Origin of the sequence: Streptomyces sp. JH34 (assembly GCF_029428875.1) — a bacterium.
GTDB lineage: Bacteria > Actinomycetota > Actinomycetes > Streptomycetales > Streptomycetaceae > Streptomyces.
Genome location: NZ_JAJSOO010000001.1, coordinates 5,862,501 through 5,919,041, shown reverse-complemented (window position 1 = coordinate 5,919,041; position 56,541 = coordinate 5,862,501). Strand labels below are relative to the sequence as shown.

The window sequence follows — 56,541 nt, the reverse complement described above, 5'->3', positions numbered from 1 at the left end:
GCGGTCCGTCCCTCGCGGACGTCGTCGGCCCAGGTGTGGAGGGCGGGACCCTCGCGCACCGGGCCGTCCATCAGGACGGTGTCGTCGGTGAACATGGTGACGTCCTCGGCCATGGAGTTCATCCAGAGCAGCGGGGACTGGTCCTGTCGCCAGATCCGGCCGCCGCCGGGCGGGTACGGGTCGACGAGGTGGATGTCCAGGGGCTGGCCGCCGTACAGCTCGGCGGCGTTGGCGGCTATGCGTTCGACGACTCCGGTGCCGCGTGGTCCGCCGCCGATGACGACGAGCGCCGGTGCGCCGGTCATCGTGTGCCCGCCGTGCCGCGCGCGTAGTGGCGTTCGACGTAGTACTGGCCGATGGAAAGCAAGGAGGTGACGGCCACGTACCAGAGGGTGGCGACCAGCAGCAGTGGGATGACCTCGTAGGTGCGGTGGTAGACGAGCTGCACGGAGTACAGCAGGTCCTGCACGGCGATGATGCTGACGATCGAGGTGCCCTTCAGGGTCCCGATCAGCATGTTCCCCGCGGGCGGGACGATGGAGCGCATGGCCTGGGGCAGCACGATCCGCCGGAGCCGGCGCCAGGGCCCGAGGCCGAGCGACAGAGCGGCCTCCAGCTGGCCGCGTTCGACGGAGAGGATGCCGCCGCGGACCACTTCGGCGGCGTACGCGGCCTCGTGGAGCGTGAGTCCTATGACGGCGACGGTGACCGGGCCGAGGAGGTCGACGGTGCTGACGCCGAGGATCTGCGGGTAGAGCGCGCCGATGTTGAACCAGAAGAGCAGTTGGACCAGGATCGGGGTGGACCGGAACAGCCAGATGTAGCCCCAGCTCACCGCCTGGAGTACGCGGTTGCCGGAGAGCCTGAGGACCGCGAGCAGGGTGCCGAGGGCGAAGCCGAGCACCATGACGAGGCCGGTGAGCCACAGGGTGAGGCCGAGGCCCCGCAGCACGGAGTCGGTCGTGAGGTACGCGCCGACGACGTCCCACTGGAAGGCGTCGTTGCGTACGACGGAGACCAGGGCCCCCGCGAGGAGGAGCAGGACGACGGCAGCGGCCGCCCACTGGCCGGTCCGGCGTGCGGGGACGACGCGGAGAGTTGTCGCCCCGGCATCTGCGCCCGGCGGGACGGGAAGTGACGGGGCATGGGTTTCTGTCTGCGCGGACATGCGAAGGCTCCGTGGATGCAGAGATCGAACACGGGGCGTGCCTTCAACGCGAGAGACGACATGGACCGGGCCCCTCAGCGCCGGTCCGCCTCCGAGAAAAGCGGCACCCACGGGCTGTTGTCAACCCTGTCCACAGTGTGAGCTGTACGTCTCACCTCGGTTGACGCGCAACCGGATGCCTGTTCCACTTGGGCCATGTATCCGCAGCTGTGGCTGGTCACCCGCTCCCACATCGACTTCGGTCGTGTGTGGTCCTGTTCCTGTTGAGCTGACCCCCCTGCGTCGTCCTTCTCCCCGCTCACGCCCCGGGCGTTCGAGCGGACTCCCCCGCGTTCCTTCACGCACACGACATCGCTCCGCCCTCCCCTCGTACCGCTGATCTCCCGCCCCGACGTTCCGCGCCGCCCAGGCACCGGAGCGCGGTCGACGAACCGGAGAAGAATCCGCCATGCCCCGAACCCGGCAGACCGCTGCCTTCGCGCTGATCACCGTGGCCGCCCTCTCGCTCACCGCCTGCGGATCGGGTGACCCCGCCGCCGCACCGGCCGGCGCCGGAACCGCCGTCAGGGGAAAGACCCCGACGACCGACGTGGTCTCGTCGGTGAAGCGGGACGACGCCGCGGCGAAGCTGCTGCCCGAGAAGGTGCGCACCGCGGGCACCCTGTCCCTCGCGTCCAGCGTCGGCGCCCCGCCCGGGGCGTTCTACCAGGAGGACGGAAAGACCCTCGCGGGCGCCGACATCGACTTCGCGGACGCCGTGGCCAGGAAGCTCGGGCTGAAGCTGAAGCGTGAGGTCGCCTCCTTCGAGGCGATCCTGCCGGCCCTCGGCAGCGGCAAGTACGACCTGGGCACCGGCAACTTCGGAGTGACGGAGGAACGCCGCAGGACGATCGACTTCGTCACGTACATCAACGACGGGCAGGGGTTCGCCGTCCGCGAGGACAGCGATCTGCAGAAGGTCACCGACCTCACCCAGCTCTGCGGGCTGACCGTCGGCACCGGCGCCGGCACCACGTTCGAGGCGACCCTGGAGGAGAACAGGCACCGGTGCGCGGACGCCGGCGAGAAGCCGTACGAGGTCAAGACGTACGCCGATCAGGCCGCGGTCTGGATCTCGCTCCGGCAGGGCCGCAGCGACGTGCTGATGTCCACGATCAACGGACTGCGGTACGCCGTGGCCCAGCAGGAGGGGCTGCGCTTCCTCAACGAGTACAAGAGGCTCGACGTCGGCTTCGCGTTCAAGAAGGGGACCCCCCTGGCGCCGGCCTTCCGGGCGGCGGTCGACGCCCTCAAGGCGGACGGCACCTACGACCGCATCCTGAAGAAGTGGGGCACCTCCGAGTCGGCCATCCGGAGCTCGCAGATCTCGCCGCCCGAGATCAGGTGAGGGCGCCGGACGCGGCGGTCCGACGGCGCGTCAGCAGTCGCAGCCGCAGTCGCAGCCCTCGCAGCAGCTGCAGCAGTTGCTGCAGCAGCTGCACCCCTCGCCACAGCCCTCACAGCAGTCGCAGCAGTCGTTCTTGTGGCAGAGCCCCTCGCGCTCCTGGCCGGTCCACGGGTCGTTGAAGGTGCCGGCACAGCACATCTGGCAGGTGCAGGCGAGCCCGGCCCAGACCAGGCAGCCGGTGATGAGACCACGGCGGTTGCGGGGCGGTTCGGGCGGGAGGGGCGGTCCCGGAGGGCCGGACGGTGCGTACGGATTGCCGGGCGGCGGGCCGAAGGCGCCCGAGGGCTGCCCGTCCGGCTGGTGCGAGCACGCCGTGGAGCCGAAGGCCCGGTCCACGGAACGCCGCAGCTCGTGCACCAGGAGCACGTGCGCGAGTGCGGCGTCGGTGAACTCCGCGTCCCGCATCGCGAGGCGCACACCGTGCAGTGCGTCGTCGCACAGGCGGCGGGCCTCGGCGAGCGGCGTGCCGGTCGCCGTGAGCGGGTTCCAGGAACCCGACGCGGCGTCGGCCTCGCGGTCCTCAACGGCGTCCAGCAGATGGGCGAGCCGCCCGAAGAGCCGCCCCGCCTCCGCGAGCGGCGCCGCGTTCTGCGGCTTGCCCGCGAGTACGGCGGTGTGCGCGAAGGCCGCGGCCGTGGCCGTCTCGGTGGGTTCGGTGACCGTCAGCAGCGGGGTGCCGGGGCCGGCGAGGGACTCGATGCCGGTCTGCCGGTCGACGGCGTCGACCAGGACCGCCGTGTCGAAGCCGAGCTCGGCCCCGGTGCGCGCCCCGGCCCTGTCCCAGCCCGCAGCGACCCGGCGTGCGGCCGCTGCCACCGGGCGCCGCTTCAACAGCCCGTCCCGGTCGGCCACATGGTCGCGCACCTTCGCGGACGCCAGCACGAGTGACACGGCGGCGGCCAGCCTGGCCCCCTCCCCGCGGGCGACCGGCGCCGTCCGCATCGAGCGCAGCGGGCAGGGTCCCGCGGTGCGCCGCTGCTCCGCCGTGCGTTCGGCCTGAGCCTCCGTCAGGACCGATACGATGAGGCCGTCGTAGTTCGTGACGACGCGTGCGAACTGGCCGTGGTCGGCCCGCAGGGCCAGGCACAGCCCGCAGAGATGAGCCATCCACTCGGTCTTGAGCCCTTCGGAGAGCCGATGGGTGCATGGCCTCACGATTCCGAACACAGCGATCCCCCGGTAGCCGTTCATCTGACGAGCAGAACTCGCGCACCTGCGCGGCGTGCATCGTATCGGGCGGGCCGTTCACCCGTACGCCCCCCATATCACCCGTACGGCCCGGCTGGATCATATTTTCGTTCCGCAAGGCGCCTGATGCGGTAGGTACCCTGACGAATCGCCACATGTTCTGCACCAGTAGCGTCACGAATCGTCAGTGCGGCGACTATCCCCTTGGCGCTCGATCCGCATCATGGACGACCATAGGGATAGGAAAGAGATGCGGAACACCAACGAACCGCGGTGAGAGGAGGCGTCCATGGGATCGGTGCGCAAGGCGAGTGCCTGGCTGGGCCTCGTGGAGGACAACGACGAGCGGTACTACGACGACGAGTACTCCGAGGATGCTGAGACCGGCACGAATCAGCCATGGGTGACCGACCCCCGGGTCCGGGTCGCCTCCGAGAAGGCCGAGGACACGGGCCGCCGGATCGCCACGGTCACCCCGGACAGTTTCCGGGACGCACGCGCCATCGGGGAGCTCTTCCGGGACGGCGTGCCGGTGATCGTCAACCTCACCGCGATGGACCCGGGTGACGCCAAGCGCGTCGTGGACTTCGCCGCGGGGCTGATCTTCGGACTGCACGGTTCCATCGAACGCGTGGCGACCCGGGTCTTCCTGCTGTCCCCCGCCCACACCCAGGTGGTCAACGGCGAAGCCGGCGGCCGGTCGGCCGACGGCTTCTTCAACCAGAGCTGAGCGAGGTGCTCGCCGGGATTCCTACCGGAAGGCGTCCAGGCCGGTGAGCGCCTTGCCCAGTACCAACTGGTGCATCTCCACGGTTCCCTCGTAGGTGAGCACCGACTCCAGATTCGTCGCGTGACGCATCACCGGGTACTCCAGCGAGACTCCGTTGGCACCGAGGATCGTCCGCGAGGTGCGGCAGATCTCGATCGCCTCCCGCACGTTGTTGAGCTTTCCGAAGCTGACCTGCTCCGGGCGGATCCTCCCGGCGTCCATGCGGCGGCCCAGGTGGTGGGCGAGCAGGATGCCCTTGTGGAGCTCCACGGCCATGTCCGCGAGCTTGGCCTGGGTGAGCTGGAATCCGCCGATCGGCCTGCCGAACTGCTCACGGGACTTCGCGTAGTCCAGTGCGGCCTCGAAGCTGGCGCGCGCCGCGCCCATGGCTCCCCAGACGATGCCGTAGCGGGCGTGGCTGAGACAGCTGAGCGGCCCGCGCAGCCCGGTGGCCCCGGGCAGGACCGCGTCGGCGGGCAGCCGTACGCCGTCCAGGACCAGCTCGCTCGTGACGGAGGCGCGCAGCGACCACTTGTGCCTGATCTCGGGTGCGGAGAAACCGGGACTGTCCGTCGGGACGACGAAGCCGCGGATGCCCGAGCCACCGCCCTCCTCGTCGGTCTGCGCCCATACGACGGCGACCCCGGCCACCGACCCGTTGGTGATCCACATCTTGCGGCCGGTGAGGATCCAGTCCCCGCCGTCCCTCCTGGCACGGGTCCGCATGCCCGCGGGGTCGGAGCCGTGATCCGGTTCGGTGAGGCCGAAGCAGCCGATGGTCTCGCCGGCCGCCATTCCGGGCAGCCACCGCTCCTTCTGCTCCTCGGAACCGAACCGGTGGATCGCGTACATGGCCAGGGAGCCCTGGACCGAGACCAGGGAGCGGATGCCGGAGTCGGCGGCCTCCAGCTCCAGACAGGCCAGACCGTACTGGACGGCGGTCGCCCCCGCGCAGCCGTATCCCTTCAGGGACATGCCCAGCGCGCCGAGCGAGCCCAGTTCGCGGGCCAGTTCGTGGATGCCGGGGAGTTCGCCGTTCTCGTACCACTCGGCGATGTGCGGCAGGACCCGGTCGGCGGCCCAGCTACGCACGGTGTCCCGGACCGCCAGGTCCTCGGGGTCGAGGAGATCGTCGATGCCGAGGGGGTCGCCCGGATCGAACGCCTGGGCCTTGGAGGGCTTCGCGGACTCGGTGGTGGACATGAGTGCCTCCGGCGGCTCGCTCGGTACAGAAACACGCCACGGTACTGAAACTAGCAGTGGTAGTTTCGGCGCCGTGCCGACGTTACGGCTCAGCGTGCCGCCCGTCCAGGGCCCGTGACCTCGGCGGGTTCGCGCCGGACGGGAAGGGGGACCCGTCGCGGCTCCGGCCCCGGGCCGTCCGGCGCCGGGAGCGCACGCGCCCCGCGGCGGGCGGCCTGCTCCGGCACCACGGAGACCGGGCCCTGACCGGCGCCCTTCGCCTCGGCGCAGTCCATGACGCGCGGCAGGCGCAGCGCCGCCAGCGCCCCGAGCAGCAGCAGGCAGGCACTGACCAGCAGTGTGACGTGGAGTCCGTCGACGAAGGCGCGCCGGGCCGTGTCCCGCAGCAGATCACCCAGGGGACCGCCCAGCCGGCCGGCCACCTGGTAGGCCTCCCCCAGCGAGTGCGAGGCGGCCGAACCCGCCGCGGCGGGGACGCCCTCCTCGTGGACGCGGGAGAGCCCGGGAGCGTAGGCCGCGTTCATGACACTGCCGAGCAGCGCGATGCCCATGCCCGCGCCCAGCTGGTACGAGGTCTCGCCGATCGCGGCCGCGCCGCCCGCACGCTCCGCGGGGACCTCGCTCAGCATCGATTCGTACGCCCCGAACAGCGTGGACTGCAGCCCGAAGCCGAGCAGCACGAAGCCGGCGGTGAGCAGCACCGGCCGGTCGTGCTGACCCATCAGCGTCAGCAGGAGCACCGAGGCCGCCGTCAGGACGAAGCCCCAGCCGACCATCCGGCGGGGACCGACACGGCTCAGGGTGTACGACCCCGTGGCGCCGGCCGCCATCGCGGCGAAGGTCAGCGGGAGCAGCCGCAGACCGGTCTCCAGCGGGCTCAGGTCCAGGACCAGCTGGAGGTACTGGACGGCGATCAGCTCCAGGCCGACCAGGGCCAGCATCGCGAGCACGATGCAGCCCACCGCGGTGGTGAAGGCGGGCCTGGAGAACATCGCGATGTCGATCAACGGGTGCGTACGCCGCTTCTGCCTGCGCACGAAGAGGACGACGAGCACGGCACCGGCGAGCAGGGGAACGAGGGTGGCGGGGTCGGCCAGTCCCTCCCGCCCGCCGATCCGCTTGATCCCGAGCACGACCCCGAGCACACCGGCGGCGGCCATCAGCGCGCCGAGCACGTCCCAGGGGCCGTCGCTCTCACCCCGGGACTCCGGCAGCAGCCAGCGGCCGACCGGGAGTATCAGCGCCATGAGCGGGATGTTGATGAGGAAGACCGAGCCCCACCAGTAGTGCTCGACGAGGAAGCCGCCGATGACCGGCCCGGTGGCGGCGCCGACCGCGGCCACCGCGGTCCATATGCCGATGGCCATGGCCCGCTCGCGGCGGTCGGGGAAGACCTGGCGCAGTATCGACAGGGTGGCCGGCATGATCATCGCGCCGCCCACGCCGAGCAGGGCGCGCGCCGCGATCAGCACACCGGGTGAGTCCGCCGTCGCGGCGACGGCGGAGGCGATCCCGAAGAGGGCGTATCCGAGGAGCAGGACGCGCCGTCTGCCGATCCGGTCACCCAGCGTTCCGAAGAGGATCAGCAGCGAGGCACAGACCAGCGGGTAGGCGTCCACGATCCACAGCAGACCGACGGCGCTGGGGCGCAGGTCCTCGGTGACCGCGGGAACGGCGACGTGCAGCACGGTCGCGTCGAGCGCGACGAGCAGAAGACTGAGACAGAGGACGACCAGGACGACCCAGCGGTTGGCGCCGCCGGCCGCAGCGCGCAGTCGGCTCACAGCCGTGGACGTCCCGGTCATGTACGTGCCTCCCACCATGTGTCCCTCGCGCTCGGCAGACCTGCTGGGGATGCGCCTCACGGCACCCCCGGGCCCGGCATCGACGGGCGAGTGAGCCGTCAGCGTACGCGAGTTCCAGGTGGTCACGCGTGGTGCAGCTCATACGTTCACCGGCCACCGGGTGTGGCGTACACCACTTCACTCCCTGTCCGCGGGGCGACGCCCGGACCGCCACGCCGGTGCCACGGCGGCACGGCGGGCACGCGGCCGACGGCTCCCCCGAATGGCCCCGCGCCCGCGTCGCCGGGTCACGCCGAATCATTTCATCGGCCCTCAAACATTTCTGCGAATTGCGGCCGGGACGAATAGCCGACGAGGTGAAGACATTCCCCCGGAACACAGGGAATGGATACCTGCCTGAGACAAAGTCCACATCACATCGTCATCACAAAGACGCGGGATCGGCCGGATCACACACTCACTCGCTGTAACGTCCATTGCGTGCGTACCGACATCTTTGCCCGTCTGGACCGGGAGCCGGAACCGCCGAAGATAGAGACCCCGCGGATGAGCCGTCACCGCATCGCTCTCTTCGGCGGGACTTTGGCGTTCTATCTCGCCATCGTCCTCGCCGTGCTCGTCTCGTCCTGGCTGGTGGCCCTCGACTGGAAGGTCATGCTGTTCCGGCCGTATCAGCAGTGGCCGGAACTCCACGCCTTCCTCGACTACTACGTCGTGCTCGGCCAGCGGGGCCCGACAGCCGTGATGGTCGCCTCCTGGCTCGGCTGGCGCTCCTGGCGCCAGCACACGCTGCGTCCGCTGCTCACGCTGGGCACGTCGCTGCTGCTGCTCAACCTGTCGGTGGGGGCGGTCAAGCTCGGCCTGGGGCGGCTCGGACCGCACTACGCCACCCAGATCGGCTCGGCGGAGCTCTTCGCCGGCGGCGATATATTTCCTTCGGGCCACACCGCCAACGCCGTGGTGACCTGGGGAATCCTCGCCTATCTGGCCACCACCCCGCGTGCCAGGCGCTATCTGTCGGCACTCTCCGCCTTCGTGTCCCTGGGCGTCGGTCTCACCACCGTCTACATCGGCACCCACTGGCTCAGCGACGTCCTGCTGGGCTGGGTCGCCGGGCTGCTGATCCTGCTGGCACTGCCCTGGTTCGAGCCGCTGATCACCCGGACCGAGACCTGGATCCTCGCGATGCGTGAGCAGTGGCGGACCCGCCTGAGGCTCCGGAAGTCCGTTCCGGCGGCTCCCCTGACACCGGAACCGGTCCTGGTGCCCCGGACAGCCGTCGGCGGGGCGGGCCCCGCGGAGGCGGTCCAGGAGGCCGCGAGCAGGCCTGCGCCCGGGGCGGCGGGCCATCCTGGCACCGCGGCCCGCGCGCGGGCACACCAGGCACACTCCGTGCGCCCGGAACGGACGCCGCCGGCCCCGGCCGGCACCCGCCGTCCACCCCACGCGGACCGTGGCCCGCGGAGCAACGCGGGTCCGGCCCGCCCGGTGGCGGGCGGTCCGGTCGCTCCCTGACCTGCCGGGACACCGGGAGCACCCGCCCCGCACATGGTGAAGGCCCCGCGACCGGAGTCGGGGCCTTCACCATGTGCGGGGGCCGGGGTCAGCCGACCCAGCAGCGGGTCACGGTCGAGGCGTCCACCTCGAAGTTGATGCGCCCGCCGCGGAACTCCATGGTGATGACCGTGCCCGGCGGGAGAGCACGGACCGTGCTCCAGCCACGCTCTCTGGCCTGCCGTTCGGCGGCCTCGGCATCGAGGCCGACGTACGACTCGGTGGTGTCTTCCGGCTGGGCGGGAGGGGTCGGTACAGGTGCCATACGTATCACCGTAGGCCGCCTCGCGCTCCGGCGGAAGCGGTGGTGGTCACGGACCCCACGCATCCCGATGTACCCCGGCGGTCACGCTTGTGTCACAGGACGTCCACAGGCGTTCACTCCGGACCACCTCACCCGGACGGGCCGCCGGGCCGTCACCGAAACCGATTGCCCGCATCCTTCGAAAAGCCACGGAGGGTCACCGGCAGGGAATTGCGGGAACCCGGCGCCGAGCGCGTTCTGTTTTCACCGAGCGTCCGGAGAAGTCGAATTACACGGGCAGGTCACCCGGAATTCACTCCCCCTTATGCGGGCCTTACTTCACGTGCCCGGCGCCCGCCGATCCCCGGACGGAAGAGCACCCGGACCGCCGGGTCATGCGGAATGAAACCGTCCGGGCCACGGCGCCCGGACCGTGGTTCCGGGCGCCGTGCGGGTCAGGCCCGCCCTCTGCGGATCACTTCGGCCGCCTTGTAACGCAGTGCGTACGCCCCGTCCAGCACCGCGCCCCGGGAGCGGTGGGCCGCGCCGCGCAGGACGCCCTGCGACCGCCGTCCACCACCCCGGGCCGCCAGGTCCGTGAAGAGCTTCTCGTGCCGCTCCGCGATGGGTGCCGGGTCGAACCGTGCGGCGGATGCCCGCGCCGCGCGGCCCATCCGGTGCCGCAGCGCGTCGTCGTCGATCAGGCCGAGCAGCGCCTTGGCGAACGCGCCGGTGTCCCCCGGCGGCACCAGGCGGCCGTCCGTGCCGTCGTCGATGATCTCGGCGGGTCCGTGGGGGCAGTCGGTCGCCACGACCGGCACTCCGCAGCGCATCGCCTCCACGATGGTCATACCGAATGACTCGCGCTCGGAGGTGACGGCCGCGATGGAGCTCTTGGGCCACTCCGCCTCCATCGGGTCGACCGACCCCATGAGGAACACCCGGTCGCGGAGTCCGAGCTCGTCGACGAGCGCGCGCAGGGGCTGCTGCTCGTTGCCCGACGCGTCACCGGCGCCGTAGATCCGCAGCCGCCACTCCGGACGCACCGCCGCGACCTCGGCGAAGGCCCGGACCAACACGTCGTAGCGCTTGACCCGGTGCAGCCGGCCCGCGGCCACGATCCACCTGGCGTCGCAGTCGGCCGGCGGGCCGGCGGGCTCGGGCACGCTGTTGGGGATGGCCTCGATCCGTACGCCGGGCAGCCGCAGCCTGGTGCGGTAGTCCCGGGCGTCGGCCTCGGTGACGGTCGTGACCGCGTCGAGCAGCCCGTACCGGTGGCTTATCTCCCGGCGCAGCCGGTAGCCGTGGCTCTCCAGGGTCAGGTGCTCCTGGCCGACGCGCACCGGGCCGCGCCGCGCCTGCCGGCTGATGTGGACGTTCAGACCGGGGCGCGTACCGACGACGACATCGGACTCCAGCGCGGACAGATGAGCCGCGATACGGCTGTCGGTGAGCCTGCTGTACTGCCTGTGCCGTGTGTCGCCCCGCGGGAACACCGATGCGGGCCGGGCGTGTTCGGCGTCCTCCCCGTCGTACCCCGGACTCGTCTTGCGCAGATCGACGAGGTGGCGCATCCGGACCCCCGCGGGTGCGCCGAGCTTCGGCTCGTCACGGTGCCGGAAGACGGAGACGATTTCGACGTCGTGCTGCTCCGCCAGGGTCCCGGCGAGAGTGAAGGTGGTACGGATCGTTCCCCCGATGCCGTACGCGTTGTGGAGCAGAAATGAAATGTGCATTGCGTAGTCGTTTCCCCTGTTCGACTGGTCTGCAACGGACCTTACGCGGCGTCAGGACACGACACAGCATTCGCACAGGAGTCGCACGAGCCCGTGACGTTTCGAACTGGCGCCGTCGTAAAAGGGGTCATTGTGCGGAATGATGAACTCCGTATCGTCGCGGCTGCCTTCCGGTCCACCGGGTTGCCGGCTCCGGCGCCCGATCTCCCGATTCGCGCGTGACCCCGGCCCCCGGTCTTCCGTTGTCTTGATGAGCCGGGAACCGCCCGGCTCACGCACCGAGTCCGAGGAGCCACCCGTGCCGCGCATGCTCGACGTCAGCGAGGACGTACGCGCCGAGATCGGCGATGCCGAAGCCGACCGGCTGCTCGTCGGCGACAGTGCCCCAGGCAGTTACGACTGCACCTCGTGCCGCACCCCCGGCGATTCCGACCAGGAACGCACCAGCACGGTGCTGTTCGTGGGCGAGGAGACCGCCGTGCTCGCCTTCGCCCACGCGACCTGCATCCCCTCGCAGGTCGTCCAGGTCGCGGAGGACCAGCTCCAGGGCGCGGTGCGGTCCATCACCGGCAGCGAGCCACAGAATCCGGAGGGCCTCATGCCCGAACAGGCCGTCCTCGGCATCACCAGCGGTCTCGTCCTGATCGAGGACGACCTCCGCCCGGCCCTGGTCGTCGAACCGACCGGGCCGATCGCCCGGCCCGGCACGGACGGCAGCGGGGGCGACCAGTTCCTCCAGCTCCTGCTGGAGCAGGGCTTCCTGCCCACGCCTCATCTGAACCGTCTGCCCGGTGTTCTCCCCGGCTGGTCGGTCCTTCTCGCCATGGGCCAACTGCACGCGGTCCTGCAGCCGGGCGCCGGTGGCGGAAGCCCCGTCGCCTGGTGGCAGGCGCACCAGCCGCTCCAGGTCACCGAGGGCTGGAGGACCGCCGCCAACAAGTCGCAGAGCGTGCTGGTCTTCGCCGCGCCGGCCGGTTCCATCGGCCAGCAGCCGCGCGAGGACCTGCTCCGTGACGCGCTCGACAAGGCCGCGGTCAACGGACTGCTGGTCGCCGCGACGATGCCGCTCGCCGGGACCTGAGCGTGTCCGTGCCGCCCTCCTCCGCCCGCCGAACAGCGATTTCTCCGTCCGGCCCGCATCCGACGGGCGGTGAGGTCGTTGGCACCTACGTGCACTCATACGACCCTTCTCGCCAGCAGCAGACCCCGATTCCTGCCATGCGTCCGTCGCAGGACCCCTCGGGCGGCAGGTCCCACACCCCGATCTACGACGCTCTGTACTCCGAGTACAGGCGATCGTTCCGGGCGCTTCCCGGGGACCGCACCGGTGAGGAGAATCTCGGCTTCAGAACGTTCGGCATCGGGATGTTCGGCAGCCGTGCACCACTGAGCAGTCGTACGGCGGCGAACGCCCAGGGAAGCCACGGCTCTGGCGGCGGTGCCAATCCCGGGTCCTGGCAGCGCGTGGGACGGCACGCGGGGCGCGCCCGGCCCGCGGCGCTGCCGCCCGGTGCCACGGACGCCTGAGCGGCACGGCGAAGCCCCGGACCATCCACGAGGAGCGGATGGTCCGGGGCTTCGCCGTGCCGCCGGACTACTTCTTGCGGCCGCGCTTCTCGCGCACGCGCACCGAGATGTGCAGCGGGGTGCCCTCGAAGCCGAACTCCTCACGCAGACGGCGTTCGACGAAGCGGCGGTAGCCGTGCTCCAGGAAGCCGGACGCGAAGAGGACGAACCGCGGCGGCTTGGTGCCCGCCTGGGTGCCGAACAGGATGCGGGGCTGCTTGCCGCCGCGTACCGGGTGCGGGTGGGAGGCGACGATCTCTCCGAGGAAGGCGTTCAGCCGGCCGGTGGGGACACGGGTCTCCCAGCCCTCGATCGCGGTCTCGATCGCCGGTACCAGCTTCTCCATGTGCCGGCCGGTGACGGCCGAGACGTTGACGCGCGGCGCCCAGGCGACCTGCGCGAGCTCCGTGTCGATCTCGCGCTCGAGGTAGTAGCGGCGCTCCTCGTCGAGGGTGTCCCACTTGTTGAAGGCGATCACGATGGCACGGCCCGCTTCCACGGCCATGGTGACGATCCGCTGGTCCTGGACGCTGATGGACTCGCTGGAGTCGATCAGGATGACGGCGACCTCGGCCTTCTCGACGGCGGCCGCGGTGCGCAGCGAGGCGTAGTAGTCCGCGCCCTCCTGGAGGTGGACCTTGCGGCGGATGCCGGCCGTGTCGATGAACTTCCAGGTGATGCCGCCGAGGTTGATCAGCTCGTCGACGGGGTCGCGGGTGGTGCCTGCCAGGGCGTTGACGACGACACGGTCCTCACCGGCGACCTTGTTCAGCAGGGAGGACTTGCCGACGTTCGGGCGGCCGATGAGCGCGATGCGGCGCGGGCCGCCCAGCGCGGTGCCGAAGGTCTGGGCCGGGGCCTCGGGCAGGGCCTCCAGGACGGCGTCCAGCATGTCGCCGGTGCCGCGGCCGTGCAGGGAGGACACCGGGTGCGGCTCGCCGAGGCCGAGCGACCAGAGCGCGGTGGCGTCGGCCTCGCCGCTCTGTCCGTCGACCTTGTTGGCGCACAGGACGACGGGCTTGCCGGCCCGGCGCAGCAGCTTGACGACGGCCTCGTCGGTGTCGGTGGCGCCGACGGTGGCGTCGACCACGAAGACGACGGCGTCGGCCGTCTCGATGGCGTACTCGGCCTGGGCGGCGACGGACGCGTCGAGGCCGAGCACGTCCTGCTCCCAGCCGCCGGTGTCGACGACCTTGAAGCGGCGGCCGGCCCACTCGGCCTCGTAGCTGACGCGGTCGCGGGTGACGCCGGGCTTGTCCTGGACGACGGCCTCGCGGCGGCCGATGATCCGGTTCACCAGGGTCGACTTGCCGACGTTCGGGCGGCCGACGACGGCGAGCACGGGAAGCGGTCCGTGACCGGCCTCACCGATCGCGCCCTCGACCTCCTCGGGGTCGAACCCCTCCTGCGCGGCGAGCTCCATGAACTCCGCGTACTCGGCATCGCCAAGTGCTCCGTGCTCGTGGTCCGAGCCGCCGGAGTGAATCTGGTCGTTCATGAAGTCCGTTCCTCTTTGCATCATCATCGATGGGCCACGATCGCGCGGCCCACTACTCAAGTGTCACAGGCGTCCGGTGAGACGCCTGGCGTTCCTCAGGTGAGCGGTCAGCTCACTCTGGATGCGCAGCGTCGCCTCGTCCAGCGCCTTCCTGGTCCGCCGCCCGCTGCCGTCACCGGCCTGGAAGGCGTCGCCGAAGACGACGTCGACCCGGCTGCGCAGCGGAGGCAGTGCCGATATCAACCGTCCGCGGCGTTCCGTGCTTCCCAGGACCGCGACGGGGACGATCGGCGCCCCTCCGCGCACCGCGAAGTACGCCAGCCCCGCGCGCAGGGAGGCGAAGTCGCCCTCGCCCCTGGTGCCCTCGGGGAAGATCCCGAGGACCCCGCCGTCGTCCAGCACGCCGAGTGCCTGCGTGATGGCGTTGCGGTCGACGGTCGTACGGTCCACCTTCAGCTGCCCGATTCCGCGCAGGAACGGGTCGAGGGGGCCGACGAACGCCTCTTTCTTGATCAGGAAGTGGACGGGCCGGGGCGCGGTGCCCATCAGCATCGGTCCGTCGAGGTTGTGCGCGTGGTTCACCGCGAGTATGACGGGTCCCGCGGTGGGGACGCGCCACGCGCCGAGCACACGGGGCTTGAACAGCCCGTACATGAGCCCGATGCCGATCCCGCGCCCGACGGCCGCTCCGCGCAGCGTCGGCGCGGCAGTGGCTTCGGTCACTTCGCGGCCTGCTTCTCCCCGACGAGGGTGACGACGCACTCGATGACCTGCGTGAGGGTCAGGTCGGTGGTGTCCACCTCGACGGCGTCCCCGGCCTTGGCCAGCGGCGAGGTCTTGCGGCCGGAGTCGGCGGCGTCGCGCTTGATCAGCGCCTCCCGGGTCGCGGCGAGGTCGGATCCCTTGACCTCGCCGCTGCGGCGGGCGGCGCGCGCCTCCGGGGAGGCGGTCAGGAAGATCTTGATGTCGGCGTCGGGCAGCACGGTCGTGCCGATGTCGCGGCCCTCCACGACGATGCCGTGCTCGGCCTCCGTGGCGATGGTCCGCTGCAGCTCGGTGATCAGGGCGCGCACCTCGGGAACGGCGCTGACGGCGCTGACCTTGGAGGTGACCTCCTGGGTGCGGATCGGACCGGAGGCGTCCTCGCCGTCGACGGTGATCGTCGGGGCGGACGGGTCCGTGCCGGAGACGATGACCGGCTTGGCGGCGGCCGTGGCGATCTCCGCCGCGTCCGACACGTCGATGCCGTTGTTCAGCATCCACCACGTGATGGCCCGGTACTGCGCGCCGGTGTCCAGGTAGCTCAGGCCGAGCTGCGCGGCGACGGCCTTGGAGGTGCTCGACTTGCCGGTGCCGGAGGGGCCGTCTATGGCGACGATCACTGCGGCCGGGGCGGTCCGGGCGGCGGCGCTTGCGGTTTCCACGGTGGTGGACACCTTCCTGGTACACGGGGACGGGCGGAGCGGGCCATGGGACGGCCTCCCCCAAGGTTACCGAGTGTGCGAAGCGGCTTTGCACCCCTGTCTCCGGGCCGTTCCCGGGCCCCTCAGGCGCGGATCGACCAGCCGCGCTCGGCGAGGGCCGCGCTCAGGGCGGGCGCGGCGCTCGGCTCGACCATCAGCTGGACGAGTCCTGCCTGCTGACCGGTGGCGTGCTCGATGCGCACGTCCTCGATGTTGACCCCCGCCCGCCCCGCGTCGGCGAAGATCGCCGCGAGCTCGCCGGGCCGGTCGCTGATGAGCACGGCGACGACCTCGTACGACGCCGGGGCGGCGCCGTGCTTGCCGGGGACCCTGACCCGGCCCGCGTTGCCGCGGCGCAGGACGTCCTCGATGCCCTCGGTGCCCGTGCGGCGCTTGTCCTCGTCGGCTGACTGCAGGCCGCGCAGGGCCCGGACCGTCTCGTCCAGGTCGGTGGCGACGCCCGCGAGCACGTCGGCGACCGGGCCGGGGTTGGCGGAGAGGATCTCCACCCACATCCGGGGGTCGGAGGCCGCGATGCGGGTGACGTCCCTGATCCCCTGGCCGCACAGGCGTACGGCGGTCTCGTCGGCCTCCTCCAGCCGGGCGGCGACCATCGAGGAGATCAGCTGCGGGGTGTGGGAGACGAGGGCGACGGCACGGTCGTGGGCGTCGGCGTCCATGACGACCGGGACGGCCCGGCAGAGCGCGACCAGTTCCAGGGCGAGGTTCAGGACCTCGGTGTCGGTCTCCCGCGTCGGTGTGAGGACCCAGGGGCGGCCCTCGAAGAGGTCGGCGGTGGCGGCGAGCGGACCCGAGCGCTCCTTGCCCGCCATGGGGTGCGTGCCGATGTACGGCGTGAGGTCGACGCCGAGCGCCTCCAGCTCACGGCGCGGGCCGCCCTTGACGCTCGCGACGTCGAGGTAGGCCCGGGCGGCGCCGTCGCGCATGGCCGTGGCGAGCACGGCCGCGGTGTGGGCGGGCGGTACGGCGACGACGGCCAGGTCGACAGGACCTTCGGGCGCCTCGCCGGTGCCGGCGCCCAGCGCGGCGGCGGTGTGCGCGGACGCAGGGTCACGGTCGACCAGGTGCACGTGGACACCGCGCCCCGCGAGGGCGAGGGCGGCGGAGGTGCCGACCAGGCCGGTGCCGATGACGAGGGCTGTTCTCACTGGGCGATGTCCTTGCGGAGGGCGCCGGTGGCGCCGAGGTAGACGTGGCTGATCTCCGCTTTGGAGAGGTACGTCTCGACGTGGGCCATTATGCGGACCACACGGGGCATGGCGCCCGTGATGTCGAGCTCCTGGGCGCAGATCAGCGGTACGTCGACGATGCCGAGGCCCCGGGCGGCGGCGGCCGGGAAATCGCTGTGCAGGTCGGGGGTGGCGGTGAACCAGACGCTGATCAGGTCGTCGGCGACGAGCTGGTTGCGCTCCAGGACCGCGGTGAGGAGTTCGCTCACCCGCTCGTCCATGTGCCCGGCTTCGTCCCGATCGAGCTGGACGGCTCCACGGACTGCTCGTACCGCCACGTCGTACCCCTTGTCGCCTCGTGCTGCGTGCCCTTTCAGCCTAGAGGGGCGGAGGCACCGCCGGTGACCGTGCTCTGTCCGTGAGACGCGGAGGCGGCGTGCACGGCGAGGAGCATCCGCCAGACCTGTCCGGCGAGCCGCTCCGGCGAGGCGTCGGTCCGGTCGTGGACCCAGTCGGTGAGCACACCGGTGAAGAGTCCGGCCACGGCGCTCGCGGTCAGGTCGTGCCCGCTTCCGGAAGGCCGGCGGCGGCGGAGCTCGTCGAGGCTCCGGACGCGGAGTTCCCGGTGCAGCAGCTCGCCGAGGGGGCCGCCGCCGGGTCCCAGCAGGCTCCGGTACACGGCGGCACCGGCACGGACCTCCCGGAGCAGGGCGACGAGTTCCTCCGGCGGGGCGTCGGGGCCGGGCGGCGTGCGGTCCCAGGCGTGCAGGGCCTCGACCGCCTCCCGTACGACCTCCGCGCAGGCGTCCAGGGCGAGGGCGTGCAGATCGTCGTAGTGCAGGTAGAAGGTGGCCCGTCCCACGCCCGCGCGGCGCACCACCTCGGCGACGGCGACGTGGTCCGGAGGCTGTTCCTCGCACGCCGCCAGCAGCGCGGCCCTCAGCCGGGCGCGGGTGCGCGCGGTCCTCGGGTCGCGGCTGCCGTCCGTCACCGCGGGCGTCACGCGCTCAGCCCGCCGACAGCACGAGGGCGAGAGCGAGGGCCGCGGGCGCCGCCTGGGCGTAGAGGATCCTGCGGCTGACGGTGGCCGCCCCGTACACGCCCGCGACGACCAGGCAGCTCAGGAAGAAGATCTGGGCCTGGTACCCGACGGGGTCGGCGGCGATCAGGCCCCAGACCAGTCCCGCCGCCATGAAGCCGTTGTAGAGCCCCTGGTTGGCGGCGAGCGTGGCGCTCCGGGCGGCGAACTCCTCGGTGGTGCCGAACGCCTTGCGGCCGCGCGGGGTGTCCCACAGGAACATCTCCAGGACCAGGAAGTAGGCGTGGATCAGCGCGACGAGCGCGACCAGCGCATGGGCGGCGGTCTGCATGGTGTGGCCTCCTGCTGCGATATTTCCTGGACGACTGTACAGGAAGTGGCCGGTCGCCACCCGTCCGGGGGCGGTGAGCCGGCCAGGACGTCCATCCCGGTCGGCGGCGGCACGGTCTTCGAGGACCGCGAGGCAGTGCGGCGGCATCCGGCTCGTGCAGGGCGCGTACGCTCGCGCGCATGATCACTCCTGACGGCGCGCGGCTGGTGCGGGAGCACACCGTCTACTCCTGCGTGATGGGCTCCCGCGCCTTCGGTCTGGCCACGGAAGGCAGCGACACGGACCGGCGGGGGGTGTTCCTCGCACCCACACCGCTGTTCTGGGGCTTCACGAAGCCGCCGTCCCACGTGGAGGGACCGGCGGAAGAGCAGTTCTCCTGGGAGCTGGAGCGCTTCTGCGAGCTGGCGCTCCGGGCCAACCCCAATGTGCTGGAGTGCCTGCACTCGCCTCTCGTGGAGCGGATCGACGCCACGGGCCGTGAACTCGTCGCCCTGCGCCCGGCCTTCCTGTCGCGCGCGGCCCACGCGACGTTCGTGCGCTACGCCCTGGGGCAGCGGCGGAAGCTGGAGGCCGACGTCCGCGTGCACGGCGCTCCGCGCTGGAAGCACGCCATGCACCTGCTGCGGCTGATGGCATCCTGCCGGGACCTGCTGAGGACGGGCGAGCTGCGGATCGACGTCGGGGACGCGCGCGAGGATCTGCTCGCGGTGAAGCGGGGCGAGGTCCCGTGGCCCGAGGTGGAACGCCGGATGACGCGCCTGGCCGAGGAGGGCGACGCCGCCGCCGCCCGCTCCCCGTTGCCGCCGGAGCCGGACCGGGAGCGCGTGGAGGCGTTCCTGGTCCGGGCCCGCAGGGCGTCGGCGGCGGCCTGCGGCTAGCCGAGGCGCGCGCGGACCACCAGGTCGTGCAGCGCGTCGAACCCCGACCCGGCGCCGGGCAGCCGTGACACGGCCTGGGCCTCGTCGAGTACCGCGTGCAGTGCCTCGACGTCCCGCGCCGCCGCCGTGCCGTCCACACCGCCGGCGCCGGCGTGCTCGGCCTCCGCCTTGGCCTCGACGAGGGACGGCAGATACGCGGGCGCCGCCACCTCACCGAGAAGCGTCGGCAGGTGCGCCACCAGTGCGCCGCTGCGCATCAGGTGGATGCCGGTGAGCAGGGCGCGGAAGGTGTAGAGGAGCGGCTTCAGTTCCCCGGTCCTCTCGAACAGCCGCCACTGCGTCCCGGCGAAGCCCCGGTAGTGGTGGGCGTGGTTGCTGGTCAACACCGCCGGGGCCAGTGCGGCGAGTTCGGAGTGGAGCGGTGTGGTGTGCACCACCAGCGGTGACAGCAGTTGCTCCAGCACGTAGCCGTTGGGCTTCAGCATGAGGCGGACGAACTTGCGGAGGTCGTGGGTGACGAGGTCCATCTCCACCCCGTCGCGGTCCCACATGCGCGTCCGTGTCTCCTCCGGATCGCGCAGCCCGACGAGGTCCTCCGCGGGAAGGACGTGGACCCCCCCGCAGGTCCACGTCCGAGTCACGGGAGGGGAAGCCGTACAGGTGCGCGCCGGAGACCGTGGCGAACAGGAGGGGCCCGGGCTCCTCGGCGAGGACGGGGGCGAAGTCGGTGACCGGCAGGCCGGCCCGCCGGAGGGAGGTCGTGTCGAGGCGCATGGATCAAGCGTCCCAGAGCGCGGCGAGCGACAGCAGGTCGCTGCGGTACTCGATGCGCTCCGACCACTCCTTCGGCCAGGCGCCCGCCCCCAGGTGCGCTCCCGCCAGCGCGCCGGTGAGGCAGGCGAGCGAGTCGGAGTCTCCCCGGGTGCAGGCGGCCCGGCGCAGCGCGGTGACGGGCTCCTCGGGGAAGAGCAGGAAGCAGTGCAGGGCCGTCGCGAGCGCCTCCTCGGCGATCCAGCCGTCACCGGTCGCCTCGCAGGGATCGGTCTCGGGCGACGGGGCACGCAGTGCGTCCTGCACCCGGGCGAGGACGGTGAGGCACTCGTCCCAGCCGCGCCGGATGTACGCCTCGGGCGAGGGGTCGCCCGCGTACCGCCAGAGGTCGCCGAGCCAGCGCTCCGGGTAGCGGCTGGCGTTCTCATAGGCGTAACTGCGCAACTGGCCCACCAGACCCATCGGCTCGGCCCCCTGCGCCAGCAGGAACACCGCGCGGGCCATCAGGTCGGAGGCAGCCAGTGCGGTGGGGTGACCGTGGGTCAGCGCGGCCTGGAGCTGGGCGGCGCCGGCACGCTGTTCCTCGCTGAGGCCGGGCACGAGGCCGACGGGTGCGACCCGCATGTTCGCTCCGCAGCCCTTGGAGCCGGTCTGACTGGCCTCCTGCCAGGCACGGTCGCTGTCGAGCAGGCGGCAGGCGGTCATGCAGGTGCGGCCGGGCGCGCGGTTGTTGTCCGGTGAGTGGAACCAGTCGACGAACTCCTCACGGACGGGGCGCACCAGCCGCAGCGGGGTGAGCAGGCCCCGGTCCATGGCGGTGCGTATGCCGCGGCCGAGCGCGAGCGTCATCTGGGTGTCGTCGGTGACGAACGCGGGCTTCGGCAGGGGCATCCGCCGCCAGGGCCCGCACTTCGCGAGGATCGCGGGGACGTTGTCGAACTCGGTGGGGAAACCCAGCGCGTCACCGAGCGCGAGCCCGGTCAGCGCGCCGGTGGCGGCCTGCTTGGTGAGAATCCTTGTCGGGATCATGATGTCCGTCCTTCGGGGCGTCCTTCCGGGCGCAGCAGGGGTGGATGAAGGGCGGTGGCTGCACCCGCCCGGTAGAGGGCGGCGGGTTTGCCCCGTCCGCCGGTGCGGCGCGGCGGTCCGTCCACGGCCTGCACGAAGCCGGGCGTGGTGAGGACCTTGCGCCGGAAGTTGGGCCGGTCCAGCTCCACGCCCCAGACGGTCTCGTAGACCTGCTGGAGCTCCCCGAGGGTGAACTCGGCGGGGCAGAACGCGGTGGCCAGGCAGGAGTATTCGAGCCTGGCGCCGATCCGGTCGTGCGCGTCGGCCAGGATGCGGTCGTGGTCGAAGGCGAGCGGCCCGGCGCCGTCCGCCTCCCACCACTGCGCGTGGGCCGCGTCCCCGCCACCCCGGGGTTCGGGGAGGTCCGGCACGAGCGCGGCGTACGCGACGGAGACGACCCGCATCCTGGGGTCGCGGTCCGGGTCGGTGTAGGTGCGGAGCTGTTCCAGGTGGAAGCCGCAGACGGACTTCTGGGTGAGGCCGGTCTCCTCGGCGAGTTCGCGGCGGGCCGCCTCCTCCGCGGACTCACGGGGAAGGACGAAGCCGCCGGGCAGGGCCCAGCGCCCCTTGTAGGGCGCCTGGCCGCGTTCCACGAGCAGCACGTGCAGCCGGGCGTCGCGGACCGTGAAGACGGCGAGGTCGACGGTGACGGCGAAGGGGAAGAAGGCGTGGGGGTCGTACCCGTCGGGGGCGGTGCTCATCGTTTCTCCGGCAGGGGCGGGGTGAAGTGCCACCCGGTGGCGAGGAGTTCGTCCACGGCGGCGACCGCCGCGTCGAGGCGCTCGCTGCGCGAGCCGGTGATCTCCACGAACCGGCGTCCCGTGCGGGCGAGTTCGGCGCGGAAGCGGTCCGTCATCCAGGGCCGCAACTCCTCGCCGTCGCGCAGTCCGTCGTCCTCGAAGGCGACACCCTCGTGGTCGGTGAGCAGCCAGAGGTGGTGGGTGGCCCGGTCGGCGGTCTTCTCGACGAGGGGGTTGCGTCCCCCGATGTAGCGCTCGTGCCAGACGGTGGTGGCGAAGGAGTCGGTGTCGCAGAGGAGCACGGGGGATCCCACCCTCGCGGCTGCCTCCTCCCTGGCGTTCTGGGTCTCGGCGATGAGCGGGAAGTCGTCGGTGGTGAAGGAGACGTCCTCCCACTGGGCGCCGGGCCACTCCGCGCGCAGGGCGGCGAGCTTCGCCTCGCTGAACTCCCGCCCGTACTCGGCGACGTAGCGCGTCTGCGCCCACACGCCGCCGCGCCGGCGGTAGTGGTCGGCCAGGGCGAGGGCCAGCGTCGTGGTGCCGGTCGACTCGGCGCCGAGGACGACGACGCGGCGGGCGAGAGCGGCCCGCACGGGTGGCTCCAGGTGGTCCCAGCAGCCTGCGGGGTCGGCCCGGACGGCGGTGCCGGAGACGGGGTGGAGGGTGCGGGCAGGGTCGACGAGGACGGACTCCGCGCCGAAGCGGCGGGCCAGTTCCTCGCCGTACGACTCCGAGGTGAAGACGGCGTCGACCCGTTCGGGGACCGCTGCCGTGAACACCTCCATGTGGGCGTCCCAGACGGCGGCGTCGTCGAGGTCCATGTGGATGTCGTCGACCGCGCCCACGACCCGGACTTCGGGATGGGCCTCGCGCATCCAGGCGACCCGGTCGGCGAGCGGCACGGATTCGACCGAGGCGGCGCAGACCAGAACCGTGAGCGTCTCGCACCGGTCCCGCGCGGTGCGGACGAGGTGGTGGTGGCCGGCGTGCGGCGGATAGAACTTGCCGAGCACCAGGCCGTGTCCGAAGCGCTTCACGCCGGCACCACCACGTCTTCGCGCCGGTGCGCCGCGAGGTCCCTGCTCCAGCCGCGCAGCCCGAGGAGGCAGAGCACGAGGAAGCCGACGTACAGCAGGGAGGTCAGGTAGAGCTCCTTGTACGCGTACAGCGGGATGTAGACGAGGTCGGCGGCGATCCACAGCCACCAGGACTCGACGCGTTTGCGGCACTGTCCGTACGTCGCCATGAGTGACAGCGAGGTGGTCAGGGCGTCCCAGAACGGCACGGTCGAGTCGGTGGCCCGGGACAGCAGCAGGGTCAGGCCGAGGGTCCCCACCGCCCCCGCCGCGAGCAGCCAGGTCCATTCGGTGCGGGTAGTGCTCCGCACCGGCAGGACCGGGGTACCTGGTCCACCCCCGTGGGTCCAGGTCCACCAGCCGTACGCGGCGAGGGCGATGAAGACGATCTGCAGGCCGGCGTCGGCGTACAGACCGGACTGGGTGAACAGCAGGATGAAGAAGAGGTTGTTGGCGATGCCGATGGGCCAGTTGGCGAGGTGCTGGCGGGCCACGAGCCAGACGCACAGCGCGCCGCTGCCGAAGCCCAGCACCTCGGTCCAGCTGACCGGGGTGCCCAGGACCGTCACCAGGGGCTGCTGCAGGGGATCGAGTATGTCGGCGAGCGTCACGCCGCCCTCCTTCTTAATGGTCACTATGACTATAAAGAAGAATCGGCGCGCGCAAAAGGCCCGCGGCCGGTTCCGTTCGAAAAACTGAACGAGGAACCGGCCGCGGGCCGTCGGGGCGGAGGAGGCTAGAGGCCGACCTCGCGCATCAGCATGCCCACCTCGGTGTTGGTCAGGCGGCGCAGCCAGCCCGACTTCTGGTCGCCCAGCGGGATCGGCCCGAAGGACGTCCGCACGAGACGCTCGACCGGGAAGCCGGCCTCGGCCAGCATCCGGCGGACGATGTGCTTGCGGCCCTCGTGGAGGGTGACCTCGACCAGGTAGTTCTTGCCGGTGTTCTCGACGACCCGGAAGTGGTCGGCGCGGGCGTACCCGTCCTCCAGCTGGATGCCGTCCTTGAGCCGCTTGCCGAGGTCACGCGGGAGCGGACCCTGGATGGCGGCCAGGTAGGTCTTCTTCACGCCGTACTTGGGGTGCGTCAGGCGGTGGGCCAGCTCGCCGTGGTTGGTGAGCAGGATGATGCCCTCGGTCTCCGTGTCGAGACGGCCGACGTGGAACAGCCGCGTCTCGCGGTTGTTCACGTAGTCACCGAGGTTCTGGCGGCCGTCCGGGTCCCCCATGGTGGAGACGACGCCGGCCGGCTTGTTCAGCGCGAAGAAGAGGTGCGACTGCGTGGCGACGGTCAGTCCGTCGACCTTGATCTCGTCCTTGTGCGGGTCGACGCGCATGCCCTGCTCGAGGACGATCTCGCCGTTCACCTCGACCCTGGCCTGCTCGATCAGCTCCTCGCACGCCCGGCGCGAGCCCATGCCGGCCCGGGCCAGGATCTTCTGCAGACGCTCGCCCTCCTGCTCCGCGCCCGGGTGGGTCCTGGGCGTCCGGATCTCGGGCTTGTCCGCGTACCGGTCGCGGTTGCGCTGCTCGATCTTGGCGTCCAGCTCCCGGGGACGGGCGGGCGCGCCCTGGCGGCGGCCGCCCTTGCTCACGTTCTGTGCCGGCTTCGGGCCGCCCTTGGCGCCGCCGCGGGCCGCCGCGCCGCGGCCCTTGCGGGGACCGCCGTCACCGCCCGGCTTGTCGGAGCCCACGTCGTAGCGGCGCTCCTCGGGGCGGGGCCGGCGGGGGCGCTGCTGCTCCTGCTTGTCGTCACGCTCGGAGCCGGAGACCCGGGGATTCGGGTTGCTGTTCCTGCCTGTGCCGGTGTTGTTCCTGGCGCCGCTCCAGCCGCCGCCACCGCTCCGGCCGCCGCTCTTGCCGCCGCTGCCGCTTCCGCTGTTCCTGCCACTGCTTCGCATCAAAAATCCGTCTTGTCGTCTGCGTGAGTATCCGGGGTGTCCGGTGCGTCCGGATCGAACGACGGCACACCCTCTAGCGTCTCAGCCTCGATCGCGTCCGCCTCCGGAAGGAAGGGCGCGAGCTCCGGGAGCTCGTCCAGGCCTCGCAGGCCCATGCGCTCCAGAAAGTAGTTCGTCGTCCTGTACAGGATCGCACCTGTTTCGGGTTCCGCGCCCGCCTCCTCGACGAGACCCCTCTGGAGCAGGGTCCGCATCACGCCGTCGCAGTTCACTCCGCGTACCGCCGAGACCCTCGACCGGCTCACCGGCTGGCGGTAGGCGACCACGGCGAGTGTCTCCAGCGCCGCCTGGGTGAGCCGGGCGTGCTGGCCGTCCAGGACGAAGCCCTCGACCGCCTCCGCGTACTCGGGGCGCGTGTAGAAGCGCCACCCCCCGGCGACGAGCCTGAGGTCGAAGCCGCGGCGCTGGACGGTGTACTCGTCGGCCAGCTCCCGCAGGGCGTCCGCGACGGCCCCGCGGGGCCGCTGGAGGACCTTGGCGAGGTGCTCCTCGGTGGCGGGCTCGTCGACGACCATCAGGACCGCCTCCAGGGCGGGCCTGAGGTCGAGCCCCGCGACCGTGCTCTCACGCCCGTCGTCGTCCGTTCTCATGCCTGTACGTCCTCCTCCGGCTCGCGCACCTCTTGGTCGAACTCGTCCGTCACCACCGGTTCGGCGTCCTCGCCCCCGGCCCAGCGCACCAGGAGGTCGCCGAGCGCCTCCTCCTGGTCGAGCACGACCGCCTTCTCCCGGTAGAGCTCCAGGAGCGCCAGGAACCGGGCGACGACCGTGAGGGTGTCCTCCGCGTCCTCGGTGAGCTCCCGGAAGCTGATCTCCCCCTCGGCCCGCAGCCGGGCCACCACGACCTCCGCCTGCTCGCGCACGCTGACCAGCGGCGCGTGGATGTGGTCGACGTACACCTGGGGCTCGGGCTTCGGCTGCATCGCCTTCACAGCGAGCCGGGCGAACCCTTCCGGCCCGATGCTGATCACGACCTCGGGCAGCAGCTCGGCGTGCTGGGGTTCGAGCCCGACGGTGCGCGGGTGGCGTCGGGACTCGGACTCCAGCCGGTCGCTGAAGATGTCCGCGATCCGCTTGTACGCGCGGTACTGCAGCAGCCGCGCGAAGAGCAGGTCGCGGGCCTCCAGGAGGGCGAGGTCCGCCTCGTCCTCCACCTCGGCGGTGGGCAGGAGCCGGGCGGCCTTCAGGTCCAGCAGGGTCGCGGCGACGACGAGGAACTCGGTGGTCTGGTCGAGGTCCCAGTCCGGCCCCATGGCCCGGATGTGTGCCATGAACTCGTCGGTGACCTTCGACAGCGCGACCTCGGTCACATCGAGCTTGTGCTTGGAGATCAGCTGGAGGAGCAGGTCGAAGGGGCCCTCGAAGTTGACGAGCCGCACGGTGAACCGCCGGTCGTCGGCCACCTCCTCGGCGGCCCCCTCGGGCGGGGCTCCGGGCACGGCCTCACGGGTTTCCTCCGCCGCCGGGGGCCGGGAGGCCGCTCCGGGGAGGCTTTCGCCGGGCTCAGTGGCGTCCAGCGGGGCTACGGGGCCCGCAGGGGCCCGCCCGTCCGCCAGGGGCGCGTACGGAGCCACAGCGGCCGGAGGGGCCGTGGGGGGCACGGAGGGCGTGGGAGCCGACGCGGGCCGTATCCCCGGTCCACGGCCGAGGGCACGGCGGGTCGGGCGGGGCGTGTCGTCGGCTGTCGGCATGTGCGGGGGTCCAAGGATGCGGCGGGAGGCGGGCGGTGGGCCCCGGGGCGGGGCCGCTCCACGGCGGCCCTCCCCCGGCAGGCTACCGGCGCGGCACCGGTCAGCGGCCCCGCAGCCTCCGTACGAGGATGCTCGCGTCGCCGCGCGACTCCAGGTCGGCCAGCACCACGGCGACCGCTTCCCGGACGATGCGCCCGCGGTCCACGGCCAGTCCGTGCTCACCGCGCAGCACGAGGCGCGCGTGCTCGAGGTCCATGAGTTCCTCGGCCGACACGTAGACGGTGATCTTCTCGTCGTGACGCTCGCGGCCACTGGGCCGGCGGTTCGCTCCACGCCCGCCCCCGCCTCCGCGTCCACGCTGCGGCTGGACGGCGGGAGCAGGCTCCTGCGGGGCCGCGCCACGGGCACGGGGCTGGGCGTCCGCGGCCTGGGCCCGGTCGTCGCCGTCGGCCCGGCTGTGCGAACCTCCGCCGTCGGCGTCCGCCGCCGAGTGCTCCTCCTGGGACGCCCCGGCCGGTGCGTCACCGCCGGTGACCGCGCCGCCCTGCCCGGCGGTGTCCGGACCCGGCTCACTTGCTCCGGCCGGCGCGGGGACCCGCGCCTCGCCGTTCGCCTTGCGTCGCCGCTCGGCTGGGGACGAGGCCTGAAGACCCATGCCCCCGGTGGTACGGAACAGCTCGTCGGCCCCCGGCAGACTCACTCGGCGTGACACCGGGCGAGCACCTCCCTGGCGAGCTGGCGATAGGCGGCGGCACCGACCGAGTTCGAGGCGTACGTGGTGATGGGTTCACCGGCGACCGTGGTCTCCGGGAAACGCACGGTGCGCCCGATGACGGTGTGGTAGACGTGCTCGTCGAAGGCCTCGACGACGCGTGCGAGCACCTCACGGCTGTGCACCGTGCGGGAGTCGTACATGGTGGCGAGGATGCCGTCCAGCTCCAGCTCGGGGTTGAGCCTCTCCTGGACCTTCTCGATCGTCTCGGTGAGCAGCGCCACGCCGCGCAGCGCGAAGAACTCGCACTCGAGCGGGACTATCACCTTGTGAGCCGCCGTCAGGGCGTTCACGGTGAGCAGGCCGAGCGAGGGCTGACAGTCGATCACGATGTAGTCGTAGTCGGCCATCAGCGGCTTGAGGGCGCGCTGGAGCGTGGACTCCCGGGCCACCTCGCTCACCAGCTGCACCTCGGCGGCCGAGAGGTCGATGTTGCTGGGGAGCAGGTCCATGTTGGGCACGGCCGTCTTCAGCAGGACCTCGTCGGCCGCCATGCCCCGCTCCATGAGCAGGTTGTAGACGGTGAGGTCGAGCTCCATCGGGTTGACCCCGAGGCCGACGGACAGGGCTCCCTGCGGGTCGAAGTCGACGAGCAGGACGCGTCGGCCGTACTCCGCGAGAGCGGCGCCCAGGTTGATGGTCGACGTCGTCTTGCCGACGCCGCCCTTCTGGTTGCACATCGCGATGATCTTCGCGGGGCCGTGCTCGGTCAGCGGACCGGGGATCGGGAAGTACGGCAGCGGCCGGCCGGTGGGGCCGATCCGCTCACGGCGCTGGCGAGCGGCGTCGGGCGCGAGGGTGGCCGCGTACTCCGGATCGGGCTCGTATTCGGCATCGGGGTCGTAGAAGTGCCCCTCGGGCACCTCGGCGAAGTCGGCGAAGTGGGCGGTCTCTCGGCCACTTTCGTTGCCGGCCATGGCGTTCACGTGTAGGCCGTCCATCATCTGGGGGGCTGTCGTCATGTGCTGTTGGGTGGCGAAGGTGCGGACCGCGACGGAGCCGACAGCTTCGAGCCCGATCGGGCTCAGACCCCGTGCAGGCATCCCTGGTTGACCACCCCCGGGAGTAAATGTCGACTCATTCACAAGTCGTCTTACCTCCTTGGATGTGACCAGGAAACTTATCGATAGGTCAGCGTGGCACCATGCCGACGATTGGCGACTCTATGGCGTGTCACCGGTTCGCAGCAACACAATCCGCCGGACCCGGCCCGTTGTGTCGGCAATCGAACACCGCTCTGTCAAGAGCACGGAGCGCCCGGAGCGCACTTTTCGCGGGGGTGCAAAACGGGTGGAGGGTTACGTCTCCGGCGAGTTGAACCGAAGCCTCTCATGCGTCCGGCCGGACCTTGCTCAGCAAGGTCCGGCCGGACGCATGAGGTTGACGGAGGGGGTTGACAGCTCAGCCGACGAGCGTGCTCAGTTCGACGTGGTCGAGACCGTGCGCCTCGGCCACCTCGCGGTAAACCACCTGGCCGTCATGGGTGTTGAGACCCTTGGCGAGCGCGGCGTCGCGCCGCAGGGCCTCGGCCCAGCCCCGGTTCGCGAGCTCCAGGATGTAGGGCAGCGTGGCGTTGGTGAGCGCGTAGGTGGAGGTGTTCGGCACCGCGCCCGGCATGTTCGCGACGCAGTAGAAGACCGAGTCGTGGACCGCGAAGGTCGGCTCGGCGTGCGTCGTCGGATGTGAGTCCTCGAAGCAGCCTCCCTGGTCGATCGCGATGTCGACAAGAACACTTCCGGACTTCATCTTGGCGACGAGCTCGTTGGTGACCAGCTTCGGCGCCTTGGCGCCCGGGATCAGCACGGCACCCACGACGAGGTCGGCCTCGACGACGGCCTTCTCCAGCTCGAGGGCGTTGGAGACGACCGTGCGCACCTTCGTGCCGAAGACCTTGTCGGCCTCGCGCAGCTTGTTGATGTCCTTGTCGAGCAGCGTGACGTGGAAGCCGAGCCCGACGGCGATCTGCGTGGCGTTCCAGCCGGAGACCCCGCCGCCGATGACGACGGCCCTGGCCGACCCCGTGCCGGGGACACCGCCGGGGAGCACACCGCGCCCGCCGACCGAGCGCATCAGGTGGTAGGCGCCGACCTGCGGGGCGAGGCGGCCCGCGACCTCGGACATCGGGGCGAGCAGCGGCAGCGCGCGGGTCGCGGTCTCGACGGTCTCGTACGCGATGGCGGTCGTGCCGGACTCGAGCAGGGCGTCCGTGCACTCACGGGAGGCGGCGAGGTGGAGGTAGGTGAAGAGCGTCTGGCCCTTGCGGAGGCGGTGGTACTCCTCGGCGACGGGCTCCTTGACCTTCAGCAGCAGGTCGGCGGCGGCCCAGACCTCGTCCGCGGTGGGCAGGATCAGCGCGCCGGCGGCGACGTACTCCGCGTCCGGGATCGAGGAACCCTCGCCGGCGTGCCGCTCCACGAGGACCTGGTGGCCGTGACGGACGAGCTCATGCACTCCGGCAGGGGTGATCGCCACCCGGAACTCGTTGTTCTTGACTTCGCGGGGGATGCCGACCTTCACGTCGATCACGGTCCTTGGCTCGGGGAGTCGCTCGGGCACAACGGGACGAACCCGCATGAACCAAGCATAGAGGGAGACACCACGGCGATGCGCGGCAGAGCCATCATTAATGAAGGAGTTCTCGCTGTCCAGCCTTACAAACCATTAAGTTTCGCTCGAAGTACTGCGGATTTCGTAGGCCGCGCCTTCCTCGCCCAGCAGCCTCTCGGCAGTCGCCCGGTGCAGCCGGGCCGCCGCCGGGTCCCCGAGCCGGTCCAGGGTGTCCGCCAGCCTGAGCTCCAGCGCTGCCTGGAGGCGCACGTCGTCCGCCCTGCGCGCCAGGTCGACCGCCTCCCGGCAGGTGTGGAGCGACTCCTGCGGCCTGCCCGCGTACTCCTGCACCCGGGCGGCCTCACTGAGGGCCCGCGCCTGGGCGGGCAGGTCCCCGAGCCTCCGGTGGCCGGCTGCCGCCGCGCGCCAGTCGCGCAGGGCCTCGCCGTACCGGCCGGCGTAGGTGTGGACGGCTCCGAGCCGCCCGTACAGCCGCGCCGCGTCGGCCCGCTCGCCCTGCGTCAGCCGCTGCGCGAGCGCCCTGCCGTACCAGTCGGACGCCCGGTTGAAGTCCCCGAGCTCCGCGTACGCGCCGCCCGCGGACTCCATCGCCCTGCCGGTGGCGTAGAGGTCCTTCGCGGCGCGCCCGGCGTCGAGCGCGGCCCGGTAGCGGGCCAGCGCCTCCTTAGTGCGGCCGGTCCGGGCGTCCAGATCGGCGAGGTTCAGCAGGGCCGCGGCCTTCTCCCGGGGCAGGTCGCGGCGTTCCGCCACGTCGAGGACCAGGCCGTGCAGCCCGTACAGCACGGGAGCGGCCTCCTCGGTGCCCCGGTGCACGGCGAGGGCGCGGACGAGCGCGGCCACCAGCCGGCGGGCGAGGGTGTCCAGGTCCCCGTCGCGCACCGCCGCCCGGGCGGCGGCCAGCAGGGCGGGTTCACGGATCCGCAGCCACTCGGCGGCGGACTCCGGATGCGGGAAGCGGAGCGAGCGCGGAAGACCCGCGAGCCGGCGGCGAGCCGGGGAGTCCTCGGGATCGGTGACCGCGCGGCAGGCCTGGAGCCGGCGTACGGTCCGCTCCAGCATCCGGGCCCGGGCCAGCTGGATCTCGGCGGGCCGTTCCCGCTCCTCCAGCGCCGACCGGACCAGCGGGGCGAGGCAGCCGGGCAGCTCGTACTGCGGCAGCTCGGCGCCGTTCGTCCTGAGCAGTCCGAACCGGACGAAGTCGTCGAGCGTCGTCCGGGCGGCCGTGACCGAGCACCCGGCCAGCGCTGAGGCGGTGTGGGCGTCCACCAGTCCGGCGGGGGCGAGGGCGAGCAGCCGCAGTATTCCGGCGGCCGCGGGCGGGAGCGAGTCGTGGACCAGCCGGAAGGCCCGGGCCAGGGGCCGGTCCCCGGAGGGCTGTTCGGGGTCGTCCGGCTGGTCGCGCAACCGCTTGGCGACATCGGCGACCGAGGCGCCGGGACGGGCGGCGAGCCAGCCCGCGACCAGGGTCAGTGCGGCGGGCTGCCCCCCGCACTCCTCCGTGAGGGCCTCCGCGGTCCGCGGATCGACCGTGATCCGGACCTGTCCGATGGTGCGGGCGAGCAGCTGCACGGCGGATCCCGCGTCCAGCCCGCCGAGGGTGCACGGGCGGACACCGGGAATCCCGGTGAGAGGACCCGTCGAGGTGGCGACGACCAGGCAGTCCGGGTTGTCCGGCAGCAGCGGGTCGACCTGTTCGGCGTCCACGGCGTCGTCGAGCAGGATCAGGGAGCGCCGCGCGGCGAACGCGTCGCGGACCATCTCGGACAGTTCGTCCTCGTCGGCTCCGGGTGGGGCGGTGACGGAGAGCAGGTCCAGGAGTGTGCGTGCGGTGCGTTCCGCGGGGACCCGCTCACCTCCGGGCTCGGTGAGCGCCACCCGGAGGACTCCGTCGGGGTAGTCACCGGGTTCGGCGAGTCGGCGGGCGAGTTCGGAGGCGAGTGCGGTGCGTCCGGATCCGGGCCGGCCGGCGATCAGCAGGACCCGGGCGCGGGCGGCCTTCCGGCCGGCCAGGGTGTCCAGCCCCGCCCTCTCGATGTCCTCCTGAAGGGCTTTCAACTCGCGTTCGCGGCCGTAGAAGTGAGGTGGCGTCACATTCGGCGGCTCCTTGGCTCCCGCCGTCCCCGCCACTCCGGCCGGGCCGCTGGTGTCCACCGCCTGATCGGTCACGGGCCACGCTCCACTTCGCTGCACGCGGTTGCCCGCCGGAAGTCCGGTCGGGGCCTTTCGAGCGTAGTTCAGTGGTGAGGACGATCACGGCCGGGCGCGGCGGACACATCCCTCGATCGGATCAGCTTTTCGTACGATTGATCCCCTGAGAACCCTGTTCGAGTCGCGTCCCTGTCGGGCCGCGACTCGAACAGCCACGGGCCGGGGTCAGGCCTCGAACGGCCGGGCCGGCCAGGGCGCCCCGGCCGGGCGGAGCGAGTCCACGCCGTCGCCCGCGAGCACCGCGGTGAGCGACAGTACGCCCACGACCAGGCAGTTGTTGTGCAGATCGCCGGCCAGTACTCCGCGTACGAGCTCGTCGAGGGGCACCCGGGCCTGCTCCATGTCGGCCTCCTCCTCGGCGACCTCGAAACGCTCGCCCTCCGCCTCGGAGAGGTCCCGGGCGAGGAAGATGCGTACCGCTTCGTCGCAGCCGCCGGGCGTGGTGTAGACGTCGGTCAGCACCCGCCAGTCCTCGGCCTTGACGTGGGCCTCCTCGTAGAGCTCCCGCTGCGCGGCGTGCAGCGGGTTCTCGCCGGGGATGTCGAGCAGCCCCGCAGGGATCTCCCAGAGCTTGTGGCGGACCGGGTGCCGGTACTGCCGCAGCACGAGGACCCGGCCGTCCGCGTCGAGCGCGAGCACGGCCACCGAACCCGGGTGGACCTGGTAGTCGCGACTGTGGACGCTTCCGTCGGGCATCACGACGTCGTCGGTGCGGACGCTGGTCTTGTTACCGGTGAAGGGGGTCACCGTCGCGGTGACCTGCCACTCCTCGGGCGTGTCCTGGAAACCCATGTACGTCCTCCCACGAACAAACAGAAACCGGGGCACGCATCCCGTGAAGGATCCGTACCCCGGTCAACCGTATCGCCTTACGCGTCGGCGCCCGTTCCGCGCGCCGCGACCTTGCGCTCCACGGCGGCCTTCACCAGGCCGGCGAAGAGCGGGTGGGGGCGGGTCGGGCGGGAGCGCAGCTCCGGGTGCGCCTGGGTGGCCACCAGGTAGGGGTGGGCCTCACGCGGGTACTCGACGTACTCGACGAGCTTGTTGTCCGGGGAGGTGCCGGAGAAGACGAGTCCGGCCTTCTTCTCCAGCTCCGCGCGGTAGCCGTTGTTGACCTCGTAGCGGTGGCGGTGGCGCTCCTCGACGTACGGTTCGCCGGCGTAGGCCTCGCGGACCAGCGAGCCCTCGGCGAGCTTCGCCGGGTACAGGCCGAGCCGCATGGTGCCGCCCAGGTCGCCCGCGCCCTCGACGTACGCGAGCTGCTCCTCCATCGTGGAGATGACGGGGTGGCCGGTGGCGGCGTCGAACTCGGTGGAGTTGGCGTCGGGGATTCCGGCGAGGTTGCGCGCGGCCTCGATCACGATGCACTGCAGGCCGAGGCAGAGGCCGAGCAGCGGCACCTTGTTCTCGCGGGCGTACTGGATGGCGCCGACCTTGCCGATCACACCGCGCTCGCCGAAGCCGCCGGGGATGCAGACGGCGTCGACGTCACCGAGCTGCTTCTGCGCGCCGGCCGGGGTCTTGCAGTCGTCGGACGCGACCCACTTGACCTTGACGCGGGCCTTGTTGGCGAAGCCGCCGGCACGGATGGCCTCGGTGACCGAGAGGTAGGCGTCGGGCAGGTCGATGTACTTGCCGACCAGCGCGACGGTGACCTCGTGGTCGGGGTTGTGGACACGGTCCAGCAGGTCGTCCCAGGTGGTCCAGTCGACGTCGCGGAACGGCAGGTCCAGCTTGCGGACGACGTAGGCGTCCAGGCCCTCGGTGTGCAGGACCTTGGGGATGTCGTAGATCGACCGGGCGTCCTTGCAGGCCACCACGGCGGTCTCGTCGACGTCGCACATCAGCGAGATCTTGCGCTTGATGGCGGTCGGGACGTCGCGGTCGGCGCGCAGCACGATGGCGTCCGGCTGGATGCCGATGTTGCGCAGGGCGGCGACGGAGTGCTGGGTGGGCTTGGTCTTCAGCTCGCCGGACGGACCGATGTAGGGCAGCAGCGAGATGTGCACGACGAAGACGTTGTCGCGGCCGACCTCGTGGCGGACCTGGCGGACCGTCTCCAGGAAGGGGAGCGACTCGATGTCGCCGACCGTGCCGCCGACCTCGGTGATGACGACGTCGACGTCGTCGGTCGCCATGCGGCGGATGCGGTGCTTGATCTCGTTGGTGATGTGCGGGATGACCTGGACGGTGTCGCCGAGGTACTCGCCGCGCCGCTCCTTGGCGATCACCGTGTTGTAGACCTGGCCGGTCGTGACGTTGGCCGAGCCGTCGAGGTCGACGTCGAGGAAGCGCTCGTAGTGGCCGATGTCCAGGTCGGTCTCGGCGCCGTCGTTGGTGACGAACACCTCACCGTGCTGGAAGGGATTCATCGTGCCGGGGTCGACGTTGAGATAGGGGTCGAGCTTCTGCATGGTGACCCGGAGGCCACGTGCCTTGAGCAGGGCACCCAGGCTGGAGGCAGTCAGACCCTTGCCGAGGGAGGAGGCGACACCCCCGGTGACGAAGATGTGCTTGGTCGTCGTGGATGTGGGCTGCATAGCCAAAGGGGGCTCCCGTGGTCGCGATCGTGAGGTGCGTTCCGGCGTGCCTCACGGAGATTTCCGGAGGTGCCGTCGCTGCGGTTCGGGGGCCTCGTCCACTGTCGGGACGACCACCGGTCCACGGGCTACCAGGGTAACAGCGACGAAGGGAGGCCGCTTCCGGCCATGCCTCCCCCTCGGCCGTCACAAGATCATCACGTCCGTTTCAGGTCCTACCCATTCGCCGGTGACAGGAGACGGACAACTTGTGGACAGTCGCGCGGAACCCCCGGCTGCGTCGTATCCTGCTCGGACACTCGCTGCCGAGTTGGCCGGCCCAGCGGCTCCACCCCAGCCCGCTCACCCGCGCAAGAGCTCGTCGGTTCTACTACAACGACCCCTTGACCAGCAGTAAGCGCCCTGCGGGGCGACATGGCCGTTCGACTGGAGACGCACGTGGCCGGGCGCATCGAGGATTACGCACTCATCGGAGACATGCAGACCGCAGCCCTGGTCTGCCGGGACGGCACAGCGGACTGGCTGTGCCTCCCACGTTTCGATTCACACGCGATTTTCGCCGGACTTCTCGGCACCGAGGAGCACGGCTTCTGGCGGCTGGGCCCCGCCCGTCCCGAGGGCGCGGAGCCCCCGGCCGCGGACCGGCGCCGCTACCGCGGCGACTCGCTGGTCCTCGAATCGGAGTGGGACACCCCCCGCGGCACGGTCCGCGTGACCGATTTCATGCCGCCGCGTGACGGAGCTCCCCAGCTCATCCGCATCGTGGAAGGCGTGAGCGGCCGGGTCCCGATGCGTTCGGAACTCCGGATGCGTTTCAGCTACGGACGGGTCACCCCCTGGGTGCACAAGGTCGACGGCCGTACGGTCGCCGTCGCCGGGCCCGACTCGGTGTGGCTGGACACGGACGCGGAGACGTACGGCCAGAACCTGACGACGTACTCCGACTTCACCGTGGCCCCGGGCGACCGGATCGCCTTCACCATCAGCTGGCAGCCCTCGCACCACGAGCCGCCGAGCGTGCCGGAACCCGAGTCGTCGCTGGCGGCGACGGAGGAGTTCTGGCGCGACTGGGTCGAGCAGTGCACGTACCACGGCCCCTACCGTGAGGCCGTGGTCCGCTCGCTGATCACGCTGAAGGCGCTCACCTACGCGCCGACCGGCGGCATCGTGGCGGCCCCGACCACCTCCCTCCCGGAGGACATCGGCGGGTCACGGAACTGGGACTACCGCTACACCTGGCTGCGGGACGCGGCGATCACGCTCTCCTCCCTGCTGCGCACGGGGTACCGCGAGGAGGCCCGTGCCTGGCGCGAGTGGCTGCTGCGTGCCGTCGCGGGCGACCCGGAGAACCTGCAGATCATGTACGGCATCGCGGGCGAGCGTGAGCTCGGCGAGGCGGAGCTGGACTGGCTGCCGGGTTACGAGAACTCCGCCCCTGTCCGGGTCGGCAACGGTGCGGCGAACCAGCTCCAGCTCGACGTGTACGGCGAGGTCACCGAGGCGCTCCATCTGGCGCACATGACGGGCCTGACCCGCAACGACTACGCGATGGGCCTCCAGCTCAAGCTGATCGAGTACCTGGAGAAGCACTGGGAGGAGCCGGACGAGGGCATCTGGGAGGTCCGGGGGCCGCGCCGGCACTTCGTGCACTCCAAGGTGATGGCCTGGGTCGCGGTCGACCGCACGATCAAGCTGATCGAGTCGGGGGACGCGGAAGGGCCTCTGGAGCGCTGGCACCGCCTCCGCGACGACATCCACCGGGACGTCTGCGAGCGCGGTTACGACCCGGAGCGCAACACGTTCACCCAGTCCTACGGGTCCAGGGAACTGGACGCGTCGCTCCTGCTGATCCCGCAGATGGGCTTCCTGCCCCCCGACGACAAGCGCGTCATCGGCACGATCGAGGCGATCCAGCGGGAGCTGTCCACGGAGGACGGCTTCGTCCTGCGCTACCCCACCGAGGGCGACGACGCGGGCGTGGACGGCCTGGAGGGCGACGAGGGCGCGTTCCTCGCCTGTTCGTTCTGGCTGGCGGACGACCTCGCGATGATCGGCCGGGTCGACGAGGCCCGCAGGCTCTTCGAGAAGCTGCTGTCCCTGCGCAACGACCTCGGTCTGCTGGCCGAGGAGTGGGACTCCAGGCTCCAGCGGCAGGTGGGGAACTTCCCCCAGGCGTTCAGCCACGTGCCGCTGATCGACACGGCGCTGCGGCTGACGGCCAGCGGGGCGTACGTCGGCTGATCCGCCGGCCCTTCGTCCACAGGACCGTCCCGGTCGCGTGACCGGGACGGTCCTCCCCTTTCGGCGGGCACGCACGCCGAGTCGGCGGGCGTGCCCGGGACAACCGGCCTCCCGCGGGCCACAACCATCGGTTGTGCGCGCCTAGGGTGGCCCGGTGGACACCGAGGGATTGCGATCGTTCGTCCGGGCGGCGGAGCTCGGACAGGTGCGGCGCGCGGCCGACGAGCTGGGCGTGACGCAGCAGGCGGTCTCCAAGCGCATCGCCGCGCTGGAGCGCGCGCTGGAGGTCCGTCTGTTCGTGCGCACCCCCCGGGGGGTCGACCTGACGCCCGACGGCCGGGTGTTCCTCCCCCACGCGCGGAGCGTCGTCGCGGGTGTCGACCGGGCGGTCGGCGCGGTCAGACCGGGCTCACGGCCCCTGCGGATCGACGTGCTGGGCCTGCGGAGCGCACAGGCCGCCGTGCTGCACGACTACTGGCGGTCGCGTCCCGGGACCGGTCTGGACGTGGTGACCCTGCGGGTCGACGACCCGCGTGCGGCGGCCGCGGCCGTCGAAGCGGGTGAGGTCGACGCCTCGTTCCGCACGGTCACGGGCCCGCTGCCGCACGGGGTGCGGATGGTCCACGCGTTCGACTCCCCGCTGGAGTTGCTCGTGGGCCCGGCACATCCGCTGGCCTCCGCGCGGGAGCTGACACCCGCGCGGCTGCGCGGGCACCGGATATGGGTCCCCGGGATCGCCCCCCGGAGCGAATGGGCGGACTTCTACGATCAGCTCGCCACGGCTTTCGACCTGCGCCTCGACGCGCGGGGCCCGCACTTCGGGGACGAGGTGCTCCTGGAGACCCTCGCCCGGTCACCGGACGTGGCCACCCTCGTCGGGGCCCGCGACCGGTACGTGTGGCCGGCGGCACACGACCTGCGGCGCATCCCTGTCGTGGAGCCGGTCCTCGCGTACCCGCTCTCCCTCATCCTCCCCGGAGCGAATCCGCACCCGGCGCTCGGCGGAGTCATCGCCCATCTGAAGACCCTGCCGAGTCCCTCCGGCAGGGTCTGGCGCCCGTCCTGGGCGACGACGCCCGGCGACACCGGAGTCGCGCACCCGCGCGGGGCCGGGCACCGATGACCAGGCCGTCGGACGACCAGCACCCTGTGGCCGTGTCCGGCCATCAGGCACCGGAAAGGAACTCGTCCATGTCCCGCGACCGTCTCCTGCGCATCCACAGCCCGGAGTTCCGGGCCATGTCGAAGAGAGTCCTGCAGGTCACCGAGCTCACCTCCCGTCTGAACGTCCTGCCCTTCGACGACGAGGAGGGCAAGGCGGAACTGTTCGGCCGGATCCTCGGCAGGCCGCTGCCGGCCCGGGTCACGGTCTATCCGCCCTTCTTCACGGACCACGGCCTGAACCTGGACCTCGCGGAGCGTGTGTTCATCAACCAGAACTGCACGTTCCTGGACTACGCGGGCATTCGGCTCGGCGAGCGCGTGATGGTCGGGCCGAAGGCCACGTTCGTCACCGTCGGCCACCCGGTCGATCCCGGGGAGCGGCGTGGGTGGCTGAGCGGTGCGCCCATCGACATCGCGGAGAACGTGTGGATCGGCGCCGGTGCCACGATCCTTCCCGGCGTCAGCATCGGCCGTGACGCCGTGGTCGCCGCGGGCGCGGTCGTGGCCGACGACGTTCCGCCGGCGAGTCTGGTGACGGGCGGCAAGGCGGCCGTGCGGCGGCGCTGGTGACCGGGCGGGCACCTCGGCTCTGCGGAACGGCCGATGTCGACGGCCGGATCTACGATGGAGTGGTCCTGCAAGACCCTGCGAAGGGGGCACGACATGACGCCCCGAACCTCCGTGCCGGATGCCGCTGTGACCGGTCTGCGTTCCGGCTTCGCCGGTGAGGTCCATGTTCCCGGCGACCCGGGTTACGACGAGGCACGTACTGTCTTCAACAGCATGATCGACCGCAGACCGGCGGTGGTGGCTCAGTGCGCGTCCCAGGCGGACGTCGCGAAGGCGCTCGCCGTGGCGCGCGACCAGGAACTGGAGGTCGCGGTGCGCGGAGGCGGCCACAGCGTCGCGGGCATGGCCGTGAGCGAGGGCGGCCTCGTGGTCGACCTGCGCCGGATGCGCGCGGTCGACGTCGATCCCGGTGCCCGGTCGGCGCGGGTCGGCGGCGGCGCCGTCATGAGCGACCTGGACCGGGCCACACAGCCCCACTCCCTGGCGACCACCGGCGGACGGGTGTCCACCACCGGCGTCGGCGGCTTCACCCTGGGCGGCGGCTCGGGCTGGCTGGAGCGCGCGTTCGGGCTGGCCTGCGACAACCTGCTGGCCGCCGACGTGGTGACCGCGGACGGCACACCCGTGCGCGCGAGCGCGTCCGAGAACCCCGAGCTGTTCTGGGCCCTGCACGGCGGCGGCGGCAACTTCGGTGTGGTCACGTCGCTGACGCTGGGCCTGCACGAACTGCCCGAGATGAACATGGTGATGCTGCTCTTCCGCCCGGAGAACGGTCCCGAAGCGGTCCGCGCCTACCGGGATGTGATGGAGTCCGCACCGGACGCCGCGGGCGGCGGCTGCATCTACATCACGGGACCGCCCGAGGAGTGGGTACCCGAGCCGCTGGTGGGCCACCTCGTGTGCGCCGTGCTGCTCACCTACGCCGGGCCGCAGGCGGAGGCACGCGAGGTGGCGGCGCCCCTGCTGGCGCTGGAGCACGAGGCGGAGGTCGTCGACACGATTCCGTACGCTGACCTGCAGTGCATGCTCGACGATCCGCCCGGCATGCGGAACTACTGGTCGGCGGAGTACCTGGACGCCTTCCCCGACGAGGCCGTGGCCGCCTACTGTGCGGGCGCGGCGACGATGCCCGTCCCCACGAACTGTCAGCACGTGCTGTTCCCGCTGGGCGGCGCGGTGGGGCGCGGACCCTCCGACTACCCGCTGCCCTGGCGCTCCTCCCCCTGGGCCGTGCACCCCTTCGGCGTCTGGGAGGACGAGGCGGACGACGAGCGGGTCAGGCAGTGGGTGCGGGGCGTGCGCGCCGCGATGACGCCGTGGGCCAACGGCGCGGTCTACCTCAACTTCATCGGCCGCGAGGGGCAGGAGCGGATCATGGCCGGGTTCGGGGAGCAGGCCTACGAGCGGCTGTCCCGCGTCAAAGCCCGGTACGACCCGGACAACGTGTTCCACCTCAATCACAACGTCAAGCCCGCGGTGGCCATGGTGTGACGGGGCCCGGGGCGGCCCGGTAGCTTCCTGACCGGGGCCGCTCGCGCCCCGGTACACCAGCGCGTGGGCGCACGAGTGGAAGCACGAGGCCGGAGCCGGTGGAGACAGAGGGCGGGATCACCGTGCGGCGGGCACTGGAGCTGCCGGGGCTGCGCGGTGGACTCCCGGAGGTACTGACCTGCGCGGACCGTCTGGACCGTACGGTGCGCTGGGTGCACGCCGGTGAGGCGCCCAACATCCCCGCCCTCCTCAAGGGCGGGGAGTTGCTGCTCACGACCGGGCTCGGTCTCGGGTCGCACCCCGCCGACCAGCGCGTCTTCGTCCGCAAGCTGGCGGACCGGGGCATCGCCGCCCTGGTCGTGGAGCTCGGCCCGCGCTTCGGCCGGCTGCCCTCGGCGATCGTGGAGGCGGCGCGCACGGCGGGACTGCCGCTCGTCCAGCTGCACCGCGAGGTGCCGTTCGTGGCGGTGACCGAGGAGATCCACACCGAGATCGTCAACGGCCACTACACCCTCCTCCAGCGGGCCGAGGAGGTCCACCGGCGGTGCACGCAGGCGGTCCTGGGCGGCGGCGGGGTGCCGCAGGTCCTGGGCATCCTGGCGGACTTCGCCGCGAACCCGGTCTTCCTGGAGACCCCGGACGGCCGGCTGCTGTTCGCGGCGGGCAGCGGGACCGGCCCGGCGGGCGCCGATCCGCTCCAGGTCTGGGAGGGGCTGCGCGGGGCGCGCACGGCTCGTGAGGCGCCACCCGCCGGCGCGGTTCTGGTGGAGGTGCCGGGTGGCGGGCTCGGGGCGGGTTCCGTGCGGGCCCGGCTCGTGCTGCTCGCGGTGTCCGGGCCCCTGGTGACGGTGCACCGGATGGCCGCCGAGCGGGCCGCGGGCATCCTGGCGGTCGTGCTGATGCAGGCCCGGCAGGAGGAGGAGGTGGCGGCTCGGGGCCGCGGTGACTTCCTCACCGATCTCGCCGAGGGCCGGATCGCCCCGGACGACGCTCCCGCGCAGGCAGGCGTCCTGGGGTTCAGACCGGGCGGGGATCCGCTGCTCCCGGTGGTGATGCGGCTCTCCCCCGAGTCGGCGCCGTCGGGCAGTTGGGCGCTGCTGGCCCGGGCGATGACGGAGGAGCTCGCGGCGGTGGGCGCACCGGTGCTGGTGGGGGTGCGGCCCGTGGAGGGCAGGGTCCCCCTGCTGCTGGCGCTGCGGCCGGGGACCACGCGCACGGCGCTCGCGGACCGGGTCGCGGCGGCGCTGCGGAGCGGGGCCGACCGGGCGGGACTGGAACGGGCCGGGGACCGTACGCCGGCGACCGTGGTGGTCGGGGACGCGGGCGGCTGGGCGTCCGTGGGCGCCGGGCTGAGGCACGCGGCCGAGGCGGCGACGGCCGCGCGGGGGCTCGGGGACCGGCCCTGGTACGACGCACGCCGCCTGGACATCGATCTGCTGCTGTGGCGGCTGCGGGACCATCCGGACCTCGCGTCCTTCGTGGACCGGGCGATCGGCCCGCTGCTCGCGCACGACCGCACCTCGCGCCCCGCGCTGCTGCCCACGCTGGAGGCGTACCTCGCCCATGCGGGCCGCAAGGCGGAGGCCGCACGCGACCTCCATCTGAACCGGCAGACTCTCTACAACCGGCTGGCCCGCATCGGCGAGCTGCTCGGCACCGACCTGGACGACCCCGAGTCCGTGCTGGCCCTGAGCCTGGCCCTGAGGGCACGTCGGCACGCGGGCTGACCGGCGGGCGCACAGGGCGGTCCCTCGAATCCGCGGGGCCGTACCGGGGTCAGCCGGCCGCCACGGGCGTCGCCAACTCGTCGTACACGGAGAGCACATGGGCGATCGTGTCGTCCTCGGTCGGCCAGCCCGCGGCCTGCGCGCGCCCCGATTCGGCGAGCCGCTGCCGTCGCCCGGGGTCGCCGAGGAGCCGTACGACGGCCTCGGAGAGGGCCTCGGCGTCCCCGTGCGGAACCAGTTCCGCCGCGTCACCGACGAGTTCGGGCAGTCCGTCGGCACGGGCCGCGACCAGGGGGATGCCGAGCCTCAGGGCCTCGCGGGCGAGCAGCGGGCCGCCGCATCCCCGGCCGGACAGGACGGCGATGTCGGCCGCGGCCAGGAGGTCGCCGATACCGTCCGGTCCGCCCGCGAGGACGACGGGCAGGCCCTCCGCCGCGATCCGGCGCCTCAGGGCGCCGGCCCGGTGCTCCTCCCCCACGACGGCCAGCAGGGGCGGGGGGTCCAGCGCGCACCACCCGCGCGCCGCGTCCAGCAGCGCGTCATGGTCGTGCTGGGCCGCCGAGACCAGCAACGGCCGTCCGACCGCGCCCAGTTCGGCGCGCACCTTGCCGTCGTCGGGGGCGCCGGCCCAACGGCTCGCGGGGATCGCGACCGGCGCGAGCCGCGCGTCCCTGGCACCTCGGCGGCGGGCCCGGTCGACCATTTCCCACGAGGTGCCCAGCACGACGGCGGCGGCCCGGGCCGCCTTCCGCTCCAGCATCCGCAGCAGCCGGCCGCGGGCGCCCTCCGCGTGGGCGCGGGTGTGCCAGGTCACCACCAGCGGGGTGCCACGCCCGCTGAGCGCGATCCCGGCGCGCACGGCGGCGTGCAGGCCGTGGGCGTGGACGATGTCCGCCCCGGTGCACGCGATGCGCAGGGCGGCGACGGAGGCGGGATCGCTGCGCCGGGGCACCGCGACGAAGCGGGTTCCCGAGGCGGGGAGGCCGTGGGCGTGACCGGAACCGGCCGGGGCGCAGACGGTGACCTGCACGCCTCTGGCGACCAGTCCCGCGGCGAGCGAGCTGACACGGGCGCTGCTTCCGGCACCGCCGCCCAGGACTTGGACCGTACGCAACTGAGACACGGTTGATCGGCTCCCGGGGCTACCGAGTCGGTGATTAGTACGGTCCCAAGGATGCCAGTCCGTACGCACGTTCCGGGACTGACGAAACGTTGTTCCCGTACTCGCGTCGACACCGGGGCGGCCCACCCCACCCGTACGAGTGAAGCGGGCCGCGTGAAACTGACGTCTGCGCGCCGTCAGCCGTCGGCCCGGGCGGTCTCCAGGAGCTCCTCGGCGTGGGCCCGCGCGGTCTCGGAGTCCTCCTGCCCCGCGAGCATCCGGGACAGCTCCCGGACCCGGTCCTCGCCCTCCAGGACCGTGACGCCGCTCCTGGTCACCGATCCGTCCACGGTCTTCTCGACCAGCAGCTGCCGGTCGGCGAAGGCCGCCACCTGCGGGAGGTGGGTGACCACGACGACCTGTGCGGACCTGGCGAGCTTCGCCAGCCGCCGGCCGACCTCGACGGCGGCCTTGCCGCCGACACCGGCGTCGACCTCGTCGAAGAGGTACGTCGGCACGGGGTCCGAACCGGCGAAGACCACTTCGACGGCGAGCATCACCCGCGACAGCTCACCGCCCGACGCGCGCTTGGCGATCGGCCGTGGCTGCGCTCCGGGGTGCGGCGCCAGCAGGAGTTCCACCTCGTCGGCGCCGGACGGACCGTAGAGCACGCTCCGGCCGCCGATGTCGATGCCGGAGGCCTCGTCCGGCGCCTCGGACTGACCGATGGCGAAGGAGACCCGGGCGTGCGGCATGGCGAGGGACGCCAGTTCCTCCGTGACGGCCGCGGCGAAGCGGGCCGCCGCCTCCGTCCGTGCGTCGGTCAGCTGCTGCCCGAGCACGGAGAGCTCGCCGCGCAGCGCGTCGCGCTCCGCCGTCAGCTCCCCGATGCGGTCGTCGTCGCCCTCCAGCTCGGTCAGCCGGGAGGCGCCTTCCTGGGCCCAGGCGAGCACGGAGGTGATGTCCTCGCCGTACTTGCGGGTGAGCGCGGTGAGCGCGGCACGCCGTTCCTCCACGGCGGCGAGCCGCAGCGGGTCCGCGTCGAGCTGGTCGGCATATCCGGCGAGTTCCCCGGCGACGTCGGCCAACAGGATCGAGATCTCGCCGATCCGGTCGGCCAGTGCCGCCAGGGCCGGGTCGTGCGCCCGCACGGCGTCCAGGGACCGTCCGGCGGCGGCCACGACCGTGGTGGCGTCCACACCCTCCTGATCCTCGGGATCGCCCGCGAGCGCCGCGTGGGCGAGGGCCGCCGCGGAGGCGAGCGCCTCGGCGTGGCCGAGACGTTCGGCTTCCGCCGCGAGTTCGGTGTCCTCCCCCGGCAGCGGTTCCACGGCGGCGACCTCGTCGAGGCCGAAGCGCAGCAGGTCCGCCTCCTGGGCGCGTTCCCTGGCCCGGGTGGTCAGTTCGTCGAGCTCGGTGACGACGGCACGCAGCCGCCGGTAGGCCGCCGTGTACGTGGTGAGCGGGCCGTCGACGCCACTGCCGGCGTACCGGTCCAGCGCCTGGCGCTGCCGTGCCGGCTTGAGCAGGCCCTGCTGGTCGGTCTGGCCGTGCACGGCCACGAGTTCGTCGGCGAGTTCGGCCAGCACCCCCACGGGCACGGATCTCCCGCCGAGATGGGCGCGGGAGCGCCCCTCCGCCGAAACGGTACGGCTGACGATCAGCGCACCGTCCTCGACCTCGCCGCCGGCCTCCTCGGCCCGTACCGCCGCCGCGTCGCCCGGGGACACGGTGATGCGCCCCTCGACGACCGCGGCCTTGGCACCGATCCGCACCAGGGCGGGGTCGGCACGCCCTCCGAGCAGCAGCCCGAGGCTGGTGACGACCATGGTCTTACCCGCGCCGGTCTCACCCGTCACCGCGGTGAAACCGGGTGACAGCTCCACCACCGCGTCGTCGATGACTCCGAGCGACCGTATCCGCATCTCCTCCAACACGGACATGACCTTACGAGGTCCCGGGCCCGGTGTGCGACGGACCCCGGTGGCGGATTCACTCACGCGGGTGTGAGCAGCGGCCCTGGAGATCAGTGCGGAGCGCCCCGCCAGCCCTGGACGGGCAGTGCGAACTTCGCCACCAGACGGTCGGTGAACGACGCCTGGTGGAGCCGTGCGAGCCGTACGGGCACCGCGCCGCGCCGGACCTCGACGCGAGCCCCGGCGGGCAGCTCGACGGTGCGGCGGCCGTCGCACCACAGCACCCCGTGCGGGCTGTGCGGCTGGACCTCCACGGCCAGCACGGAGTCGGGCGACGTCACCAGCGGCTTCGCGAAAAGCGCGTGGGCGCTGATCGGCACCATCAGCAGGGCTTCCACCTCCGGCCAGACGACGGGGCCGCCGGCGGAGAAGGCGTAGGCCGTCGATCCGGTGGGGGTGGCGCAGACGATCCCGTCACATCCGAAACCGGTCACGGGGCGGCCGTCGATCTCCAGGACGACCTCCAGCATCCGCTCGGGCGAGACCTTCTGGACGGCGGCCTCGTTGAGCGCCCAGTCGGTGTGCACGACGTCGCCGTTGCTGCGCACGACGACGTCGAGCGTCATCCGCTCCTCGACCTGGTAGGCGCGCGTCACCACACGGTCGACGACCTTGTCCAGGTCGTCGCGCTCGGCCTCCGCCAGGAAGCCGACCCGTCCGAGGTTGACGCCGAGCATGGGGACACCGGAGGCCCGCGAGATCTCGGCCCCGCGCAGCAGCGTCCCGTCGCCGCCGAGGACGATCAGCAGCTCGCAGCCGTCCACGGCGTCGGGGGTCGCGTCGGTGACCGTCTCCACGGACTGCGGCAGCGGCAGGTCCGCGGCCTCCACCGCGAGCACCCGGACCCCGAGGCCGTGCCTCAGGAGGCCCTGCACCACCAGTTCGGCGCTGCGGATCGCCGCCGGACGGCCGGTGTGCGCGAGCAGGAAGACGGTGCGTTCCGGTCGTTCGGCGCTCCCGGGCTGTTCCACGTTCTCGGTTTGTGCCGCATGCGTCGTCAACGGGGCCCCTCCGCCACTGCACGGTCGACGTCCGCGGGATCCAGCTCAGGTGCGCCGGCCCGCAGCCACAGAAAGTACTCGACATTTCCCGACGGGCCGGGCAGCGGACTCGCCGTCACCCCCTGGACGCCGAGGCCCAGCAGACCGGCTCGGCGTGCCACTTCCCGTACCGCTTCGGCACGCAGCTCGGGGCTGCGGACCACACCGCCGCTGCCGAGGCGCTCCTTGCCCACCTCGAACTGCGGCTTGACCATGAGCACCAGATCGGCGTCGGGTGCGGAACAGCGCGCGAGCGCGGGCAGCACCAGGCCGAGCGGGATGAACGACAGGTCGCCCACCACCAGGTCCACCGCCTTCCCGTCGATCTGTTCCAGCGTCAACTCGCGTACGTTCGTACGGTCCTTGACGGTGACGCGTTCATCGGACTGCAGGGACCAGGCGAGCTGGCCGTAGCCGACGTCCACGGCCACGACATGACCGGCGCCGGCCCGCAGCAGGACGTCGGTGAAGCCACCGGTGGAGGCCCCGGCGTCCAGCGCCCTGCGCCCCTCGACCTCGAGTCCGAGCGGCTCGAAGGCGGCGAGGGCGCCGGCGAGTTTGTGCCCGCCGCGCGAGACGTACTCGGGGTCGCTGTCGTCCTTGACGACGACGACGGCGGCGCTGGTCTCGACCTGGGTCGCGGGCTTGGTCGCGGTGTTCCCGCCGACGGTCACCCGCCCCGCTGCGATCAGCTGGCTCGCGTGCTCACGCGAGCGGGCGAGCTTGCGGCGTACCAGCTCGGCGTCGAGGCGGCGACGTGCCACTCCTGCCACTTCTCGTTCAGCTCCTGTTGTCGTGCGCGGGCGTCGGTGCGGGTGCGGGACGGGCGTCCAGCGCGGTCAGCTCGTCGCGCAGCCCACGGTGTACATCCTCGTACACCTCGGTGTGGCCGTCAGCCGGGAGGTGGTCCGCGTCGGCCAGCCGCTCCAGCCGCGCGTCGACACCGGCGTGCCCGGTGGGTGTGCGGGCGACGCCGACGGGCGCGGGCGGGACGGGCTCGTAGGAAGGTACGGGGGCGTCGGGCGGCGTCCCCGCCGGTTTGCCCGCCTCGCCCCGCTGCGCCGTGTCCGGTCCCGGCATCCTGTCGCTCATGCGGGAACGCTACCCCGAAGGGCCGGTGTACCGTCGGTGACGATGGCGACCATGGCGGAGTGCCGAAGCGCACTCGACACACTTTCCGACAATCTGGCGGGGGCCGACGGCGACGTGCGCGGCGCCGCCGACCTCGACCGCTCGCTGAGCTGCCACATCAGGGATCTCGACGCGACGTTCACCGGACGGCTGGCGAACGGCCGGATCAAGGTGCTGGACACGCACGAGGGCCCTCCCCGGGAGAAGGCCGAGATCCGGCTCGCGATGACCGGCGACGACCTGGTGGCCATGGTCGGCGGCGAGCTGAACTTCGCGAAGGCGTGGGCATCGGGCCGGGTGCGGCTGGAAGCGGGCTTCCGTGACCTGCTGAAGCTCAAGTCCCTCCTCTAGGCCTCGTCAGACGGAGACCCCGGTGCGCTTCCTCCGGGCGGCGGGGACGACGAGCGGCGTTCCCGTCTCCGGGTCGTCGATGACCTGGCACCGCATCCCGAAGACCTCTTCGACGAGCTGCGCGGTGACGATGTCGCCGGGGGCGCCCTCGGCGATGACCGCGCCCCCGCGCATGGCGATCAGGTGCGTGGCGTACCGGGCGGCGTGATTGAGGTCGTGGAGCACGGCGACCAGCGTCCGGCCCTGTGTCTCGTGCAGTTCGGCGCAGAGGTCGAGCACGTCGATCTGGTGCTGGATGTCGAGGTACGTCGTCGGCTCGTCCAGCAGTAGGAGCGGTGTCTGCTGGGCGAGGGCCATGGCGATCCAGACGCGCTGGCGCTGGCCGCCCGACAGTTCGTCGACGTAGCGGTCGGCGAGCTCGCCGACGCCGGTCGACTCCATGGACTCCTTCACGATCCGCTCGTCCTCGGGCGACCACTGGCGCAGCAGCCCCTGGTGCGGGTAGCGGCCGCGCGAGACGAGGTCGGCGACGGTGATGCCGTCCGGGGCCATGGAGGACTGCGGCAGCAGGCCCAGGGTCCTGGCGACCTGCTTCGCGGGCATCCGGTGGATGGACCGCCCGTCCAGCAGGACGTCTCCGGCGGTCGGCTTCAGCATCCGGGAGAGGGCGCGCAGCAGGGTCGACTTGCCGCAGGCGTTGGGGCCGACGACCACCGTGAAGGAGTGGTCGGGGATCTCCACCGAGAGGTTCTCGGCGATGACCCGCTGGTCGTAGCCGAGGGTCACCGAGTCCGCGGTGAGGCGCTGCATGGTCGTACTCCCGGGGTCGGTGGGGATGGTCTGCGCGGTGTCCGGCGTGTCCGGCCTCATATGCGTCCCGCCCTGCGCTCGGCCACGAGGAGCCACAGCAGGTAGCAGCCGCCGAGCACGCCGGTGACGACGCCCACCGGGAGCTGGCGGTCCCCGAAGGCGTTCATGGCGGTCCAGTCGGCGACGAGCAGCAGGGCCGCGCCCGTGGCGGCGGCAGCAGCCAGGTTGGGGCCCGGCGCCCTGGTCAGGCGGCGGGCGACCTGCGGGGCGCTGAGCGAGACGAAGACGATGGGCCCGGCGGCGGCGGTCGCGACGGCGACGAGCAGCACCGCGCAGCTCAGTAGGACGAGCCGGGTGCGTTCCACCCGTACGCCCAGGGCGTGGGCGGCGTCGTCGCCCATCTCGATCATGCGCAGCGCCCGCCCGTGGCCGAGGACCAGCGGGATCAGGACGCAGCAGACGGCGAGCAGCGGCCAGACCTGGGCCCAGTCGCGGCCGTCCAGCGAGCCCGTCATCCAGACGACCGCGCGGGTGGCGTCGACGAGGTTGGCCTTGGTGATCAGGTAGTGGATCGCGGCGGTCAGCATGGCGGCGGCCCCGATGCCGACGAGGACGAGGCGGTAGCCGTGCACCCCGCGCTTCCAGGCAAGCAGGTAGACGGCCGCGCCGGTCAGCATGCCGCCGGCGACGGCTCCCGCGGCGACCTCGGAGGGTCCGCCCTGGAAGAGCACGATCACGATGAGGGCGCCGACCGCGGAGCCCTGGCCGAAGCCGAGGACGTCGGGGCTCCCGAGGGGGTTGCGGGAGACGCTCTGGAAGACGGCGCCGCCGACTCCGAGCGCGGCGCCGACGAGCAGCCCGACAAGGACCCTGGGCAGGCGTAGCTCCGTGACGATGAACTCCTGCTGGAACGTTCCGTCGCCGAGCAGGGTGGTGACGACCTGTCCGGGTGACATGGCGTAGTCGCCGCTGCCGATCAGCACGACCGCGGCGAAGGCCGCCGCCGCGGCGAGCAGCGCGATCACGACGAGCGCCCGCGCGTCCACCCGGAACGAGAGCCCGCCGGCCGTCCGTACGGCGTGGACCGTCTTCGTGGTGTCCTGCGTGGCCTTCACAGCTGGGCCATCCTCTTGCGGCGTACGAGATGGATGAACACGGGCCCGCCCAGCAGCGCGGTGACGATGCCCACCTGCAGCTCGGAGGGGCGGGCGGCGACCCTGCCCACCACGTCGGCGACGAGGAGCAGCACGGGCGCGAGAACGGCGGCGTAGGGCAGGATCCACCGCATGTCCGGGCCCGTGATCGTCCGGACCAGGTGCGGGATCATCAGCCCGATGAAGACGATCGGCCCGCACGCGGCGGTCGCCGCCCCGCACAGCAGGGTGACGGCCACCATCGCGAGGACCCGGGTGCGGGTCAGGTGGGCGCCGAGCGCCCTGGCCGTGTCGTCGCCCATCTCCAGCGCGTTGAGCGGCCGGGCGATGAGCAGGGACAGCAGCACACCGAGCGCGATGAACGGCCACACCTTGCCGACGGTCTCCGGGTTCGCCGAGGCGAGCGATCCGACGGTCCAGAACCGCAGCCGGTCCAGCGCCGCGGAGTCCAGCAGTTGTACGGCGTTGACGTAACCGAACAGGGCCGCGGTGACCGCCGTACCGGCGAGCGCCAGACGCACGGGGTTCGCGGACCTGCTGCCGCCCAGCAGGTACACCGCGACGGACACGAGCGCGGCGCCGCCGAACGCGAACCAGACGTATCCGGTCAGGGACGTGACGCCGAAGAAGGTGATGGCGGAGACGACCGCCGCCGCCGCGCCCGCGTTGACGCCCAGCAGACCGGGCTCGGCGAGCGGATTGCGGGTGAGCGCCTGCATCACCGCGCCGGCCAGCCCGAGCGCTGCCCCGACGATCAGCCCCAGCACGGTGCGCGGGACCCGCACCTCGCGTACGAGGACGTCACCGTTGGTGCCCGAGTAGTGGAACAGGCCGTGCCACACCTCGGAGAGGGGAAGGGCCTTGGCGCCGATCGCGACACTCACGAGGCACACCAGCACCAGCACCGCCACGGCGGCCAGCAGACCGGCCGCTCTCGCCGCGTGACGCCTGCCACGCGCGCCCGTGCCCGGCGCGGCCGGGGGGCCGGAACTCGATTCAGGGGGACTCTCGACCAACACCTGGTTAGGTTAGCCTATCCTCCAATCATCTCAACTCCCCGGCACCGCACACGATCCGGCACGCTACAGGTCGAGCCGGGCCACGGCCTTCTGCGCGTCCAGATCGCACGTGCCCTCACCCGCGTGTGTCCACGCCGCCGCGCACAGGGCCCTCAGCCCGTCGATCGCGTCACCCTCGCCGTCCAGCACGAGCGCCTCCTCGCGCACCGCGGCCGTCCAGCCTCCGCAGCGGAACCCGTCGCCCTCCTCCGACACTTCGGGCTGACCGGTGAGCAGACCCCGCAGGTCCCGGTCCACATAGGTCGGGCGGTACCTGGGTTCGGCCGCGATCAGCTGGGCCGCGTCGGTCACGCCGGTGAGGACGAGCAGCGAGTCCACGCCGCCGTTGAACGCGCCCTCGATGTCGGTGTCCAGCCGGTCCCCGACGACCAGCGGCCGCTTCGCCCCCGTCCGCAGCACGGTCTCCCGGTGCATCGGCGGCAGCGGCTTGCCGGCGACCTGCGGTTCGGCCCCGGTCGCGATGCGTACGACCTCCACGGCCGCACCGTTGCCGGGCGCGATGCCCCGGGCGCCCGGGATCGTCAGGTCGGTGTTGGACGCGAACCACACGGCTCCGCGCGAGATGGCGTACGCGGCCTCGGCGAACCGGCCCCACGGCAGGTCGGGCCCGCCGAACCCCTGCGCCACGGCGACCGGATCGTCGTCCGCCGACTCCACCGGCACCAGCCCGCGCTCGCGCAGCGCGACCCGCAACCCCTCACCGCCGACCACGAGCACCCTGGCCCCGGACGGCAGCTGATCGGCCATCAACCGGGCCACCGCCTGCGCCGACGTGATCACATCGGCGGCGTCGGCCGGAACTCCGAGTTCCGTCAGGTGTTCGGCCACCGCGTCCGGCGTCCTCAGGGCGTTGTTCGTCACATACGCCAGATGCATGCCGCCCTCACGGGCGGTGCCCAGCGATTCGACGGCGTGGACGATCGCGTGTCCGCCCGCGTACACCACCCCGTCGAGGTCGAGCAGGGCCGTGTCGTACGCCTCGCTCAGCGCGACGTCGCTCCCCAACGGCCGGGACCTGTACTGCTGACTCATATGCCTCTGCTCCTCTGTGCCATGCCTCTCCCCCGATCATCGCGCATCGCGGGAGCGCACATACGATGCAGAAATGAACACATCCGGGCCCGCCGCAGGCCAGGGGCTGCGGCTGATCCCCTTCCGCGCACTGCGGTACGTCCCCGAGCAGGTCGGCAGCCTCGCGGCGGTGACCTCACCCCCGTACGACGTCGTCGTGCGGCCCGACGGCCTCCACCACCTGGAGTCCGCGGACCCGCACAACATCGTGCGGCTGATCCTCCCGCAGGCCGGCACGGCCGCCGCGCGGCACCGGCAGGCGGCCGACACTTTGAAGCGCTGGCTGGCGGAGGGCGTCCTCGCCGCGGACCCGGTGCCCGCTCTCTACGTGTACGAACAGCGGGCCGGTGACACCCTGCAGCGCGGTGTGATCGGGGCCCTGGCACTCTCCCCAGCGTCGGAGGGTGTCGTGCTGCCGCACGAGGACGTCATGGACGACGTCGTGGAGGACCGCGCCGACCTGATGCGCGCCGCGGCCGCCCATCTCGAGCCCCTGCTCCTCAGCTACGCGGGCGACGGCGGGCCGAGCGGCGCGACGGCCGTGATCGAGCGGGTGGTGGAGCGCCTCCCGCTCCTCACCACGACGACCGAGGACGGTGTCGACCACCGTCTGTGGGCCGTCACCGATCCCATGGAGCGGGCGGAGGTCGAGTCCGACCTGTCCCACCGCCAGGCCCTGATCGCCGACGGCCACCACCGCTGGGCCACGTATCTGCGCCTGCAGCAGGAGCAGTCGGCCCCCGGTCCCTGGGACTTCGGTCTCGTACTGCTCGTCGACACGGCCCGATACCCGCTGCGCGTCCGCGCCATCCACCGTCTCCTGCACCGCCTTCCGGTCGCCGAGGCGCTTCGCGCCCTGGACGGCCTCTTCCGTGTCCGGTCCGTCGAGGGGCCGCTGCCCCAGGCCCTCGACGCTCTCGGGGCCGCCGCTGCGGAGGGCAACGCCTTCCTCCTCGCGGGCGACGGTGGGTTCCACCTCATCGACCACGCGGACGGAGAGCTGCTCGCCCGAACGGTCCGCGCCGACCGGCCGGCGGCATGGCGCGCGCTGGACGCGACCGTGCTGCACTCGGCGCTCCTCGACGACGTGTGGAAGGTCCCCGACGCCCCGGAGCACATCGCCTATATCCATGCGGCGGAAGCGGCGGTCGAGCAGGCGGAACGCCATGGCGCCACAGCCGTGCTGATGCACCCCGTGCGCGAGGACGTGGTCCGGGACCTGGCCAGACAGGGCGTCACGATGCCCCGCAAGTCGACCTCGTTCGGCCCGAAGCCGGCGACGGGGCTGGTCCTGCGGAGTCTGGACCTCGACCGAGGCACACCAGCATCGCGAACTCCTCGTACGGAGCCCTGAGGCGAACGCGGAAGAGGGCGGCACCCCGTGGTGGGTGCCGCCCTCTTCACATGCCGTATGTCAACGGGACTCAGACCTTCGCGGGCCCGTCCTCGTCGTCCGCGTCGTCGTCCTCGTCGTCCGCGTCCTCGTCGGTGTCGTGCGCGTCGGTGGCACGGACTTCGGCGGCGGCGCCGCTGTTCTCGTCGTCGTCGCCGAGCGCGTCGACGAACTCCACACCGTCGAGTTCGGCCAGCCGGTCGGACGCGTCGGTCGCGCCGTCCTTGTCGGCCTCCAGGGCCTTGCCGAACCACTCACGGGCCTCGTCCTCACGGCCCGCCTCGAGGAGAGCGTCGGCGTAGGCGTACCGCAGGCGCGGAGTCCAGGAGTGGACAGCGCTGGACGCCAGCTCGGAGCTCTGCAGGGTGACGATCGCGGCGTCGATCTGTCCCATGTCCCTGCGGGCACCCGCGGCGACGAGACGCATCTCGACCTGGCCGGCCTTGTCCAGCTTCTGGACCTCGGGCTCACCGGCCATGGCCATGGCACGCTCGGGGCGGCCGAGGCCACGCTCGCAGTCGGCCATGACGGGCCACAGTTCGACGGAACCGGTCATGCGACGGGACGCCCGGAACTCGGCGAGCGCCTCGGAGTACTTCTGGGTGGCGTACGCGGCGAAGCCCGCGGCCTCACGCACGGCGGCCACCCTGGACGCCAGCCGAAGGGCGATACGCGAGTAGGCGTAGGCCTGCTCGGGGTCCTCGTCGATGAGTCGGGCGACCATGACGAGGTTCCGTGCGACGTCCTCGGCCAGGGTCTTCGGCAGGCTCATCAGCTCCTGCCGGACATCCTTGTCGATCTCGTCGCCGGTGACGTCGTCAGGAATGGGCAGCCGCTTGATGGGCTCACGGTCGCGGTCGTCGCGCCCCTGGTAGCCGCCCCGGTCGTCGCGGCCACGGTAGCCACCGCGGTCGCTTCCGCGGTCGTCACGGCGGGGGCCACGGTCGCGGTCGTCACGGCGGTAGCCGCCGCCACCGGAGCCGCCACCGCGGCTGTCGTCGCGGCGGAAGCCACCGGGACGGTCGTCGTCGCGGCGGGGGCCACGGTCGCGGTCATCGCGGCGCTCGAAGCCGCCGGTGGGACGGCCACCACGGTCATCACGCTGACCGCCGCGGTACCCACCACGGTCGTCATCACGCCGGGGAGCGCGGTCGTCGCGGCGGAAGCTGCCACCACGGTCGTCGTCACGGCGCGGACCACGGTCGCGGTCGTCGCGGCGGAAGCTGCCACCACGGTCGTCGTCACGGCGGGGACCACGGTCGCGGTCGCGGTCGTCACGGCGGAAACCGCCACCGGTGCCGCGGCTGTCATCGCGGCGGAAGCCACCACCGGAACCGCCACCGCGGCTGTCGTCGCGGCGGAAGCCACCGGGACGGTCGTCGTCACGGCGGGGGCCACGGTCGCGGTCATCGCGGCGGTCGAAGCCGCCGGCCGGACGGCCACCACGGTCGTCACGCTGACCGCCGCGGTACCCACCACGGTCGTCATCACGACGCGGCGCACGGTCGTCACGGCGGAAGCCACCACCGGTCCCGCCACCGCGGCTGTCATCACGGCGGAAGCCACCGGGACGGTCGTCGTCGCGACGGGGGCCACGGGGACGGTCATCGCGGCGGTCGAAGCCGCCGCCGGCCGGACGGCCACCACGGTCGTCACGCTGACCGCCGCGGTACCCACCACGGTCGTCATCACGCCGGGGAGCGCGGTCGTCGCGGCGGAAGCTGCCACCGGAACCGCCACCACGGTTGTCGTCACGGCGGGGACCACGGTCGCGGTCGCGGTCGTCACGGCGGGAACCGCCACCGCCACCGCGGCTGTCATCGCGGCGGAAGCCACCACCGGTCCCGCCACCGCGGCTGTCGTCGCGGCGGAAGCCACCGGGACGGTCGTCGTCACGGCGGGGGCCACGGTCGCGGTCATCGCGGCGGTCGAAGCCGCCGGTGGGACGGCCACCACGGTCATCACGCTGACCGCCGCGGTACCCACCACGGTCGTCATCACGACGCGGCGCACGGTCGTCACGGCGGAAGCCACCACCGGAACCGCCACCACGGTTGTCGTCACGGCGGGGACCACGGTCGCGGTCACGGTCGTCACGGCGGAAACCGCCACCACGGTTGTCGTCGCGGCGAGGCGCAGCGGACCGGTCGTCACGGCCGCCTCGGAAGCCGCCCCTGTCGTCCCCGTCCCGGCGACGCGGCTCGCGCTCCGAACGGTCGTCGGAAGAGTTGGTGGACATGGGGGTGACTCCTGTCATCGGGTACTACAAGACATTCTCGCGCAGCCGACCATCCGACGCGCTTCGGCAAACAAAAAAGGACCCTCGGCCCCAGCATGAACGCTGGGACCAAGGGTCCTGAAAGATTGTTCGGCGGCGTCCTACTCTCCCACAGGGTCCCCCCTGCAGTACCATCGGCGCTGAAAGGCTTAGCTTCCGGGTTCGGAATGTAACCGGGCGTTTCCCTAACGCAATGACCACCGAAACACTATCGGCCACTCCGCAATTAATGCAGAGATCGGCACTTAGCGAACAAGCACACTTTTCAGTTAAGTAGTGAAACTGTTCAACCAGCACGACTGTTCGTGGCCTGGGAACAACACAGTGGACGCGAGCAACTGAGGACAAGCCCTCGGCCTATTAGTACCAGTCAGCTCCACCCGTTACCGGGCTTCCACATCTGGCCTATCAACCCAGTCGTCTACTGGGAGCCTTAACCACTCAAGGTGGTGGGAATACTCATCTCGAAGCAGGCTTCCCGCTTAGATGCTTTCAGCGGTTATCCTTTCCGAACGTAGCCAACCAGCCATGCCCTTGGCAGGACAACTGGCACACCAGAGGTTCGTCCGTCCCGGTCCTCTCGTACTAGGGACAGCCCTTCTCAATATTCCTACGCGCACAGCGGATAGGGACCGAACTGTCTCACGACGTTCTAAACCCAGCTCGCGTACCGCTTTAATGGGCGAACAGCCCAACCCTTGGGACCGACTCCAGCCCCAGGATGCGACGAGCCGACATCGAGGTGCCAAACCATCCCGTCGATATGGACTCTTGGGGAAGATCAGCCTGTTATCCCCGGGGTACCTTTTATCCGTTGAGCGACAGCGCTTCCACAAGCCACTGCCGGATCACTAGTCCCGACTTTCGTCCCTGCTCGACCCGTCGGTCTCACAGTCAAGCTCCCTTGTGCACTTACACTCAACACCTGATTGCCAACCAGGCTGAGGGAACCTTTGGGCGCCTCCGTTACTCTTTAGGAGGCAACCGCCCCAGTTAAACTACCCATCAGACACTGTCCCTGATCCGGATCACGGACCCAGGTTAGACATCCAGCACGACCAGAGTGGTATTTCAACGGCGACTCCACAACCACTGGCGTGGCTGCTTCAAAGTCTCCCACCTATCCTACACAAGCCGAACCGAACACCAATATCAAACTATAGTAAAGGTCCCGGGGTCTTTCCGTCCTGCTGCGCGAAACGAGCATCTTTACTCGTAGTGCAATTTCACCGGGCCTATGGTTGAGACAGTCGAGAAGTCGTTACGCCATTCGTGCAGGTCGGAACTTACCCGACAAGGAATTTCGCTACCTTAGGATGGTTATAGTTACCACCGCCGTTTACTGGCGCTTAAGTTCTCAGCTTCGCCGACCCGAAAGTCAGCTAACCGGTCCCCTTAACGTTCCAGCACCGGGCAGGCGTCAGTCCGTATACATCGCCTTACGGCTTCGCACGGACCTGTGTTTTTAGTAAACAGTCGCTTCTCGCTGGT

The 56,541-nt window shown here is 71.7% G+C and carries 50 protein-coding genes, 2 rRNA genes and 2 pseudogenes (2 of these 54 running past the window's edge); 13 read left to right on the top strand and 41 right to left on the bottom strand.

Annotated elements, in window-relative coordinates; genetic code table 11:
• Both LWJ43_RS26590 and LWJ43_RS26585 read right to left on the bottom strand, forming a co-directional pair.
• Window positions 1-305, bottom strand: the beginning of a protein-coding gene (locus LWJ43_RS26590; protein WP_277334720.1) for an FAD/NAD(P)-binding protein. Its footprint begins 1,537 nt before the window's first position; the window shows 305 of its 1,842 coding nt (coding positions 1-305); the start codon lies at window positions 303-305; its stop codon lies beyond the left edge, outside the window.
• Window positions 302-1,168, bottom strand: a complete 867-nt coding sequence (locus LWJ43_RS26585) for an amino acid ABC transporter permease (RefSeq protein ID WP_277334719.1) — start codon at window positions 1,166-1,168, stop codon at window positions 302-304. Before LWJ43_RS26585 ends, LWJ43_RS26590 begins: the two co-directional genes overlap by 4 nt.
• Before the next feature lie 448 nt (window positions 1,169-1,616).
• Here LWJ43_RS26585 and LWJ43_RS26580 point away from each other — a divergent pair, with 448 nt between their 5' ends.
• A complete protein-coding gene (locus LWJ43_RS26580; protein WP_277334718.1) occupies window positions 1,617-2,555 on the top strand; it encodes an ABC transporter substrate-binding protein in 939 nt (312 codons plus the stop codon).
• 30 nt (window positions 2,556-2,585) lie between these two features.
• On the opposite strand, the gene LWJ43_RS26575 is transcribed toward LWJ43_RS26580, so the two are convergent.
• The gene (locus LWJ43_RS26575) at window positions 2,586-3,806 is read right to left on the bottom strand and encodes a DUF5685 family protein (protein WP_277334717.1); all 1,221 of its coding nucleotides are present in this window, start codon (window positions 3,804-3,806) and stop codon (window positions 2,586-2,588) included.
• Between the two features lie 286 nt (window positions 3,807-4,092).
• Between LWJ43_RS26575 and LWJ43_RS26570 the strand changes: the two genes are divergently transcribed.
• A complete protein-coding gene (locus tag LWJ43_RS26570) occupies window positions 4,093-4,533 on the top strand; it encodes a cell division protein SepF (protein ID WP_277334716.1) in 441 nt (146 codons plus the stop codon).
• Window positions 4,534-4,554: 21 nt separating this feature from the next.
• Here LWJ43_RS26570 and LWJ43_RS26565 read toward each other — a convergent pair whose 3' ends face one another.
• Both LWJ43_RS26565 and LWJ43_RS26560 read right to left on the bottom strand, forming a co-directional pair.
• Window positions 4,555-5,775: an acyl-CoA dehydrogenase family protein gene (locus tag LWJ43_RS26565; RefSeq protein ID WP_277334715.1), complete on the bottom strand. Its 1,221-nt coding sequence runs from the start codon at window positions 5,773-5,775 to the stop codon at window positions 4,555-4,557.
• An 89-nt stretch (window positions 5,776-5,864) separates the two neighbouring features.
• Window positions 5,865-7,580 (bottom strand): MFS transporter, encoded by a 1,716-nt coding sequence (locus LWJ43_RS26560; RefSeq protein WP_277334714.1) that lies wholly within the window; start codon window positions 7,578-7,580, stop codon window positions 5,865-5,867.
• A 480-nt stretch (window positions 7,581-8,060) separates the two neighbouring features.
• Here LWJ43_RS26560 and LWJ43_RS26555 point away from each other — a divergent pair, with 480 nt between their 5' ends.
• Window positions 8,061-9,095, top strand: coding sequence for a phosphatase PAP2 family protein (locus LWJ43_RS26555; RefSeq protein WP_277334713.1), 1,035 nt, complete (start codon window positions 8,061-8,063; stop codon window positions 9,093-9,095).
• Window positions 9,096-9,183: 88 nt separating this feature from the next.
• Here the strand turns inward: LWJ43_RS26555 and LWJ43_RS26550 are convergent, their stop codons facing one another.
• Together LWJ43_RS26550 and LWJ43_RS26545 are read right to left on the bottom strand one after the other, a co-directional pair.
• Window positions 9,184-9,399 (bottom strand): I78 family peptidase inhibitor, encoded by a 216-nt coding sequence (locus LWJ43_RS26550; RefSeq protein WP_277334712.1) that lies wholly within the window; start codon window positions 9,397-9,399, stop codon window positions 9,184-9,186.
• Between the two features lie 434 nt (window positions 9,400-9,833).
• The gene (locus LWJ43_RS26545; protein ID WP_277334711.1) at window positions 9,834-11,114 is read right to left on the bottom strand and encodes a glycosyltransferase family 4 protein; all 1,281 of its coding nucleotides are present in this window, start codon (window positions 11,112-11,114) and stop codon (window positions 9,834-9,836) included.
• Between the two features lie 298 nt (window positions 11,115-11,412).
• Between LWJ43_RS26545 and LWJ43_RS26540 the strand changes: the two genes are divergently transcribed.
• Together LWJ43_RS26540 and LWJ43_RS26535 are read left to right on the top strand one after the other, a co-directional pair.
• Window positions 11,413-12,195: a hypothetical protein gene (locus tag LWJ43_RS26540; protein WP_277334710.1), complete on the top strand. Its 783-nt coding sequence runs from the start codon at window positions 11,413-11,415 to the stop codon at window positions 12,193-12,195.
• A 137-nt stretch (window positions 12,196-12,332) separates the two neighbouring features.
• Complete coding sequence (locus tag LWJ43_RS26535) at window positions 12,333-12,641, top strand: hypothetical protein (RefSeq protein WP_277334709.1); 309 nt, start codon at window positions 12,333-12,335, stop codon at window positions 12,639-12,641.
• A 67-nt stretch (window positions 12,642-12,708) separates the two neighbouring features.
• Here LWJ43_RS26535 and der read toward each other — a convergent pair whose 3' ends face one another.
• The 7 genes from der to LWJ43_RS26500 all read right to left on the bottom strand — a co-directional run bounded on the left by der (window position 12,709) and on the right by LWJ43_RS26500 (window position 18,201).
• On the bottom strand, window positions 12,709-14,178 hold the full coding sequence (gene der, locus LWJ43_RS26530) for a ribosome biogenesis GTPase Der (RefSeq protein WP_277334708.1): 1,470 nt from the start codon (window positions 14,176-14,178) through the stop codon (window positions 12,709-12,711).
• A 63-nt stretch (window positions 14,179-14,241) separates the two neighbouring features.
• Complete coding sequence (locus tag LWJ43_RS26525) at window positions 14,242-14,901, bottom strand: lysophospholipid acyltransferase family protein (RefSeq protein ID WP_277334707.1); 660 nt, start codon at window positions 14,899-14,901, stop codon at window positions 14,242-14,244.
• Window positions 14,898-15,614: a (d)CMP kinase gene (cmk, locus tag LWJ43_RS26520; RefSeq protein WP_277334706.1), complete on the bottom strand. Its 717-nt coding sequence runs from the start codon at window positions 15,612-15,614 to the stop codon at window positions 14,898-14,900. Before cmk ends, LWJ43_RS26525 begins: the two co-directional genes overlap by 4 nt.
• A 110-nt stretch (window positions 15,615-15,724) precedes the next feature.
• Complete coding sequence (locus LWJ43_RS26515) at window positions 15,725-16,810, bottom strand: prephenate dehydrogenase (protein ID WP_277334705.1); 1,086 nt, start codon at window positions 16,808-16,810, stop codon at window positions 15,725-15,727.
• The gene (gene aroH, locus LWJ43_RS26510; protein WP_277334704.1) at window positions 16,807-17,169 is read right to left on the bottom strand and encodes a chorismate mutase; all 363 of its coding nucleotides are present in this window, start codon (window positions 17,167-17,169) and stop codon (window positions 16,807-16,809) included. The genes LWJ43_RS26515 and aroH overlap by 4 nt, the downstream gene beginning before the upstream one ends.
• Before the next feature lie 35 nt (window positions 17,170-17,204).
• Window positions 17,205-17,834 (bottom strand): TetR/AcrR family transcriptional regulator, encoded by a 630-nt coding sequence (locus LWJ43_RS26505; RefSeq protein WP_277334703.1) that lies wholly within the window; start codon window positions 17,832-17,834, stop codon window positions 17,205-17,207.
• A gap of 4 nt (window positions 17,835-17,838) precedes the next feature.
• Window positions 17,839-18,201 (bottom strand): DUF1304 domain-containing protein, encoded by a 363-nt coding sequence (locus LWJ43_RS26500; protein ID WP_277334702.1) that lies wholly within the window; start codon window positions 18,199-18,201, stop codon window positions 17,839-17,841.
• A 179-nt stretch (window positions 18,202-18,380) separates the two neighbouring features.
• Between LWJ43_RS26500 and LWJ43_RS26495 the strand changes: the two genes are divergently transcribed.
• On the top strand, window positions 18,381-19,079 hold the full coding sequence (locus tag LWJ43_RS26495) for a nucleotidyltransferase domain-containing protein (protein WP_277334701.1): 699 nt from the start codon (window positions 18,381-18,383) through the stop codon (window positions 19,077-19,079).
• On the opposite strand, the pseudogene LWJ43_RS26490 reads toward LWJ43_RS26495, so the two are convergent.
• From LWJ43_RS26490 to LWJ43_RS26425, 14 genes and pseudogenes are all read right to left on the bottom strand, one after another.
• Window positions 19,076-19,853: pseudogene (locus LWJ43_RS26490) on the bottom strand (nucleotidyltransferase domain-containing protein). The gene LWJ43_RS26495 and the pseudogene LWJ43_RS26490 overlap by 4 nt on opposite strands.
• A 3-nt stretch (window positions 19,854-19,856) precedes the next feature.
• Complete coding sequence (locus LWJ43_RS26485; protein ID WP_277334700.1) at window positions 19,857-20,879, bottom strand: ADP-ribosylglycohydrolase family protein; 1,023 nt, start codon at window positions 20,877-20,879, stop codon at window positions 19,857-19,859.
• The gene (locus LWJ43_RS26480) at window positions 20,876-21,619 is read right to left on the bottom strand and encodes an NUDIX hydrolase (RefSeq protein ID WP_277334699.1); all 744 of its coding nucleotides are present in this window, start codon (window positions 21,617-21,619) and stop codon (window positions 20,876-20,878) included. The genes LWJ43_RS26485 and LWJ43_RS26480 overlap by 4 nt, the downstream gene beginning before the upstream one ends.
• Window positions 21,616-22,695 carry an AAA family ATPase gene (locus LWJ43_RS26475; RefSeq protein ID WP_277334698.1) on the bottom strand — a complete coding sequence of 360 codons (1,080 nt, stop codon included), beginning with the start codon at window positions 22,693-22,695 and terminating at the stop codon, window positions 21,616-21,618. The genes LWJ43_RS26480 and LWJ43_RS26475 overlap by 4 nt, the downstream gene beginning before the upstream one ends.
• Entirely contained in the window at window positions 22,692-23,345 is a 654-nt protein-coding gene (gene pnuC / locus LWJ43_RS26470; protein ID WP_277334697.1) for a nicotinamide riboside transporter PnuC, read from the bottom strand. The genes LWJ43_RS26475 and pnuC overlap by 4 nt, the downstream gene beginning before the upstream one ends.
• Before the next feature lie 125 nt (window positions 23,346-23,470).
• The gene (locus LWJ43_RS26465) at window positions 23,471-24,634 is read right to left on the bottom strand and encodes a pseudouridine synthase (protein ID WP_277334696.1); all 1,164 of its coding nucleotides are present in this window, start codon (window positions 24,632-24,634) and stop codon (window positions 23,471-23,473) included.
• A complete protein-coding gene (gene scpB / locus LWJ43_RS26460; RefSeq protein ID WP_277334695.1) occupies window positions 24,634-25,284 on the bottom strand; it encodes an SMC-Scp complex subunit ScpB in 651 nt (216 codons plus the stop codon). Before scpB ends, LWJ43_RS26465 begins: the two co-directional genes overlap by 1 nt.
• Complete coding sequence (locus LWJ43_RS26455; protein ID WP_277334694.1) at window positions 25,281-26,384, bottom strand: segregation and condensation protein A; 1,104 nt, start codon at window positions 26,382-26,384, stop codon at window positions 25,281-25,283. The genes scpB and LWJ43_RS26455 overlap by 4 nt, the downstream gene beginning before the upstream one ends.
• A gap of 100 nt (window positions 26,385-26,484) precedes the next feature.
• Window positions 26,485-27,084, bottom strand: coding sequence for a hypothetical protein (locus LWJ43_RS26450; protein WP_277336000.1), 600 nt, complete (start codon window positions 27,082-27,084; stop codon window positions 26,485-26,487).
• Window positions 27,081-28,199, bottom strand: coding sequence for a ParA family protein (locus tag LWJ43_RS26445; protein WP_277334693.1), 1,119 nt, complete (start codon window positions 28,197-28,199; stop codon window positions 27,081-27,083). The genes LWJ43_RS26450 and LWJ43_RS26445 overlap by 4 nt, the downstream gene beginning before the upstream one ends.
• 358 nt (window positions 28,200-28,557) lie before the next feature.
• Window positions 28,558-29,673, bottom strand: coding sequence for an alanine dehydrogenase (gene ald / locus LWJ43_RS26440; protein ID WP_277335999.1), 1,116 nt, complete (start codon window positions 29,671-29,673; stop codon window positions 28,558-28,560).
• Window positions 29,674-29,817: 144 nt separating this feature from the next.
• Window positions 29,818-31,890 carry a tetratricopeptide repeat protein gene (locus tag LWJ43_RS26435; RefSeq protein ID WP_277334692.1) on the bottom strand — a complete coding sequence of 691 codons (2,073 nt, stop codon included), beginning with the start codon at window positions 31,888-31,890 and terminating at the stop codon, window positions 29,818-29,820.
• 207 nt (window positions 31,891-32,097) lie between these two features.
• Entirely contained in the window at window positions 32,098-32,724 is a 627-nt protein-coding gene (locus tag LWJ43_RS26430; protein ID WP_277334691.1) for an NUDIX domain-containing protein, read from the bottom strand.
• A 77-nt stretch (window positions 32,725-32,801) separates the two neighbouring features.
• Window positions 32,802-34,472 carry a CTP synthase gene (locus LWJ43_RS26425; RefSeq protein WP_277334690.1) on the bottom strand — a complete coding sequence of 557 codons (1,671 nt, stop codon included), beginning with the start codon at window positions 34,470-34,472 and terminating at the stop codon, window positions 32,802-32,804.
• 414 nt (window positions 34,473-34,886) lie between these two features.
• Between LWJ43_RS26425 and LWJ43_RS26420 the strand changes: the two genes are divergently transcribed.
• The 5 genes from LWJ43_RS26420 (at window position 34,887) to LWJ43_RS26400 (ending at window position 41,665) form a co-directional block, all read left to right on the top strand.
• Complete coding sequence (locus LWJ43_RS26420) at window positions 34,887-36,713, top strand: glycoside hydrolase family 15 protein (RefSeq protein ID WP_277334689.1); 1,827 nt, start codon at window positions 34,887-34,889, stop codon at window positions 36,711-36,713.
• A gap of 154 nt (window positions 36,714-36,867) precedes the next feature.
• Window positions 36,868-37,836: a LysR family transcriptional regulator gene (locus LWJ43_RS26415; protein ID WP_277334688.1), complete on the top strand. Its 969-nt coding sequence runs from the start codon at window positions 36,868-36,870 to the stop codon at window positions 37,834-37,836.
• A gap of 68 nt (window positions 37,837-37,904) precedes the next feature.
• Window positions 37,905-38,447, top strand: a complete 543-nt coding sequence (locus LWJ43_RS26410; RefSeq protein ID WP_277334687.1) for a DapH/DapD/GlmU-related protein — start codon at window positions 37,905-37,907, stop codon at window positions 38,445-38,447.
• Between the two features lie 93 nt (window positions 38,448-38,540).
• Entirely contained in the window at window positions 38,541-39,938 is a 1,398-nt protein-coding gene (locus tag LWJ43_RS26405; RefSeq protein WP_277334686.1) for an FAD-binding oxidoreductase, read from the top strand.
• Between the two features lie 98 nt (window positions 39,939-40,036).
• A complete protein-coding gene (locus LWJ43_RS26400; protein WP_277334685.1) occupies window positions 40,037-41,665 on the top strand; it encodes a PucR family transcriptional regulator in 1,629 nt (542 codons plus the stop codon).
• 49 nt (window positions 41,666-41,714) lie between these two features.
• Here LWJ43_RS26400 and LWJ43_RS26395 read toward each other — a convergent pair whose 3' ends face one another.
• The 5 genes from LWJ43_RS26395 to LWJ43_RS26375 all read right to left on the bottom strand — a co-directional run bounded on the left by LWJ43_RS26395 (window position 41,715) and on the right by LWJ43_RS26375 (window position 46,875).
• Window positions 41,715-42,788: a glycosyltransferase family 4 protein gene (locus LWJ43_RS26395; protein ID WP_277334684.1), complete on the bottom strand. Its 1,074-nt coding sequence runs from the start codon at window positions 42,786-42,788 to the stop codon at window positions 41,715-41,717.
• 176 nt (window positions 42,789-42,964) lie between these two features.
• Window positions 42,965-44,710, bottom strand: a complete 1,746-nt coding sequence (gene recN / locus LWJ43_RS26390; RefSeq protein ID WP_277334683.1) for a DNA repair protein RecN — start codon at window positions 44,708-44,710, stop codon at window positions 42,965-42,967.
• An 83-nt stretch (window positions 44,711-44,793) separates the two neighbouring features.
• Window positions 44,794-45,714: an NAD kinase gene (locus tag LWJ43_RS26385; protein ID WP_277334682.1), complete on the bottom strand. Its 921-nt coding sequence runs from the start codon at window positions 45,712-45,714 to the stop codon at window positions 44,794-44,796.
• A gap of 26 nt (window positions 45,715-45,740) precedes the next feature.
• The gene (locus LWJ43_RS26380) at window positions 45,741-46,556 is read right to left on the bottom strand and encodes a TlyA family RNA methyltransferase (RefSeq protein ID WP_277334681.1); all 816 of its coding nucleotides are present in this window, start codon (window positions 46,554-46,556) and stop codon (window positions 45,741-45,743) included.
• Window positions 46,557-46,563: 7 nt separating this feature from the next.
• Window positions 46,564-46,875 (bottom strand): hypothetical protein, encoded by a 312-nt coding sequence (locus tag LWJ43_RS26375; RefSeq protein ID WP_277334680.1) that lies wholly within the window; start codon window positions 46,873-46,875, stop codon window positions 46,564-46,566.
• 42 nt (window positions 46,876-46,917) lie between these two features.
• Between LWJ43_RS26375 and LWJ43_RS26370 the strand changes: the two genes are divergently transcribed.
• Window positions 46,918-47,265 carry an alkyl sulfatase C-terminal domain-containing protein gene (locus tag LWJ43_RS26370; protein ID WP_277334679.1) on the top strand — a complete coding sequence of 116 codons (348 nt, stop codon included), beginning with the start codon at window positions 46,918-46,920 and terminating at the stop codon, window positions 47,263-47,265.
• 6 nt (window positions 47,266-47,271) lie between these two features.
• Here the strand turns inward: LWJ43_RS26370 and LWJ43_RS26365 are convergent, their stop codons facing one another.
• From LWJ43_RS26365 to LWJ43_RS26350, 4 genes are all read right to left on the bottom strand, one after another.
• Window positions 47,272-48,075, bottom strand: coding sequence for an ABC transporter ATP-binding protein (locus LWJ43_RS26365; protein WP_277335998.1), 804 nt, complete (start codon window positions 48,073-48,075; stop codon window positions 47,272-47,274).
• A 56-nt stretch (window positions 48,076-48,131) separates the two neighbouring features.
• Window positions 48,132-49,190: a FecCD family ABC transporter permease gene (locus tag LWJ43_RS26360; RefSeq protein WP_147962084.1), complete on the bottom strand. Its 1,059-nt coding sequence runs from the start codon at window positions 49,188-49,190 to the stop codon at window positions 48,132-48,134.
• A complete protein-coding gene (locus LWJ43_RS26355) occupies window positions 49,187-50,248 on the bottom strand; it encodes a FecCD family ABC transporter permease (protein ID WP_462100913.1) in 1,062 nt (353 codons plus the stop codon). The genes LWJ43_RS26360 and LWJ43_RS26355 overlap by 4 nt, the downstream gene beginning before the upstream one ends.
• 63 nt (window positions 50,249-50,311) lie before the next feature.
• The gene (locus tag LWJ43_RS26350) at window positions 50,312-51,340 is read right to left on the bottom strand and encodes an HAD hydrolase-like protein (RefSeq protein ID WP_277334678.1); all 1,029 of its coding nucleotides are present in this window, start codon (window positions 51,338-51,340) and stop codon (window positions 50,312-50,314) included.
• Between the two features lie 73 nt (window positions 51,341-51,413).
• Between LWJ43_RS26350 and LWJ43_RS26345 the strand changes: the two genes are divergently transcribed.
• Entirely contained in the window at window positions 51,414-52,733 is a 1,320-nt protein-coding gene (locus LWJ43_RS26345) for a DUF1015 domain-containing protein (RefSeq protein ID WP_277334677.1), read from the top strand.
• A gap of 70 nt (window positions 52,734-52,803) precedes the next feature.
• Here LWJ43_RS26345 and LWJ43_RS26340 read toward each other — a convergent pair whose 3' ends face one another.
• From LWJ43_RS26340 to LWJ43_RS26325, 4 genes and pseudogenes are all read right to left on the bottom strand, one after another.
• Window positions 52,804-53,544, bottom strand: a complete 741-nt coding sequence (locus tag LWJ43_RS26340) for a tetratricopeptide repeat protein (RefSeq protein WP_277334676.1) — start codon at window positions 53,542-53,544, stop codon at window positions 52,804-52,806.
• 123 nt (window positions 53,545-53,667) lie between these two features.
• Window positions 53,668-55,029 (bottom strand): annotated as a pseudogene (locus LWJ43_RS26335) (hypothetical protein); the annotation flags it as partial.
• 109 nt (window positions 55,030-55,138) lie between these two features.
• Window positions 55,139-55,255: ribosomal RNA gene (gene rrf, locus LWJ43_RS26330) — 5S ribosomal RNA — on the bottom strand.
• Window positions 55,256-55,390: 135 nt separating this feature from the next.
• Window positions 55,391-56,541 (bottom strand): 23S ribosomal RNA (locus LWJ43_RS26325) (it continues 1,974 nt past the right edge of the window).

Excerpts from the sequence above, each read along its gene's own strand:
- LWJ43_RS26585 (WP_277334719.1), bottom strand. The coding sequence starts at position 1,168 with ATGTCCGCGCAGACAGAAACCCATGCCCCGTCACTTCCCGTCCCGCCG.
- LWJ43_RS26580 (WP_277334718.1), top strand. The coding sequence starts at position 1,617 with ATGCCCCGAACCCGGCAGACCGCTGCCTTCGCGCTGATCACCGTGGCC.
- LWJ43_RS26575 (WP_277334717.1), bottom strand. The coding sequence starts at position 3,806 with ATGAACGGCTACCGGGGGATCGCTGTGTTCGGAATCGTGAGGCCATGC.
- LWJ43_RS26570 (WP_277334716.1), top strand. The coding sequence starts at position 4,093 with ATGGGATCGGTGCGCAAGGCGAGTGCCTGGCTGGGCCTCGTGGAGGAC.
- LWJ43_RS26565 (WP_277334715.1), bottom strand. The coding sequence starts at position 5,775 with ATGTCCACCACCGAGTCCGCGAAGCCCTCCAAGGCCCAGGCGTTCGAT.
- LWJ43_RS26560 (WP_277334714.1), bottom strand. The coding sequence starts at position 7,580 with ATGACCGGGACGTCCACGGCTGTGAGCCGACTGCGCGCTGCGGCCGGC.
- LWJ43_RS26550 (WP_277334712.1), bottom strand. The coding sequence starts at position 9,399 with ATGGCACCTGTACCGACCCCTCCCGCCCAGCCGGAAGACACCACCGAG.
- LWJ43_RS26545 (WP_277334711.1), bottom strand. The coding sequence starts at position 11,114 with ATGCACATTTCATTTCTGCTCCACAACGCGTACGGCATCGGGGGAACG.
- LWJ43_RS26535 (WP_277334709.1), top strand. The coding sequence starts at position 12,333 with ATGCGTCCGTCGCAGGACCCCTCGGGCGGCAGGTCCCACACCCCGATC.
- der (WP_277334708.1), bottom strand. The coding sequence starts at position 14,178 with ATGAACGACCAGATTCACTCCGGCGGCTCGGACCACGAGCACGGAGCA.
- LWJ43_RS26500 (WP_277334702.1), bottom strand. The coding sequence starts at position 18,201 with ATGCAGACCGCCGCCCATGCGCTGGTCGCGCTCGTCGCGCTGATCCAC.
- LWJ43_RS26495 (WP_277334701.1), top strand. The coding sequence starts at position 18,381 with ATGATCACTCCTGACGGCGCGCGGCTGGTGCGGGAGCACACCGTCTAC.
- LWJ43_RS26485 (WP_277334700.1), bottom strand. The coding sequence starts at position 20,879 with ATGATCCCGACAAGGATTCTCACCAAGCAGGCCGCCACCGGCGCGCTG.
- LWJ43_RS26480 (WP_277334699.1), bottom strand. The coding sequence starts at position 21,619 with ATGAGCACCGCCCCCGACGGGTACGACCCCCACGCCTTCTTCCCCTTC.
- LWJ43_RS26465 (WP_277334696.1), bottom strand. The coding sequence starts at position 24,634 with ATGCGAAGCAGTGGCAGGAACAGCGGAAGCGGCAGCGGCGGCAAGAGC.
- scpB (WP_277334695.1), bottom strand. The coding sequence starts at position 25,284 with ATGAGAACGGACGACGACGGGCGTGAGAGCACGGTCGCGGGGCTCGAC.
- LWJ43_RS26455 (WP_277334694.1), bottom strand. The coding sequence starts at position 26,384 with ATGCCGACAGCCGACGACACGCCCCGCCCGACCCGCCGTGCCCTCGGC.
- LWJ43_RS26445 (WP_277334693.1), bottom strand. The coding sequence starts at position 28,199 with ATGCCTGCACGGGGTCTGAGCCCGATCGGGCTCGAAGCTGTCGGCTCC.
- LWJ43_RS26430 (WP_277334691.1), bottom strand. The coding sequence starts at position 32,724 with ATGGGTTTCCAGGACACGCCCGAGGAGTGGCAGGTCACCGCGACGGTG.
- LWJ43_RS26425 (WP_277334690.1), bottom strand. The coding sequence starts at position 34,472 with ATGCAGCCCACATCCACGACGACCAAGCACATCTTCGTCACCGGGGGT.
- LWJ43_RS26420 (WP_277334689.1), top strand. The coding sequence starts at position 34,887 with ATGGCCGTTCGACTGGAGACGCACGTGGCCGGGCGCATCGAGGATTAC.
- LWJ43_RS26410 (WP_277334687.1), top strand. The coding sequence starts at position 37,905 with ATGTCCCGCGACCGTCTCCTGCGCATCCACAGCCCGGAGTTCCGGGCC.
- LWJ43_RS26405 (WP_277334686.1), top strand. The coding sequence starts at position 38,541 with ATGACGCCCCGAACCTCCGTGCCGGATGCCGCTGTGACCGGTCTGCGT.
- recN (WP_277334683.1), bottom strand. The coding sequence starts at position 44,710 with ATGTCCGTGTTGGAGGAGATGCGGATACGGTCGCTCGGAGTCATCGAC.
- LWJ43_RS26375 (WP_277334680.1), bottom strand. The coding sequence starts at position 46,875 with ATGAGCGACAGGATGCCGGGACCGGACACGGCGCAGCGGGGCGAGGCG.
- LWJ43_RS26370 (WP_277334679.1), top strand. The coding sequence starts at position 46,918 with ATGGCGACCATGGCGGAGTGCCGAAGCGCACTCGACACACTTTCCGAC.
- LWJ43_RS26365 (WP_277335998.1), bottom strand. The coding sequence starts at position 48,075 with ATGCAGCGCCTCACCGCGGACTCGGTGACCCTCGGCTACGACCAGCGG.
- LWJ43_RS26350 (WP_277334678.1), bottom strand. The coding sequence starts at position 51,340 with ATGAGTCAGCAGTACAGGTCCCGGCCGTTGGGGAGCGACGTCGCGCTG.
- LWJ43_RS26345 (WP_277334677.1), top strand. The coding sequence starts at position 51,414 with ATGAACACATCCGGGCCCGCCGCAGGCCAGGGGCTGCGGCTGATCCCC.
- LWJ43_RS26340 (WP_277334676.1), bottom strand. The coding sequence starts at position 53,544 with ATGAGCCTGCCGAAGACCCTGGCCGAGGACGTCGCACGGAACCTCGTC.